Raw genomic sequence first — 55,598 nt, 5'->3', positions numbered from 1 at the left:
AGTGCGGCGCCCAGGATCGGTAGACGTCGGTCACGCTGATCGTGCCCGGACTCGCCGTGACCCCCTCGGCCTGCGCGAGGGCGGGCGTGTCCAGAAGGGCGCGGATCTCTGCGATCCGGGTTTCGACGAACGCCCGGCCGGCACTTCCTTCCCTGAAGCCACGCAGCAAGGCGGCACCCTCGATGCCCAGCAGATATCCCAGGGGACTCAGATAGGTCATCCAACGGACGGTACGGACACATACTCCGACCGCTCCATCGGTTTTCCCCTGCTTCAGGGAGTGTCCGCACAGTCCCGCCTGCCCTGCGACGCCCGGCACGCTCCCTCAAGCTCTTCGAGCTGTCAGATATGGCTCAGCATGGACACCAGGCCGGTGGCGACGCTCCGGTCGATGGGCTCGGGGACGGCCTGTACGCCGGGCTCGAGGGGCTGGTCCGTGGTCGTGGCGAGCGCGGCGAGGCTGCGGGCCTGGAGGGTGAGTCCGAGGTCCATCGCCTGGATCGGATTGCCCTTGGCGGCCGTGAGGTTGATCATCTTGGTGTCGGCGAGCACGACCAGTTCACGGCCGTCGTCGAGGCGGTGGACGGCGCGTTCCTGCCCGCTGGCACCCGATCGCCGCACGGACCGCGTGCGCTCGGCGAGCGCGGCCGTGTCCAGCTCCCACGGCATGTGTCCGACCCCGGCGATCACCGCACCGTCCCGCAGGACGTCCAGCTCGGCTGCGCCGATCACTCCTGGGTGGCCGGTGGCCAGGAAGAGCAACTGGGTCCGGGGCAGGAGATCGCTCAGCTCTCCGACCTGGTGACCCGCCATCAGTGCCTCCAGAGCGCGGTAGGGGTCGATGTCCGCCACCGCGACCCGGGCGCCCAGATGGGCGAGGGTGTCGGCGACCCCTCGCCCGCAGGGACCGTAGCCGACGACGGTCGCATGCGCTCCGGGCAGCATGAGGTTGGTGGCGTTCATGAAGCCCTGGACCACGCTCTGGCCGACGCCGAACTCGTTCTCGACCAGCAACTTGAGCCGGCTGTCGTTGATGACGACTACGGGGAATGGCGGCGGGGAGTTCCAGGACCGGATGCGCAGGCCGCCGGTGGTGGTCTCCTCGGTGGCTCCGATGAGGCCGGGAAGGCCTCCCCGAGCCATCACGGCCTCGATCAGGTCCGCACCGTTGTCGAGGATGAGGTCCGGCCGGGAGTTCAGTACCTGCGCGATGTTCCCGCGGTGCTGGTCGAGGTCGTCGGATCGGTGGCCGATGACGGTGACGCCGGCGGCGCGCAGTGCGTCCGCGGTGTCCTCCTGAGTGGTACCGGGGGAGCCGGTCAGGGTGACCTGCGCGCCCGCCTGGGCCAGGAAGGACACCAGGACAGCGGTCTTCGGCTCGATGTGCAGACAGATCCCGATACGCCGTCCCGCGAACGCGGCCGAGTGGGTCTGCATGGTGGCCGCGAGCAGCGGCATGTGACGGGCGGCCCACTGGGTGTCGTCGTGGGAGATCGTGCAGCGGACGGGGGTGGTTGTTGGCATGACGAGGTTCCTTGGCTGACGAGGTCGGTGAGGTGGGCACAGATGTGCCTTGGAGTCGAACCGACTTGTCAGCCGTAGAACTGGCTGAGATAGGAGTGATCACCGAAGATCCACAGTCGGCGGCTTCCACCAGTCATGATCATCTGGCGGGCCTCCTCTCCGGACGCGGTGACACATGCCTACGCAGCGACGTTATACGCATAACCTGACTGCGGCAAGAGGTCCTTGATTGCTGCGCGCTCACCACCAGCGGGGTTCCGGGTTCTTCAGAACGCAGTGGCAGGGTGCCGGGCTGGATGCGGGTGGAACTGCCGCAGCGGCCAGGGTGGTGCCGGTGAGCGTCCGCACCATCTGCGTCAGGTCTTCGACGGTCAGGTCCTCTCCGTCGCACAAGCGGACCAGGGCGTCCCGGAACGCCTCGACGAGACGTGCCGCGCGGGGGTCGGACGGCAGCGGGTGGAGGTTCGACGGGTCGGGAGTCGGGGTCATGTCTATGCTCTCCGGTTCACCTCGGCTGGCGCAACCAAACTGGATAGGCCAATCCGATTGATAGGCTGGCTGGTATGAACTCTGGCGCCCAGCACCCCGACGGTCCCGCTCAGCCTCTGCGCAGTGACGCCGAGCGGAACCGGGAGCGGATCATCGCCGCCGCGCGCACGGTGTTCGCGCGCGACGGGCTGAGCGCCTCCATGGCCTCCGTGGCCCGCGAGGCGGGGGTCGGCATCGCCACCATGTTCCGCCGCTTCCCGACGAAGGAGGAGCTGGTCGACGCCGTCTTCTCCGACCGCATGGACGCCTACGCCGACGCGGTCACGGTCGCCCTGGAGGACCCCGACCCCTGGAACGGTTTCGTCGGTTACATCGAGGCCGCCTGCGCGATGCAGGCCGCCGACAGCGGCTTCGCCGACGTCCTGACCATGACCTTCCCCACCGCCAAGGCCCTGGAGCAGCGCCGCAACGAGGCGTACCAGGCCATGGTGCGCCTCATCGACCGGGCCAAGGCCACCGGCCGCCTGCGCCAGGACTTCGACCCTTCGGACCTGGTCCTGATCCACATGGCCAACGCCGGCGTCGTCAACGCAACAGGCGACGCCGCCCCGGACGCCTGGCGACGCGTCGTCGCCCTGTTCATCCAGTCCCTCGAGGCTCCGGCGCGCGGCCCCCTGCCCGCCTCACCCGGGCACGAACCTCTTTACAAGGCCATGCTCCGCGCCGGCCAGGGCACCACCACACCGCCGGGCAAGAGCAGCTGACCTCAGCGGCGCACTCAGCCGAGGAGACTGCCGCCGGTGGCGTCGAGGGCCGCGCCGGTGATCCAGCGCGCTTCGTCGGTGGCGAGGAAGACGATCGCGTCGGCGACTTCATCCGGCTCGCCGATGCGCTTGAACGCCGACAGCTCGGCGGCGTTGTTGACGAGGATGTCCAGGGTGGTCTGCCCGGTGTGCTGCTTCAGGCCGGCCTCCAGGCCGCGGAAGAGCTGGTCGATGTCGCCGAGGACGCCCAGTTCCGCGCCGAGTGAGAAGGCCCGGCCGCCGTCCTTCTCGATGAGTTCGACGGTTTCCTGGGCGGCCTGCTGGTTGCGTGCGTAGTGCACGGCGACCAGGGCTCCCTCACGGGCCAGGCCGATGGCCGTGGCCCGGCCGATACCGCGGCTGGAACCGGTGACGAGAGCGGTCTTGCCGCTGAGCTTGTTCATGACGATGGCCTCTCGTGGAAGTGATGGAACCGTGGCGCCAGACGTCGGGGAGCACCTGCCATTCGGCGACGCTCCCTGGCGTGGGCCTCAGTCGGGGATCGGTGCCGGGTCGACATAAGACGGATCGGTGGTCGTGGTCATGAGGGTCTGCTCCTCGAAAGGTGGGGGGCGGGCCGATGGGGCATCAGCAGGCCGAGGAGGTCAAGGCATGAACCCCTCACCGGACTTGGGGCCTTTGACGACGCCGGAGGCCGTGAACGGGGGTCGTCGGCAATGTCCAGCGGAACGGAACCCTTCTCCTCGATCGCGCCGCGGACCGGAACACCGCGGCGCGATCGGGGTTCGACGAGGGGCGGGCACGGCTCGGTGCGCTGTCAGCCGCGGGGGAAGCCGTCGCCGAGCTTGAAGACGAGTTCGGCCTGATCACGCTTGGTGGTGTGCAGTTCCCAGTACAGGGGGGAGATCTGCTCGGGCGTGGCCACCGGTATGCCGGGGACGACGGAGTCGGAGTCGCCGATCGCCACGTCGATGCCGACGTGGGCGGCCTGGATGCCGGTGCCGGCATCGGCCAGCTCCTTGTGCAGGTTCATCACCCAGTTGCGCAGCGCCGCGGCGGCGGCGTTGACGTTGGCGACCCGCGGGTCGGGCCAGATCGACCCGGCGCCGGTGGTGTAGAGCAGGGTGCCCGCGCCGGCCTCACGCATCGCGGGCAGTACCGTCCTGGTGGCGGTGATGGCCCCGTACAGCTGGAAGTTCATCTCGAACTCGACATGGGACGGTTCGGTCTCGGCCGGAGCGGTCAGTGCGGTGACACCGAGCTGTCCCACAGGGGAGTACTCCAGGACGTCGATGCCACCGAAGTGGGCGGCGGCGTCCTTGAGTGCCTGGGTGAGTGCGTCGCGGTCGAGTACGTCCGCGGGGAACGCGGCGGCGGTGATGCCCTCGGCGGTGAGCTTTCCGGCGAGGTCGTCGAGCTTGCCGCGGTTGCGGGAGATCAGGGCGACGTCGAGCCCCTGGGAGCCGAAGGTGCGGGCGATGGCCAGGCCTAGCTGGGGGCCGGCTCCGACAATGGCAATGCTGGTCACAGCAGAGTCCTTTCGGGATGAGGTGGCACTGGAAGGCCAAAATATGGATAGCGCTATCCGATTCTTCTTCATTCGGATAGCCCTTTCCGCTTCACGTCACCACCGTACCACGGAACCGGATAGGGCGATCCGCTTGTCGTCGGCGTGCGGCACTCCCGGTCGGGTCCGGCCTCGGATGGCTTACGGTGAGCTGCGGGGTGGATGGGGAGGTCCTTCAACGGCGCGCCGCCTATGAACAGGCCTTCAGGACGCTGCTCAGTGAAGGCGTGCAGGCCGGGCGCTTCAGCGTCACCACGGTGAAGTTGACCTCCTACGCGATCCTGGATCCAGGGATGGGCGTACCTGTCTGGTACCGCGAGGACGGTGACCTGACGGAAGATCAGGTCGTCTACCAGTACGGCGACTTCGCCCTGCGGCTGGCCGGCGCGCGCTGAGTGGTGGGGAGTGTCCGCTCGAGCGGAGCGCTCTCGGTGTGAACCGAATCCAGTTCAAGAGGAATAGTGGTGGCGCTGTGGCGTCGCGGTGAACGTGCCACGTGGCGCGTCAGGCGCGTTAATAGCCTCAGCGGATCCGTCGAGCCCTGGTCCGGCTGGCGGCCAGCGGGGCTGCCCGGCCCCGCGTCGGGGCTGGGGCTCTCGGTAGCGAGCCGTGGGCTGGAAGAGGAGGCTGGATGAAGGGGGCAACGCGAGGGAGAGACGTCTCATGGCTCGAACAAGCACAGACAGAACAGACCAGAAGCCGCACACACCGTTCCTTTCTCGCCCCGGTGTCCGCCGCCTCATGCCGTTCGTTCTGATCACTGCAATCGCTCTGGTCTTCATTTTCCAAAACCGCGCGAGTACCGAGATCCGCCTGCTCATCCCCGAGGTGACCATGCCGCTGTGGGGTGCCCTTCTGATCGCCTGGGCCCTCGGCATCCTCGCCTGTGCCTTGACTGTGCGCCGGCGCCGGGACCGACATTCACGACGACCGGGTGTGTGATGTCCCGTCGGAGCGATGAAGATCGGAGACACCCATGAAGGACCTCAAGTTTGAGCAGAGGCGCTCCCTGTCACGTCTCGAGGCGGCTGACCAGCTCACGGCACTCGCAGCCGCGCTCAGGGAAGGCGGGGAGGCCGAACTGGAACTCAGCCCCGGAACGCTGAGCCTGCGGATCCCCGACGACCTTGGCAGCGAGATAGAGGTCGAGATCGGTGAGGGGGAGATCGAGCTGGAGATCGAGTTCAAGTGGCCGACCGCACCGACCCGGACGGCATCATCGCGTACGGCCACAGGCACAAAGGGGGCCACGACGCGGAAGAGCGTCCCCGCCAAGCCAGGGAAGCGCTCCGCTACGAAAACGGCCTGAGCCACCTGCTGGAACAGTCCACGCGTCATGCCGGCTCTGGGGCGAAGGGATGCAACTCGTCGGCTCCGGCATGGACGACGCCGTAGGTGCTCTCGGGTACTTCGTTCCAGGCACCAGGCAGGTCGCCGAGTGGTTCGGACACGATGAGGCGGGTCTCGTCGGACACCTCCTTCAGGAACGCCGCTTCGGGGTGCAGCCTGCGCAGTGCATCCACCCGGGTGCTGTAGAACAACGACCGGGAAGCGCCCTGGCTCGAGTAGCGGAAGGCCCATACGCGTTCGCCGTCGGTCACGGCGATGGTCATCTGGAGCGGGAACTCGACCCCGTGGTCGTGACCGCTGCGCTCCACCACTCCCACCATCCGGGCCACAGCGCCCGGCGGATCCTGATCCAGGCCGAAGGTGATCGCCAGGTAGAACATCATCTCCGAATCCGTCGTTCCTTCGATGTCGGAGTACAGCTCGGGATCGACGAGCAGGGACAGCTCGCGGCGCATGAGGTGGAAACCCGTGATGGCACCGTTGTGCATCCACATCCAGCGGCCGTGCCGGAAGGGGTGGCAATTCGTCTGCTGCACCGCTGTGCCGGTCGACGCCCGTATGTGGGCGAAGAACAAGGGGGAGCGGACATGATCCGCGATCTCCCTCAGGTTGCGATTGTTCCAGGCAGGGCCGATGTCCCTGAGCAAGGCCGGGGTGCCGATGTTTTCCTGCGGATACCATCCGATGCCGAAACCGTCGCCGTTCGTCGTCTCGACACCCAGTCTGGAGTGGAGGCTCTGATCGATCAGCGAGTGAGCCGGTTTGTAGAGGATGGTGTCGAGGAGCAGGGGTGTTCCCGAGTAAGCGAGCCATCGGCACATGAGCGATCACCCGTCCTGGCTCGTTGTATCCGGCCGATACCATTTTCGTCTCCCTCGCTCCGCATCGCCATGTGGGCGTCACGGAGTACCGCGGGCCGCTAGCCGAGCCAGGCCTTGACCTTCTCGCGGTTCGCCTCGATCCACTTCTTCGCCGCCGCCTCCGGTGTCATCTTGTCGAGCGCGATGTACCTGGCGACTTGCCGAGGCCTCCGCCGTCGTAGTCGAACGCGAGTCGTACCTCGTGCCGTCCCGGCGCCAAGGGCTCGCCGCCGCGCACGGTGTACAGGTTCATGCCGAAGTAGTTGTAGGCGTAGGCCGGCCTGCCCTCGGTGAAGTACAGGGTCCAGCCACCGAACCGGCCGCCCTGCGCGATGATCACGCCCTCCGCCGTCGTCTCCGGCAGGTCGACGTCGGCCGTGATGCTGTGCGAGCGGTTCTTGACGTTGAGTGTGGTCTCCTCGGTGAACCGCCGCATTCCCGCGCGGTAGGTGACGGAGGCGCGGTCGCCGAGCAGATCGATACGGCCGGCCACGGCGGGGTTCTCGCGCTCCGTGACCCGGTCGTCCAGGGGGAATACCTGGTACTTCGCCGCCTCGCGGTCCGGCCGGTCTGGCTGATGTGGCGGCGTGGGCCGCTCTCGCCTGCCGCACAGGCGTTCATCGAGGTGGCCCGCGAGGTCTTCACGCGCCCGGTGGCAGCGTCGCCGGAGGACGACGAGTACTGACTCGCTCAGACATGAGCACTCGCGCCGACCGCGTGGTCGCCGAGCCTTGACCCGTGGTCCGCGCTCCAGGATGCTGTGTTGCGAAACATGAGATGTGTGCCGTAATGAGCAACGTCTGATTCAGATCTCGTACCAGTCGAGGAGTGGCCATGGCTCACCAGGTCCGTGCTGTCGTCGCGCGGGGCAAGGGCGCCCCCGTGAGTCTGGAGACAATCGTCGTTCCCGACCCGGGCCCGGGCGAGGCGCTGGTGAAGGTCGAGGCCTGCGGGGTCTGCCACACCGATCTGCACTATCGCGAGGGCGGCATCAACGACGACTTCCCCTTTCTCCTGGGCCACGAGGCCGCGGGCGTCGTGGAGGCGGTGGGGGAGGGTGTCACCGACGTCGCCCCCGGCGACTTCGTCATCCTCAACTGGCGGGCGGTGTGCGGCCAGTGCCGGGCCTGTCTGCGCGGACGGCCCTGGTACTGCTTCAGCACCCACAACGCCAAGCAGAAGATGACCTTGACCGACGGCACCGAGCTGTCGCCGGCCCTGGGTATCGGCGCGTTCGCGGAGAAGACGCTGGTGGCGGCAGGCCAGTGCACCAAGGTTGACCGGGCCGCGTCGGCGGCCGCCGCCGGACTGCTCGGCTGCGGAGTGATGGCGGGCATCGGCGCCGCCATCAACACGGGCAATGTCGGACGCGGCGACAGTGTGGCCGTCATCGGCTGCGGCGGCGTCGGGGCCGCGGCGGTCGCGGGGGCCGACCTGGCGGGCGCAGGGAAGATCATCGCGGTGGACATCGACGACGCCAAGCTGGCCACCGCGAGGAAGCTGGGGGCCACCCACGCCGTCAACTCCAAGGAGGCGGACGCGGTCGAGGCGATCCGTGAGCTGACCGGCGGCTTCGGCGCCGACGTCGTCATCGAGGCCGTCGGCCGCCCGGAGACGTACAAGCAGGCCTTCTACGCCCGCGACCTCGCCGGCACGGTCGTGCTGGTCGGGGTGCCCACCCCCGAGATGAAGCTCGAACTGCCGCTGCTGGACGTGTTCGGGCGCGGCGGCGCGCTGAAGTCCTCCTGGTACGGCGACTGCCTGCCCTCCCGCGACTTCCCGATGCTCATCGACCTCTACCTCCAGGGCCGGCTGGATCTGGACACGTTCGTCACGGAGACCATCGCGCTGGACGAGGTCGAGAAGGCCTTCGAGCGGATGCACGGCGGCGATGTCCTGCGCTCGGTGGTGGTTTTCTGATGGGAGGCGCCCGCATCGAACATCTGGTCACCTCGGGGACGTTCTCCCTGGACGGCGGCACCTGGGACGTCGACAACAACGTCTGGATCGTCGGCGACGACAGCGAGGCCGTCGTCGTCGACGCCGCACATGACGCCGCGGCCATCGCCCGAGCGGTCGGCGGACGCACCCTGCGGGCCATCGTGTGCACGCACGCCCACAACGACCACATCGACGCCGCGCCCGAACTCGCGGCACGCACGGGTGCCCCGATCCTGCTCCATCAGGATGACCTCCCGCTGTGGAAGCAGACCCACCCGGACCGGCTGCCGGACGGGGAGCTGGCCGACGGCCGGGTGCTCGCCGTGGCGGGCATCGAGCTGACCGTGCTCCACACCCCGGGGCACGCCCCAGGTGCCGTCTGTCTGTACGCGCCGGCCCTCGCCGCCCTCTTCAGCGGCGACACGCTCTTCGCGGGCGGGCCGGGGGCGACGGGACGGTCGTACAGCCACTTCCCGACGATCGTCGACTCGATCCGGGACCGGCTGCTGACGCTGCCGGGCGACACCGTCGTGCATACCGGACACGGGGAGACGACCACGATCGCGGCCGAGGCGCCGCACCTCCAGGAGTGGCTCGACCGGGGATTCTGACCGCCGTCCGTCGAACAATGCACGCCCGCTCTCGGCCACACCGGCCGATGAGGCGGGCGTGCGTGCGCGTGCGCACCCGGAAGGGGAAACGGGCGGCTGGGACGCCCCTTCGGCCAGGCATAGAGGCCGATTCGGGCGTCGCATCCTCTCCGGTCGAGTTCCCTGCTGCGCTTCGAGTTGTGTGATGTGCAACCCAAGGAGGCGGCTCAATCGGCCGTCTGAACGCCTTGACAAGGGTTTCGGGGCAACCTCAGACTGATGTTGCGCTTACCGCAATCCGTTTCGCTATACGCACCGAGGTGGTCATGATGATTCCCGCGTGCCCTCTGGCGGATCTCCCGCGAGGAGAGGCCTTCCGGCTCGAGATCGACCCGCCGGTCTCGGTGTTCCACACCGAAGACGGTGAGCTCTTCGCCATCGACGACACGTGCACCCACCAGGACGCCTCGCTCGCCGACGGCTGGGTGGAGGACTGCTGGGTGGAATGCCCGCTGCACGCCTCGAAGTTCAACCTGAAGACCGGTGCCGTCGACGCCCCGCCGGCCAAGCTCCCCGTCCGGACCCATGAGGTCGTCGTCGAGGACGGCATGATCTACGTACGGCTGTCCGAGGCCGCTCCCAATCTGCCGCACTGCGTCGCAGCCAGGCTCGCCGGGGTTCCCGCGTGAGGACGGTCGCGGTGGTGGGCGCGTCGCTGGCCGGTCTGTCGGCGGCGCGCTCCCTGCGCAAGCAGGGCTACGACGGGCGGCTGGTCGTCATCGGAGACGAGCTCCACCGTCCCTACGACAGGCCGCCGCTGTCCAAGGAGTTCCTGGCCGGCACCGTCGACGAGACGGAGCTCGCGCTGGAGGTGGACGGCGAGGATCTGCAGGCGGAGTGGCTGCTCGGCGTCCGGGCCACCGGACTCGACCGTACGGAGCGTGCCGTCCGGCTCGCCGACGGCCGGGAGGTCCGCGTCGACGGCCTCGTCATCGCGACCGGCGCCGCCGCGCGCACTCTGCCCGGCTCCGAAGGACTGTCCGGGGTGCACGTCGTGCGCACGCTGGACGACGCCCGTGCCCTGCGGGCCGAACTCGCCCAGGGCGGACGGCTGGTGGTGATCGGCGGTGGATTCATCGGTGCCGAGGTCGCCTCCACCGCGCACCTCCTCGGGCTCGACGTGACGGTGGTCGAGGCGGCCCCGACGGCGCTCGCCGGACCACTCGGCGAGAGCATGGGCGCCATCGTCTCCGCGCTCCACGCGGATCACGGGGTACGGCTGTTGTGCGGCGTCGGGGTGAAAGGGCTGAGCGGTGAGCGCCGGGTGGACGCCGTCCTCCTGGAGGACGGCCGCGGCATCCCGGCCGACATCGTCGTGGTCGGTGTGGGCGCACGGCCGTGCGTCGAGTGGCTGGCGGGATCCGGCGTCGCACTCGACAACGGGGTGAAGTGCGGTGCGGACGGCCGTACCAGTCTGGCCGGCGTGGTCGCCGTCGGCGACTGCGCCAACTGGTACGACCCGCATGCGGGGGCATATCGGCGCGTCGAGCACTGGACCGGCGCGCGGGAGCGCCCCGACGCCGCGGTCGCCACGCTGCTCGCGGGCGGCGCGACGGAGCCGGGGGCGCCCCGGCCGCCGTACTTCTGGTCCGACCAGTACGGCATGAAGATCCAGTTCGCGGGGCACGCGGCGGGCGCCGACAGCGTGACGGTCGAGGAAGGCGCCCCGGACGACCGCAACGTCCTCGCCGTCTACCGGCGCGCAGGTCAGCCGGTCGCCGTACTCGGCATGAACCAGCCGCGGCTGTTCACCCGCTGGCGCAAACAGCTCGGCCGCACGACATCTTGACACCGCCGCCGAGGCATCCGATGCTGCGGTTGCACATGGCACGCAGCGTTGCTTCATACACAACGCCGTCCGGAGTCGCTCTTCCCGGCGCGTGAGTGAACCGATCCACGACGTTTCCCGAGGAGTGCACCGTGACCTCGACCAGCCTGCCGGACAGCCTGATCGCCACCCTCCCCGGCACTTCGTACACCGATCCCGCCATCTTCGCGCAGGAGCAGGAGTTCATCTTCGAGTCCATGTGGTTCTGCGCCGTGCGCTCGTCCGAGCTGGCGAAGCCCGGCGCCTTCCGGACCGTTGACGTGGGCCGCGAAAGCATCCTGGTCACCCGCGCGAGGGACAACAGCATCCGTGCGTACTTCAACGTGTGCCGGCACCGCGGAGCGCGGCTCTGCACGGAGGAGGCCGGCGAGGTCAAGCGGGCCTTCCAGTGCCCGTACCACGCCTGGACGTACGGCCTGGACGGCAAGCTCGTCGCCGCGCCCAACCTCACCAAGATGCCCGACGTGGGCCGCACCGAGTACGGCCTGACGCCGGTGGCGACCCGTGAATGGCTCGGCTACGTCTGGGTCTGCCTGGCGGAGAACCCGCCGTCCTTCGAAAAGGACGTCATCGGGGAGGTCGTCACCCGCCTCGGCGACGCCGAGGCGATCGAGCGCTACGGCATAGAGAGCCTCTCGGTCGGCAACCGGATCACCTACGACGTGAAGGCGAACTGGAAGCTCATCATCGAGAACTTCATGGAGTGCTACCACTGCGCCACGATCCACCCCGAACTCACCGAGGTACTCCCCGAGTTCGCGGACGGGTTCGCCGCCCAGTACTACGTCGGCCACGGTGCCGAGTTCGGTGAGGAGGTCCAGGGTTTCACCGTGGACGGCGGCGCGGGCCTCGACCGCATTCCGGGCGTCGCCGAGGACCAGGACCGCCGCTACTACGCGATCACCGTCAAGCCGCAGGTCTTCATCAACCTCGTCCCCGACCACGTCATCTTCCACCGCATGTACCCGGTGGCCGTCGACCGCACGATCGTGGAGTGCGACTGGCTGTACATGCCGCACGTCGTCGACAGCGGCAGGGACGTCAGCCGGTCCGTGGAACTCTTCGACCGGGTCAACAGGCAGGACTTCGACGCCTGCGAGCGCACACAGCCGGGGATGGGTTCGAGGATGTACGCCAAGGGGGGCGTCCTCGTGCCCAGTGAGCACCACATCGGTGCCTTCCACGACTGGGTGCACGAGCGCCTGGGCACACACCCGCCGCAGTAGCGGCTCCGGCGTGCGCGGCCCCGACCGGGCGGCAATCGGCGGTGGCGGTATGGCGGAGGGCGGGCCGCTCAGCCCAGGTAGCCCATCCGGTGGCTGATCTCCTCGGCACTCTTGATCAGCCTCGGCGCGAACTCGTGCAGGCGCTCCTCGGTGAGCCGGTAGGAGGGTCCGGAGGCGCTCAGTGCCGCGACGACCTTGCCGTCCCGATTGCGGATAGGGGCGGCCATACCGTGGAGGCCGACCTCCAGTTCCTCCACAGCCGCGGCGTAGCCGCGTTCACGGGCCTCGGCGAGGTTCTTCTCGAGCTTCGACTTCGCGGTGATGGTGTACGGGGTGACCTTCTTCAGCCCGGCCTCGGCCAGCAGCGCGGCGCGGTCCTTGGCGGGCAGGTGAGCGAGCAGGATCTTGCCGCTCGACGTGGCGTGCAGCGGCGTCAGCTGGCCCACCCAGTTCTGCGCGGTGACGGCCCCCGGACCGCGCACCTGGTACAGGTTGACCGCGTAGTGCTCCTGAAGAACGGCGATGTTGACCGTCTCGCCGATCTCCTCGGCCAGGTCCTCGCAGACCGGCCGGCCCTGCTGGGTGATGTCGATGCGCCCGGTCACCGCTCCGGCCAGGCGCACGATGCCGAAGCCGAGCCGGTACTTGCCGCGCTCGCCCGCCTGCTCCACCAGGCCGCGCGCCTCCAGGGCTCCGAGCAGACGGAACGCGGTCGACTTGTGCACGTCGATCTCGGCGGCCACCTCGCTGACACCCGCCTCGCCACGCTGCGCGAGGATCTCGAGGACGCTGATGGCGCGGTCGACCGACTGCACTCCTCCGGCGCCCGAACTCGAGTTCTGGGTTTCGAGACTGTAGTTGCTCATAGCGCAACTATACCCTCAGTAAACAACGCCACGCCAAGTAATCGTGATCACCTCAAGCTCACCGCAAGTTGCGCAAGTCGCAACCTGGTGCGTATAGCGATACTGCCGTTAGCATGCCTCGCGTATCTACGGCGCGAGCGAGACGAGGCAGCATGGCTCCCTTCCAGTACGACTTCGTCATCGTCGGCGGCGGTTCGGCCGGCAGCGCACTGGCGAACAGACTCTCCGCGGACCCGGCGAACCGGGTGCTGGTCCTGGAAGCCGGCCGGTCGGACTATCCGTGGGATGTCTTCATCCACATGCCCGCGGCGCTGACCTATCCGATCGGCAGCCGGTTCTACGACTGGAAGTACGAGTCCGAGCCCGAGCCCCACATGGGCGGCCGGCGCGTCTACCACGCGCGCGGCAAGGTGCTGGGCGGTTCCAGCAGCATCAACGGCATGATCTTCCAGCGCGGCAACCCCATGGACTACGAGCGCTGGGCGGCCGACGCCGGGATGGAGAGCTGGGACTACGCGCACTGTCTGCCGTACTTCCGGCGGATGGAGAACTGCCTCGCGGCCGACCCCGACGACGAGTTCCGCGGCCACGACGGCCCTCTCGTCCTGGAGCGCGGCCCGGCCACCAACCCGTTGTTCACCGCCTTCCTCCAAGCCACGCAGGAGGCGGGCTACGCCCCCACCGACGACGTCAACGGCTACCGCCAGGAAGGCTTCGCCAAGTTCGACCGCAACGTCCACCGCGGACGCCGTCTGTCCGCCTCGAAGGCGTACCTCAAGCCCGCGATGAAACGGCCGAACCTCACCGTCACGACCCGCGCCCTCGTCACGCGCGTCCTCTTCGAGGGCAAGCGCGCCGTCGGCGTCGAGTACCGGCGCGGCCGCGGTGCCCTCCAGCAGGTCCGCGCCGAGGAAGTCATCCTCTGCGGCGGCGCCATCAACTCCCCGCAGCTGCTCCAGCTCTCCGGCGTCGGCAACGCCGGGGAACTGAGCGCCCTCGGCATCGACGTCGTCCAGGACCTCCCGGGCGTCGGCGAGAACATGCAGGACCACCTGGAGGTCTACGTCCAGTACGCCTGCAAGCAGCCGGTCTCCATGCAGCCGTACATGGCGAAGTGGCGCGCCCCCTTCATCGGGCTGCAGTGGCTCTTCCGCAAGGGTCCGGCGGCGACCAACCACTTCGAGGCGGGTGGTTTCGCCCGTAGCAACGAGGACGTCGAGTATCCCAACCTGATGTTCCACTTCCTGCCGGTCGCGGTGCGCTACGACGGCTCCTCGCCCGCCGGTGACCACGGCTACCAGGTGCACGTCGGGCCCATGTACTCCGACGCCCTCGGCTCGGTGAAGATCCGGAGCAGGGACCCGCGCGAGCACCCGGCGCTGCGCTTCAACTACCTGTCCACCGAGCAGGACCGCCGCGAGTGGGTCGAGGCCATCCGGGTCGCCCGCGATATCCTCGGCCAGCCCGCGCTCGCCCCCTACAACGGCGGAGAGGTGTCGCCCGGGCCCGCGGTGGAGACGGACGAGGAGATCCTCGCCTGGGTCGCCGAGGAGGGCGAGACCGCACTGCACCCGTCGTGCACCTGCAAGATGGGCACCGACGAGATGTCGGTCGTCGACCCGGCGGACATGCGGGTGCACGGCCTGGAGGGCCTGCGGGTGGTGGACGCGTCGGTGATGCCGTACGTCACCAACGGCAACATCTACGCGCCGGTGATGATGATCGCCGAGAAGGCCGCCGACCTGATCCTCGGCAAGGAGCCGCTCGCGCCGTCGAAGGCCGCGTACTACCGCCACCGTGACGCACAGAAGCAGGACGGGTAGACGTTGGGTGCCGCAGGGCTGAGGGCGCTGCTGGACAGCGTCCGCTACGAGGTGCTGCCCGCGAAGCCGACCGAGGACCAGGTTCTCGCGCATGTCCCGCGCGATGTCGTCGTGACGGTGACGGCGTCGCCGGTCAGGGGCCTGGAGCCGACCCTCGCTCTCACCGGCCGGCTCGCGGGACACGGCTACCGGGTCGTCCCGCACGTGCCGGCGCGGCTGCTGCGGGACGACGCCCACCTGAGGGAGGTCGTCGACCGGCTCCGTGCGGCCGGTGTGAACGACGTCTTCGTCCCGGCCGGTGACGCCGACCCGCCGGCCGGGACCTACGCCGGAGCGCTGCCGGTGGTGCGTCGGCTGACCGAGCTGGGCCGGCCCTTCACCCGGGTCGGTGTCACCGGCTATCCCGAGAGTCACCCGCTCATCCACGACGACGTCACCGTCCAGGCCATGTGGGACAAGCGCGAGCACGCCACGTACATCGTGAGCAACCTCTGCTTCGACCCGCGCGTGCTGGGCCGGTGGATCGTTCGTATACGACACCGGGATGTGTCCCTGCCGGTGCATGTGGGCGTCGCGGGGCCCGTGCAGCGGGCGAAGCTGCTCGCGATGGCGACCAGGATCGGAGTGGGGGAGTCGACGCGCTTCCTGGCCAGGCATCCCTCGTGGTTCCTGCGGTTCGCGACGCCCGGCGGCTACTCACCCGAGAGGCTGCTCACGCCCGCGGTCGCGGATCTCACCTCGCCGGCGGCGAAGGTGGTGGGCCTGCACCTGTTCACCTTCAACCAGATCGCCGAAACGGAGCGGTGGCGCCGCGCGCTGCTGGACCGCCTCGGGGCGTGAGAGCGGGCGCCGGACGGGCGGGCTCCGTGCCTTCGCGTCCCGCCCTGCCGTACCGAGGGAAGAGCGGCTGAATATGTAACACGGATTTTCCCGTCCGTGTCCTGATCGGACACGTCGCAGCGGCCGCTCGTGAAGGATCGCCCTTGAGTCGATCACCGAGCTGCCGGCTCTCGGCAAGTCGCCCGAGTTCCCGAGCAGCGACGGCGTCGAGGGAGAAGTGGCTGGTGGCCCGTGCGCTATCGTCACGAGTCAAACTCTTGACGTCTGTCTGGACATTCGCCAGGGTGTTCCATCACAAGCAATCGAATGCGCGATGCGCAACGCACTCCGGCTGAAGGGCTTGCCCGTGGCAGACCTGTACGTGGCAGGTGAATGGCGGGAGCCGGTGGCCGGTGGACGCCGGGAGATCCGCTGTCCGGCCGACGGCACGCCGACAGCGACCGTCTCCGAGGGGACCCGCCCCGACGCGGAGGCGGCGATCGTCGCGGCCCGCCGCGCCTTCGACGAGGGACCCTGGCCACGCACTCCCGAGCGGGAGCGCGGGGCGCTGCTGCTGCGGACGGCCGACATCATCGAGCGCGATGCCAAGGAGTTCGCGCGCGCGGAGTCGCTGGACACCGGCAAGCGGCTGGTGGAGAGCGAGTACGACATCGCCGATGTCGTCTCCTGCTTCCGGTACTACGGCGGGCTCGGCGGCACCGACGCCGGGCACGTGATCGACACGGGCCGGGACGACGCCGTCAGCCGTGTCGTGTACGAACCGGTCGGCGTCTGCGCGCTGATCACTCCCTGGAACTACCCGTTGCTCCAGGCGTCCTGGAAGGTCGCCCCCGCCCTTCTCGCCGGGAACACCTTCGTCCTCAAGCCCAGTGAGCTCACCCCTTCCACGTCGATCCTGCTGATGAGGGCACTTGAGGAGGCGGGGCTCCCGGCCGGCGCCGCCAATCTCGTCCTGGGCGGCGGACCCGAGGTGGGCGCACCGCTCGCCGAGGACCCGGCTGTGGACATGGTCTCGTTCACCGGCGGTGTGGAGACCGGGAAACGGATCATGGCCACCGCCGCCGCGACCGTGAAGAAGGTCGCGCTGGAGCTCGGCGGCAAGAACCCCAACGTCGTCTTCGCCGACGCCGACTTCGAGACGGCCGTGGACTTCGCTCTCACGGCCGTCTTTCTGCATTCAGGTCAGGTCTGCTCGGCGGGCGCACGGCTGATCGTCGAGGATTCTCTGCACGACCGCTTCGTCGAGGAGGTCGTCCGGCGCGCCCGGCGGATCCGGCTCGGCGGCCCCTTCGATCCCGAGGCCGACACCGGAGCGCTGATCTCCGCGCAGCACCTGGCGAAGGTCGAGGCCTACGTCGCCGCCGGCCTCGCCGAGGGCGCCGTGCTGCGCTGCGGCGGCGAGCGGCCCGGCGACCCGGCCCTCACGGACGGCTACTACTACCCGCCGACCGTGCTCGACGAGTGCCGGCAGGACATGCGCGTGGTCCACGAGGAGTCCTTCGGCCCCGTGCTCACCGTCGAGCGCTTCACCGACGAGGACGACGCCGTACGCATCGCCAACGACACCGAGTACGGACTCGCCGGAGCCGTCTGGACGCAGGACGCCGGCAAGGCCCAGCGGGTCGCCCGGCGGCTGCGCCACGGCACGGTGTGGATCAACGACTACCACCCCTATGTGCCGCAGGCGGAATGGGGCGGCTTCGGACATTCGGGCGTGGGCCGGGAGCTGGGGCGGGCCGGCCTGGACGAATACCGAGAACCCAAACACATCTGGCAGAACATCCAACCCCGGCCGCAGCGCTGGTTCCGCGGCTGAACGCCGAAAGAAGGCCGAACGTGACCACACAGACCGAGGTGTCGCAGCGGCGCGGCACGGATTCCGGCTCCACCCCGGTCATATCCGTGCGCCGGCTGTGGAAGGTGTTCGGACCGAAGGCCGACCAGGTCCCGGACTCCGAGGAGCTGCGCGGCCTCGCCCGCCGTGAGCTCATGGACCGAACAGGATGCACCGCGGCCGTACGCGACGTCCATTTCGACGTCTCGCCCGGCGAGGTCTTCGTCGTCATGGGCCTGTCGGGATCCGGCAAGTCCACGCTGGTGCGATGTCTGACCCGGCTCATCGAACCCACCGCGGGTGAGATCGTCTTCGAGGGCGAGAACATTCGTGAAGCGGACGACAAGCGGCTGCGCGAGCTGCGGCGCAGCAAGTTCTCCATGGTCTTCCAGCACTTCGGGCTGCTGCCGCACCGCCGCGTCGTCGACAACGTGTCGTTCGGTCTGGAGATCCGCGGCATGGGCCGGGCCGAACGCACCAAGCGAGCCCTGGAGGTCGTCGAACTGGTCGGCCTCGAGGGCTACGAGAACTCCTTCCCCGACCAGCTGTCCGGCGGTATGCAGCAGCGCGTCGGCCTCGCCCGTGCCCTGGCCGGCAATCCCGACGTGCTCTTCTTCGACGAGCCGTTCTCCGCGCTCGACCCGCTGATCCGCCGTGACATGCAGAACGAGGTCATCCGCCTGCACCACGAGGTCGGCAAGACCATGGTCTTCATCACCCACGACCTCTCCGAGGCCCTCAAACTGGGCGACCGCATCCTCATCATGCGCGACGGCAAGATGGTCCAGTGCGGCACCGGCGACGAACTCGTCGGCGCCCCGGCCGACGACTACGTACGCGAGTTCGTCAAGGACGTGCCGCGCGGCGACGTGCTCACCCTGCGGTGGATCATGCGGCCGCTCAAGGACGGCGACGCCCTGGACGGTCCCGAGATGGGCCCCGACGTCGTGGTGCGGGAAGCCACCCGGGCCGTACTGGCGGCCGACAAGCCGGTCAAGGTCGTCGAGAACGGCAAACTGCTCGGCATCGTCGGCGACGACGAGATCCTCGCGGTGGTCGCCGGCCAGGACGGCGACGTGTGATGACCGTCGCGATGGAGAAGCCCGAGAAGACGGAGAAGCCTGAGCCCACCGGGCCCGACGGGCCCGCCACGTCCGTGCGCAGGGTCAGCCGGCGTACGGCCGTCGCCGCGATCCTGGTGGTCTGGCTGCTGCTCTTCGCCGTGCTGCGCGGCAGACAGACGCTTGACCTGGCGGCGGCGGACCTCACGGATCTGCACCGGTGGTTCAACGACGCCAACGACTCCATCGGTGCCAACCGCAACTCCAACCCGCTCTTCCTCTACTTCTTCAACGAGATCCGTCTCGTCATCGACACCCTGGTGACCTTCGTCCAGGAACTGATCTCACAGCCCTCCGCGGGCCGCCCCCTCCCGCAGATCGGCTGGCTCGGCGTCGTCGGCATCGCGGGCTTCGTCTCCTGGGCGGTGGGCAACTGGCGGGTCGCCCTCCTGGCCGTCGCGGGCTTCACCTTCATGGGGCTCCAGGGGCTGTGGCAGGAGAGCATGGACACCCTGGCGCTCACGCTCTCCGCGGTGTTCGTGGCACTGCTGTTCGCCATCCCGCTGGGCGTGTGGGCGGGGCTGTCCGACCGGTTCAACCGGATCGTGACGCCGTTTCTGGACTTCATGCAGACGATGCCGACCTTCGTCTATCTGGCCCCGCTGACCTTGTTCTTCCTGATCGGCCCGGCCTCCGCCACCATCGCCACCATGATCTACGCGGCGCCGCCGGCGATCCGCATCACCGCACACGCCATCCGTTCCGTACCGGAGACGACGGTCGAGGCGGCCGACTCACTGGGCGCCACGCGGCGGCAGTCCCTGCTCAAGGTCCTGCTGCCGATGTCCAAGCGGACCGTGGTGATGGGCGTCAATCAGACCATCATGGCCGCCCTGGCCATGGTGACCATCGCGGCCCTGATCGACGCGCCCGGACTGGGCAAGACCGTCATCCAGGCCCTGCAGTCCCTCGATGTCGGCACGGCCTTCAACGCGGGGCTGGCCATCGTCGTCATGGCCATCGTGCTGGACCGGGTCACCACCGCCGCCAGCGCACGCGAGGAGACCGCCCGGCGCTCCGGCGGCCGCTTCCTCAAGTGGCGGCGGCCGCTGCTGGGCGCGGGAGCGGTGGTCACGGCAGTGCTGGTCTACATGTCGCACACCTATGTGTGGGCGGCGGAGTTTCCCGGCGAGGCCGGCCTCGGCAGCTCCATCGCGAGGGGTGCCGACACCGCCACGACCTGGGCGCAGGACAACCTGTCGGGTCTGACCAACGCCTTCCGCGACGCCCTCACCAACGGCCTGCTCAACCCGTTCCAGACGCTGCTCACCGACTCCCCGTGGTGGCTCGTCGGCGTGGCGCTGATCGGCCTCGGCGCGGTCCTCGGCGGCTGGCGCGCCGGGGTCACCGCGGCGGTGTGCGTAGGACTGCTGGTCGGTACGGGCGTGTGGTCGGACGCCATGACGACGCTGGCGTCGACCGTCGTCGCCACGGTGCTGGTGATGGTGCTCGGCGTCGTCTTCGGGGTGTGGATGGGGCGCAGCCTGCTCGTGGACCGGATTCTGCGGCCCACCCTGGACGCGGCGCAGGTCATGCCGCCGTTCGTCTATCTCGTTCCGTTCCTCGCGCTGTTCGGCGCGACCCGGTTCACGGCCATCGTGGCCGCGATCGTCTACGCGGCGCCGGTCGCCACGAAGATCATCGCGGACGGGGTCCGGGCCGTGCCGGCGGCCACCGTGGAGGCGGCCACGTCCGCCGGATGCAGTACCTGGCAGCTCATCACCAAGGTCCAGCTGCCGATGGCACGAGGCGCCCTGACGCTCGCGACCAACCAGGGCCTGATCTACGTGCTGTCGATGGTCGTGGTGGGCGGCCTGGTGGGCGCGGGCGCCCTCGGCTACGACGTCGTGGCCGGATTCTCACAGGGGCAGTTGTACGGGAAGGGGCTCGCCGCAGGGCTGGCCATCGTCCTTCTCGGAGTCATGTTCGACCGGATCACTCAGGCAGCCGCACGGCGCGTGAGCGCGTAAAGGAGCAACTGACGATGGCAGGGCAAGCTAGACAGTGGAGAACACGTGCGGCCGGCATAGCGGTCCTCGGCCTCACCCTCACCGCCTGCGGCGGTGCGAAGGTCGGTGACAGCTCCTCGGACGCCGGTGGCTCGGGCAGCTCCGCGAAGTGCGGCACCTTCAACCTCGCGGTCAACCCATGGGTGGGCTACGAGGCGAACGCGGCGGTCCTCGCGTACGTCGCGGAACAGGACCTCGGCTGCAAGGTCAACCAGAAGAATCTGAAGGAAGAGATCGCCTGGCAGGGCTTCGGGACAGGCGAGGTCGACGCCGTCGTCGAGAACTGGGGTCATGACGACCTGAAGAAGAAGTACATCACCGACCAGAAGACCGCCGTCGACGCGGGCCCGACCGGCAACGAAGGCCTCATCGGCTGGTACGTGCCGCCGTGGCTGGCCAAGGCGCACCCGGACATCACCGACTGGAGGAACCTCGACAAGTACGCCGACAAGTTCAGGACGTCCGAGTCGGGCGGCAAGGGCCAGCTCCTCGACGGCGACCCGTCGTTCGTGACCAACGACGAGGCCCTGGTGAAGAACCTGAAGCTGGACTTCAAGGTGGTGTACGCGGGCAGCGAGACCGCGCTCATCCAGGCCTTCCGCAAGGCGGAGAAGGACAAGTCATGGGTGATCGGCTACTTCTACGAGCCGCAGTGGTTCATGTCCGAGGTCCCGCTCAAGAAGGTCAAGCTGCCGGAATACAAGACCGGTTGTGACGCCGACACCGAGAAGGTCGCCTGCGACTACCCCGTGTACAAGCTGGACAAGATCGTCAGCGCGAAGTTCGCCAAGTCGGGCAGCCCGGCCTATGACCTGGTGAAGAACTTCACCTGGACGAACGAGGACCAGAACACCGTGGCCAAGTACATCGCGGTGGACAAGATGGCCCCCGAGGCAGCGGCGAAGAAGTGGGTCGAGGCCAACCGCGACAAGGTGGAGGCCTGGATCAAGTAGTACCGGAAACCGAAGCCGGAGACGGTCGGAAACCGAACCCGGAAACTGGTCGGATGTGCCCGGTGGGCGGAGTGCGCAGGTGCGCTCCGCCCACCGGGCACTGCCGTGTTCCGGCCCTTGTTTCCACCCGTGCTCCGGCCTGTTCCCCGACGTCACGGACCCTCTTGACACCCACCTGTCGGCCAGGCACATTGAGTTGCGCAACCTGAAGCATGTTGCGTAGGCAGCAACTGGCTCGGCTCGACTGGTTATCAAACCGGAGGTGCGGCGATGGCGGGACCCCGAGTGGTCATCATCGGAGCGGGGGTCGTCGGCGCGGCACTCGCGGACGAGATCTCCGCACGCGGCTGGACCGACGTGACCGTGGTCGACCAGGGCCCGCTCCCCGCCACCGGCGGCTCGTCGTCCCACGCCCCGGGCCTGGTCTTCCAGACGAACGCCTCCAAGACCATGACCGAGCTGGCCCGCTACACCGTCGAGAAGTTCTGCTCGCTCGATGTCGACGGCGAGCCCTGCTTCCTCCAGGTCGGCGGGCTGGAGGTGGCGACCACCCCGGAGCGCCTGGCGGAACTGCACCGCCGCCACGGCTGGATCACCGCCTGGGGCATCGAGTCCCGGATCCTGACCCCCGACGAGTGCGTGGAGCGGCACCCGCTGGTCGACCGTGACAAGGTGCTCGGCGGTCTCCTCGTCCCGACCGACGGCCTCGCCAAGGCCGTCCTCGCCGTCGAGGCGCAGATCCGCCGGGCCACCGGGCGTGGCGTGCGTTTCCTGGCCCGCCACGAGGTCCTCGACGTGACCCGGGCCGACGGCGAGGTGACCGGCGTCCTGACCGACCAGGGCGAGATCCCGGCCGACATCGTGGTGTGCTGCGCCGGCATCTGGGGCCCGAGGATCGCCCGCATGGCCGGCATGAACCTCCCGCTCACCCCGCTCGCCCACCAACTCGCCTGGACCGGCCCCGTCCCCGCCCTCGCCGGCCAGACCGAGGAGGCGGTCCGCCCGATCCTGCGGCACCAGGACGCCGACCTCTACTACCGCGACCGCTTCGACGGCCTCGGCATCGGCTACTACGGCCACCGCCCGATGCCGGTCTCGGCCGACGACATCATGTCCGTGGACGAGGCCGACGAGATGCCGTCGGTCCTGAAGTTCACCGAGGACGACTTCGAGCCCGCCTGGACCGAGACGCAGTCCCTGCTCCCCGCGACCAGGGAAGCCAAGGTGGAGGAGGGCATCAACGGCCTGTTCTCCTTCACCACCGACGGCAATCCGCTGCTCGGCGAGTCCCCGGACGTCAAGGGCTTCTGGGTGGCCGAGGCCGTGTGGGTCACCCACTCCGCCGGCGTGGGGCGTGCGATGGCAGAGTGGCTGGTCGACGGCTACTGCTCGTCCTTCGACCTGCACGAGTGCGACGTCAACCGCTTTGAGCCGCACCAGCTCTCCCCGGAGTACGTCCTGGCCCGCGACTGCCAGAACTTCGTCGAGGTCTACGACATCCTGCACCCCCTCCAGCCGTCGGGGGACCCGCGCCCGATCCGCACGAGCCCCTTCCACGCCCGCCAGCAGGAGCTGGGCGCCTTCTTCCTGGAGGCGAACGGCTGGGAGCGCCCGCAGTGGTACGAGGCCAACGCGGGGCTGGTCGAAGGCCGTTCCATCCCCACCCCCAATGACTGGGCGGCGCGGTACTGGTCGCCCATCGTCGGCGCCGAGGCTCAGGTCACCCGCGAGACCGTCGCCATGTACGACATGACGGCCCTCAAGCGGCTCGAGGTCAGCGGTCCGGGTGCCGGGGCCTTCCTGGAGCGGCTGTGCACCGGCAAGGTCGCCAAGTCCGTCGGCTCGGTGACGTACACCCTGCTCCTCGACCACGACGGCGGCATCCGCAGCGACATCACCGTCGCCCGCCTGGCACGCGACGTCTTCCAGGTCGGTGCCAACGGCAACCTGGATCTCGACTGGTTCACCCGCCACCTGCCGACCGACGGCACGGTCCAGGTCCGCGACATCACTCCCGGCACCTGCTGTATCGGCCTGTGGGGGCCCCTGGCCCGCACGGTCCTGCAACCGCTGACCGACGAGGACTTCTCCAACGACGGCCTCAAGTACTTCCGCGCCAAGCGCGCCCACATCGGCTCCGTCCCCGTCACCGTGATGCGCCTGAGCTACGTCGGTGAGCTCGGCTGGGAGCTGTACACCACCGCCGACCTGGGCCGGAAGCTGTGGGACACCCTGTGGCGGGCGGCGCAGCCGCTCGGCGGCGTCATCGCGGGCCGCGGCGCCTTCAACAGCCTTCGTCTGGAGAAGGGTTACCGCTCCTTCGGCACCGACATGACCTACGAGCACGACCCCTACGAGGCCGGCGTCGGCTTCGCCGTCAAGCTCGACAAGGACGACTTCATCGGCAAGGCCGCGCTGGAGCGCCGCAAGGCCGACGTACGGCGGAAGCTGACCTGCCTCACGATCGACGACCCGCGGTCGGTCGTCCTGGGCAAGGAACCGGTCTACGACGGCGACCGCGCGGTCGGCTACGTCACCAGCGCCGCCTACGGCTACACGATCGGCAAGGGCATCGCCTACGCCTGGCTCCCCACGGAGCTGGTCACCCCCGGCACGAGCGTGCACATCGGCTACTTCGACCGGCGCGTCGAGGCGGTCGTCGCCGAGGAGCCCCTGTTCGACCCCGCCATGTCCCGTCTCCGTGGCTGACACTCAGCGTCGGCTCCACGGGAAAGGAGCACCGTCGGTGAACGCACAGTCGCTCGACGGCAAGGCGACCGCCGCCGAAATCCGCCGTGAACTGACGGAGCATGTGGCCAAGTTGGCCGCGACTGCCGGCCGCACGCCGGGACTGGGGACCGTCCTGGTCGGTGACGACCCCGGCAGCCGTGCCTACGTCGCCGGCAAGCACCGCGACTGTGCCCAGGTCGGCATCGCGTCCATCCGCCGGGACCTGCCCGCCGACGCCTCACAGCGGCAGGTCGAGGAGACGATCGACGAGCTCAACGCCGACCCGGCCTGCACCGGCTACATCGTCCAGCTCCCGCTCCCGCGCCATCTGGACGCGAACGCCGTGCTGGAACGCATGGACCCGGCCAAGGACGCCGACGGCCTGCACCCCGTCAACCTCGGTCGGCTCGTCCTGGGCGCCGAGGCGCCGCTGCCCTGCACTCCGCACGGCATCGTCGAACTGCTGCGCCGGTACGAGGTGCCGCTCGCGGGAGCGCGGGTGTGCGTGATCGGCCGCGGCATCACGGTCGGACGTCCCCTCGGCCTGCTGCTCACCCGCAGGTCCGAGAACGCCACCGTCACCCTGTGCCACACCGGCACCAAGGGCCTGGCCTGGCACGTGCGCGAGGCGGACATCGTCGTCGCGGCCGCCGGCTCGCCCGGGCTGGTCACCCCGGACATGCTGCGCCCCGGTGCGGCGGTCCTGGATGTCGGCATCACCCGCACCGATCAGGGGCTGGTCGGCGATGTCCACCCGGACGCCGCTCAGGTCGCCGGATGGCTCGCGCCGATGCCCGGGGGAGTGGGCCCCATGACGCGGGCGATGTTGCTGGCCAATGTCGTCGAGGCAGCCGAGAGGAACGCGAACACTCCATGAACACGCTGAGCATCCCGTGCATCCCCCTGTCCGGAGGCGTTCGATGAGCCCCCGCACCCCCGGTGCCGAACTCCCGGAGCACCCCGACTGGTTGTGGCGCAACCCGGAGCCGAAGCGGTCCTACGACGTGGTCATCGTGGGCGGCGGCGGCCACGGTCTGGCCACCGCCCACTACCTGGCGAAGAACCACGGCATCACGAACGTCGCGGTCCTGGACAAGGGCTGGCTCGCGGGCGGCAACATGGCCCGCAACACCACGATCATCCGCTCCAACTACCTGTGGGACGAGAGCGCCGGCATCTACGAGCACGCGCTCAAGCTATGGGAGGGGCTGGCCGAGGAGCTCGACTACCCGATCCTCTTCTCCCAGCGTGGTGTGCTGAACCTCGCGCACAGCCTCCAGGACGTCCGCGACAGCGTGCGCCGCGTCGAGGCCAACCGCCTCAACGGCGTGGACGCCGAGTGGCTCGACGCGGACGGCGTCAAGGAAGTCTGCCCGATCGTCAACACCTCCCCGAACGTGCGCTACCCCGTCCTGGGCGCCACCTACCAGCCGCGCGCCGGCATCGCCAAGCACGACCACGTCGCCTGGGGCCTGGCCCGCTCGGCGGACGCCGCGGGCATCGACATCATCCAGAACTGCGAGGTCACCGGCCTGGACGTGGTCGGCAACCGGGTGGTCGGAGTCCGGACGAACCTCGGCCCGATCGCGGCGGGCAAGGTGGCGCTGTGCTCGGCGGGCCACACCTCGGTCCTCGCCGCGATGGCGGGCATCGAACTGCCCCTCCAGAGCCACCCGTTGCAGGCGCTGGTGTCGGAGCTGCTGGAGCCGGTGCACCCGACGGTCGTGATGTCCAACGCGGTTCACGTGTACGTCAGCCAGGCGCACAAGGGCGAGCTGGTGATGGGCGCGGGCATCGACGCCTACAACTCGTACACCCAGCGGGGCGCCTTCCACATCATCGAGGAGCAGATGTCGGCGGCCCTGGAGCTGTTCCCGGTCTTCGCCCGTGCCCATGTGCTGCGCACCTGGGGCGGCATCGTCGACGTCAGCCCCGACGCCTCGCCCATCGTCGGCCTCGCCCCGGTGGACAACCTCTACCTCAACTGCGGCTGGGGCACGGGCGGTTTCAAGGCCACCCCGGGCGTGGGCTGGGTCTACGCCCACACCATCGCCCACGACACCCCTCACCCGCTCAACGCCCCCTTCTCGCTCGACCGTTTCACCACCGGCGCGCTCGTCGACGAGCACGGCGCGGCCGCGGTGGCCCACTAGGCCCGGACTCTTTGGGAGCCGAACCATGCTGCTCATCCCATGCCCGTGGTGCGGGCCCCGCGACGAGGCCGAGTTCCACTACGGCGGCCAGGCCCATGTGCCCTACCCCGAGGACCCGTCGGCGCTGAGCGACGAGGAGTGGGCCCGGTACCTGTTCTTCCGCGACAACCCGAGGGGCCCGTTCGCCGAGCGGTGGAGCCACGCGGCGGGCTGCCGACGGTGGTTCAACGCGGTGCGGGACACGTCGACGAACGAGATTCTGGCGGTTTATCGGGCGGGGGAGGAGCGCCCTGTGATATTCGAGTCACGTTCGGTGGCCCCAGCCCGTCCGGCGTTTGAGGACGAGGCCGTCCAGGCCGAAGGGGGGTCCGGGGGCGCAGCCCCCGGCGGGGTCGAAGGGGCGGAGCCCCTTCAGGATGGGACGGGTAGGGGCGGCGGGGGCGAAACAACCCAGCCGTTCCGCCACCCCACCCGCGGCCGAATCCACCGCGACACCCCGATCACCTTCACTTTCGACGGCACCGAGTACCGGGGCTACAAGGGCGACACCCTCGCCTCCGCCCTCCTCGCCAACGGCGTCATCCACACCGGCACCAGCATCAAGCTCGGCCGCCCACGCGGCATCTTCACGGCCGGCGTCGAGGAACCCAACGCCGTCATCCAGATCGAGGCCCCGTTCCCCGAGCCCATGCTCCCGGCCACCACGGTCGAGCTCTACGACGGCCTCGTCGCGACCGGCCTCCCTGGCCAGGGCCGCCTCGCCACCGAACCGGACCCGGCCCGCTACGACGCCGTACACGCCCACTGCGACCTGCTGATCGTCGGCGCCGGCCCGGCCGGCCTCGCCGCAGCGGCCGCGGCAGCGAGAAGCGGCGCCCGTGTCATCGTCGCCGACGACCAGCCGGAACTCGGCGGCAGCCTCCTCGGCACGGCCGAACTCCCCGGCTGGGCCGAGGAGACCGCAGCCCGGCTCGACGCCGCGCCCGACGTACGCGTTCTCCGCCGCACCACCGTCTTCGGGTACTACGACGACAACCACCTTCTCGCCGTCGAACGCCGCACCAACCACCTCGGCGCCGAGGCCCCCGAGAACGTCTCCCGCGAACGCGTCTGGCGCATCCGCGCCCGTCGCGTCGTCCTCGCCACCGGGGCCCACGAACGCTCCCTGGCCTTCGCGGACAACGACCGTCCCGGCGTGATGCTGGCGGCCTCCGCCCGCACCTACGTCAACCGCTACGGTGTCCTGCCCGGCCGTCGCGCGGTCGTCTTCACCACCAACGACAGCGCCTATCCGACGGCGTTGGACCTCGCCGCGGCAGGCGTGTCCGTCCAGGCCGTCGTCGACACGCGCCCGGAGCCGGGGGAATGGGCCGAGCGTGCGCGCGCGGCCGGCATCGAGGTGCTGACCGGTCATGCCGTCACCGGCACGGAGGGCGACGCGCGGATCACGGCCGTGACCGTCGCCCCGTACGGGGGGTCCGCCGGGCAGCGGGAGTTCGCCGCCGACCTGCTGCTGGTCTCCGGCGGCTGGAATCCCGTCGCGCACCTGTTCAGCCAGGCCGGCGGCAAGCTGCGCCACGACGAGGAACTCGGCACCTTCGTCCCCGACGCCTGCCGTCAGGCCGTCGAGGTGGCGGGCAGCGCGAGCGGTGTCTTCGACCTGGCCGGCGTCCTCGCGCAGGGCGCGGCCGCCGGTGCCCGTGCGATCGAGGCCGAGGGCTACACCTCCGAGACGCCCGGCCTGCCGAAGGCGGCCGCACAGCCGTACACGCCCGCCCTGCACGTCTTCACCGTCCCCGGCAGCGAAGCGGGCCCCCGTTTCGTCGACCTCCAACGCGACGTCACGATCGACGACCTGGCCCGCGCGACCGGGGCCGGCATGCGCTCGGTCGAACACACCAAGCGCTACACCACGGCCGGCACCGCCAACGACCAGGGCAAGACCTCCGGCGTCCTGGCCGGCGGGGTCGTCGCCGAACTGCTCGGCGTGGACATCTCGATGCTCGGCACGACCACGTTCCGTCCCCCCTACACCCCTGTCTCCTTCGCCGCTCTCGCGGGCCGTGACCGAGGCGCCCTGCACGACCCGGTCCGGGTGACGGCCCTGCACCAGTGGCACGTCGAGCACGGCGCCCTGTTCGAGAACGTCGGCCAGTGGAAGCGCCCCTGGTACTACCCGCGCGACGGTGAGGACATGGAGGCCGCCGTGCTGCGCGAGTGCGCGGCCGCGCGTGAGGGCGTCGCCTTCATGGACGCCTCCACGCTCGGCAAGATCGACGTCCAGGGCCCGGACGCCGGCGTCTTCCTCGATCTGCTCTACACCAACATGATCAGCACCCTGAAGGTCGGCATGATCCGCTACGGCGTCATGTGCCGCCCCGACGGCATGGTCTTCGACGACGGCACCGTCATCCGCCTCGCCCCCGACCGCTTCCTGGTCACCACCACGACCGGCAACGCGGCGGCCGTACTGGACTGGATGGAGGAGTGGCTCCAGACCGAGTGGCCCGAGCTGAAGGTCCACTGCACGTCCGTGACCGAGCAGTGGGCCACCGTCGCCCTGGTCGGCCCGAAGTCCCGCGAGGTCCTCGGCTCGCTCGCGCCCCGACTCGCCGTCGCCAACGACGACTTCCCGTTCATGGCGTGGCGCGAGACGGCCGTCGCGGGCATCGAGGCCAGGGTCTGCCGTATCAGCTTCTCCGGCGAACTGGCCTACGAGATCAACGTGTCACCGTGGCAGGCCCTCGCCCTGTGGCAGGCGCTGTACGAAGCCGGTGCCCCGCACGGCATCACCCCGTACGGCACCGAGACCATGCACGTCCTGCGGGCCGAGAAGGGCTACCCGATCATCGGCCAGGACACCGACGGCACCGTCACCCCGCACGATCTCGGCATGAACTGGGTGGTGTCGAAGAAGAAGCCGGACTTCATCGGCAAGCGGTCCTTCGCCCGTGCGGACACCGCCCGCCCCGACCGCAAGCACCTGGTCGGCCTGCTTCCCGAGGACCCGGGCACCTTCCTTCCGGAGGGCACTCAGCTCGTCGCCGGCAGTGTGCTGCCGAAGCCGCCCGTCCCGATGCTCGGCCACGTCACCTCCAGTTACCGCAGCGCGGCCCTCGGCCGGACGTTCGCGCTCGCCATGATCAAGGGCGGCCGGGAACGCATCGGCGAGCGGCTGTACGCCCCCGTCGGCGACCGGCTGGTTCCGGTGACCGTCGCAAGCCCCGTCCTCTACGACCCCGAGGGAGCCCGTCGCGATGGCTGACACCGCCCTTGCCGCCCCGCCCTGCAGCCCCCTGTCGCACGCCGCCGACCGTCTGGCCGCCGCCACCCGCGCCTCCCGGGGCGCGATCCGGCTGGCCGAACTCCCCTTCCTGACCCAGGTGAACGTGCGCCTGGACGCCAAGGGAGCGGCGGCGGACGCCGTCGGACTGGCACTGGGCCTGCAACTGCCCCTCGAACCCGACACCGTCGTGCGCGCGGGGGAGTCGACCGCGCTGTGGCTCGGTCCCGACGAGTGGCTGCTGGTCGGGCCGCCGGGCCGCGAGGGGGACTGGGAGAGCCGTATCCGGGAGGCCGCGGGAGACGAGCCGGTCTCGGTCACCGACGTCTCCGCCCAGCGCACCACGCTCCTCGTGACGGGTTCGCGCGCACGCGACCTGCTGGCCCACGGGTGCCCGCTGGACCTGCATCCACGGGCCTTCGAGGCGGGGCGCTGCGCCCAGACGACACTGGGACGCACCCAGGTCGTCCTGGTCTCCCGGGACGAACCCAGGGCAGGCTTCTGGGTACTGGTCCGCTCGTCCTTCGCCGGCTACCTGGCGGACTGGCTGCTCGACGCGGCGACGGAGTACGTCTGATGGACTGACCTGGCTGTGTGAGCCGCTCAGCGGCTCACACAGCCACGGCCCTGAGTTGCCCGGCCCGCGGCCGGGCCTCGCTCAGCACTCGATGATGTTGACGGCGAGTCCGCCCCGCGCGGTCTCCTTGTACTTCACGACCACGAACATGCGTGCCGCGCGCATCGGGCCGACCGTGTGGGAGCTGGACGGGCCGATGCCGATCGAGACCAGGTCGAAGACCGAGACGGCCACGGTCACTCCTCCGCGCGGGGGCGCTGTTACTTGGTCAGGCCGGCGTAGAGCGGGTGCTTGTCGGCCAGCGCCTTGACCCGGGCCTTGAGCGCCTCGGCCTCGTGGGACGGTTTCAGCGTCTCGGTGATGATGTCCGCCACCTCGGCGAAGTCCTCGGCCTCGAAGCCCCGGGTCGCCAGGGCCGGCGTGCCGATCCGCAGGCCCGACGTCACCATCGGCGGACGCGGGTCGTTCGGGACGGCGTTGCGGTTGACCGTGATGCCGACCTCGTGGAGGCGGTCCTCCGCCTGCCGGCCGTCCAGCTCCGACTCGCGCAGGTCCACCAGGATCAGGTGCACGTCCGTGCCGCCGGACAGGACGTTCACGCCGGCCTCGCGGGCATCGGCGGCGGTCAGTCGCTCGGCGAGGATGCGCGCGCCCTCGACCGTACGGCGCTGGCGCTCCCTGAACTCCTCCGAGGCCGCGACCTTGAAGGAGACCGCCTTGGCGCCGATCACATGCTCCAGCGGGCCGCCCTGGAAGCCGGGGAAGACGGAGGAGTTCAGCTTCTTCGCGAAGTCCTTGCTCCGGGCGAGGATGATGCCGCCGCGCGGACCGCCCAGCGTCTTGTGGGTGGTGGAGGTGACCACGTCCGCGTGCGGCACGGGATTCGGGTGCAGCCCGGCCGCGACCAGGCCCGCGAAGTGCGCCATGTCGACCCACAGGTACGCCCCGGCCTCGTCGGCGATACGGCGGAACTCCGCGAAGTCCAGCTGCCGCGGGTACGCCGACCACCCGGCGATGATCACCTTCGGGCGGTGCTCCCCGGCCAGCTTCTCCAGCTCGGCCATGTCGACCAGGCCGGTCTCGGTGTCGACGTGGTACGCGACGACGTTGAACTGCTTGCCGGAGAAGTTCAGCCGCATCCCGTGGGTCAGGTGGCCGCCGTGAGCCAGGTCCAGGCCGAGGACGGTGTCGCCGGGCTGGGCCAGGGCGAACAGGGCAGCCTGGTTGGCGGAGGCGCCGGAGTGGGGCTGGACGTTGGCGTACTCGGCGCCGAACAGCTCCTTGACCCGGTCGATAGCGATCTGCTCGACCACGTCGACGTGCTCGCAGCCGCCGTAGTAGCGCCGTCCCGGGTAGCCCTCGGCGTACTTGTTGGTCAGGACCGAGCCCTGGGCCTCCAGCACCGCGACCGGGGCGAAGTTCTCGGAGGCGATCATCTCCAGAGTGGACTGCTGGCGCTCCAGCTCGGCGTCGAGCGCGGCGGCGACGGCCGGGTCGAGCTCGTGCAGGGACGTGTTCAGTACGGTCATCTGCGGCTTCCTCGTGTTGGGGCGCAGGGTGGGCTGTACGCCTCGGGGGAGCTGTCGGGCGGCGGCTGCGACAGCGGGGAGACGCGAGCGTGGCCTCAGCGGAAGACCACGGTGTGGTGGCCGTTGAGCAGGATGCGGCTCTCGGTGTGCCATTGCACGGCCCGCGCCAGCACACGTGCCTCGACGTCCCGTCCTGTGGTGACCAGTTGGTCGGGGTCGTGGGAGTGGTCCACGCGGACGACGTCCTGCTCGATGATGGGCCCCTCGTCCAGGTCGGGGGTGACGTAGTGGGCGGTGGCCCCGACCAGCTTGACCCCTCGCTGGTGGGCCTGGAGGTAGGGCCGGGCTCCCTTGAAGCTGGGGAGGAAGGAGTGGTGGATGTTGATGGCCCGGCCCTCGAACTGCTTGCACAGGTCGTCCGACAGGATCTGCATGTAGCGGGCGAGGACCACGAGGTCGATCTCCAAACGCTCCACCAGTTCCAGCAGCCGGGTCTCCGCCTCCGCCTTGGTCTGCGGTGTCACGGGGATGTGGTGGAAGGGGATGCCGTGGCTCTGGGCGAGCGGCTCGAAGTCCCGGTGGTTGGAGACGATCGCCGGTATCTCGATGTTGAGGGCACCGGTGCTCTTGCGGAACAGCAGGTCGTTCAGGCAGTGGCCGTACCTGGAAACCATGATCAGCGTGCGGGTGGGGGCGGCCGCGTCGAACAGCCGCCAGTCGATCCGGTAGGTCTCGGCCAGCGAGGAGAAACCTGCGCGCAGACGTTCCAGTGATGTCGCCGGGTCGGAGACGTCGAAGTGCACACGCATGAAGAAGCGGTCCTGCAAACGGTCGTCGAACTGCTGGCTCTCCAGGATGTTCCCGGAGTGCTCGACGAGGAAGCCGGTGACGGCGTGGACCAGTCCGGCCCGGTCGGGACAGGAGAGGGTGAGGACGAACTCGCGGCCGGGGCGGGGGCGAGGGGGCACAGCATCCTCCAGCGGTGCGTAATGAGCAACACGGCGAGCATTACGCAACATAGTCCAAGGGGGAGGAGGTGCGGTCAAGGGTGTGCCATGACAGAATCCGCCAGGCGGGCTTCCCGGATCATGTTGTGCATGGAGAAATCCACAGCGCGATAAGCAACGCTTGCCCCTCTTCTGCTGAGGGCTGGGGGTGGTCTCACCGAAGGACTGCGCCGCCGGGATTCCGGCTGGGTCAGGGGGACGACGAGTGTGGCAGGCCACGTCATGGCCGTTCGCGACCCCGGTGGAACTCGCAGGCGCGACCACGTTGAGACGCGACCGGACGCTCGGGGCTTGCCGCGGACGGGGTGGTCCGCCGCCGGCGCTTCACCGGCGGCGGGCGGAACGTTCGTCAGGCGCGGAACGCGTCGGCATGGTCCCGTGCCCACTGCGCGAAGGTGCGCGCCGGCCTTCCGGTGACGGCCTCGGCCGTCGGCATGGGACCCAGGGACGACAGGTCGAACGCCTCCGCCTCCGTCTCCGGCGAAGGGTCCGATTCGTCGCCGGCGTAATCCTCGAACCCGAGGAGGAAGTCTGCGTTCTCCGCCGCGAAGCCGCCTTGCGCGAGATAGATCTCGCGGGCCTTCTGAGGCGTGACCACTTCTAACCGGATCTCCTCGCCCATCGCCTCGGCGATGAGCTCCACTTGCCGCCGGTGGGTGAGGAGTTCGGGACCGTTGAGGGTGTACGCCTGCCCGGCATGGCCCTGACCGTCGGGGCTCTGGAATGCCGCAGACCTGCCACCCTGGTGGCGCTCAAGAACGTCTACGACCAGGCCAACCTGTTCCTCCTCAACCAGAACATTCGCCCCGGTCAGCCGGCCGCGGTCGGCTGACAGGCGGACGGCGGGGACCCCCAGCAGGAAGCCGGACCGTGACGAGGAGACCGCCGGTCGGCCGGGGGACGAGGTCGAGGGTCCCGTCGTGGGCGCGGACGACGCTGTGCACGATGGCCAGACCGAGGCCGGCGCCGGCGTGCTCGTCGGTGCGTACGCGCTCCGTCCCGCGCTGGAAGGGTTCGGTGAGGGTCGGTACCAATTCGGGTGGGAGCGGACGGCCCGTGTTCTCGACCCGCAGCACGCTCGTGTCGCCGTCTGCCTCGGTGCGGACCGTCACGGTGCCGTCGGCGGGCAGGTTGTGGACGATGGCGTTCTGGACGAGGTTCGTCACCATCCGCAGCAGGAGCTCCGCGGAGCCGCTGGTCCGGGCCGCTCCGCCGGTGACGCCGAGCGTGATCCGGCGCTGTTCGGCGAGGCGGAGCAGGGTTTCGGCGGCTTCTTCGGCGATGAGGGAGAGGTCGATGCTCTCGCGGGTGAAGTTTCCGCGGTCGCTGCGGCTGAGCAGCAGGAGGGCCTCGGTGAGGCCGATCGCGCGCGTGTTGACAGCGTGGAGGCGTTCGATGAGTTCGCCCCGGTCCCGGGTGGGGTCCTTGCGGGCGACGTCGAGCAGCGTCCGCGAGATGGCCAGCGGGGTGCGCAGTTCGTGGGAGGCGTTCGCGGCGAACCTCTGCTGCTCGGCGACGTGGGACTCGAGTTGTTCGAGCATCGAGTCGAACACGTCGGAGAGTTCACGGAATTCGTCCTGGCGGCCCTTCATACGGATCCGGTGGGACAGCGACCCGTTCCCGGCCATCCGTGCCGCATCCGTGATCTGTGTGAGCGGTGCGAGCATCCGGCCAGCGAGGATCCATCCCCCGACGAGGCCGAACACGAGCAGGCACGCCATCGCCACGGCCGCGGCGGGGGCGAAGGTGCGCACCAGGAGGTAGCGGTTGGGCGAGATCCCGAGCAGGCCCTGGCTGTTGTCGGGTACGTAGCGCAGCAGGAACACCCACACCACGGCCAGCAGGAGAGCGCCGGCGACGGCGAGGAACGCGGCGTAGCTCAGGGTGAGTTTCAGTCGGGCGCTGAGCCCTGGGCGTCTACGCATCGCCGCTGTCGGGGTGGGTGGTGTCCCCGCCGGGGACGATGGCGTCCGCGGCGGTGTCGATCCGGTAGCCGACGCCGGGCACCGTGACGATGATCCATGGTTCGCCGAGCCGCTTGCGCAGTGCGGAGACGGTGATGCGCACGGCGTTGGTCAGGGGGTCGGCGTTCTCGTCCCAGGCCCGTTCCAGCAGTTCTTCGGCGCTGACGACCCCGCCCTCGGCGCCGACGAGGACTTCCAGCACGGCGAACTGTTTGCGGGTGAGCGCGACGTAACGTCCGTCGCGGAAGACCTCCCGGCGGAAGGGGTCGAGCCGCAGGCCCGCGATCTCCCTGACCGGGGGCCGGGCGTACGCGCGTCTGCGGTCCAGCGCCCTCAGTCGCAGGACGAGTTCCCGCAGCTCGAACGGTTTGGTGAGGTAGTCGTCGGCGCCGATCTCGAACCCGGAAGCCTTGTCGTCGATCCGGTCGGCCGCGGTGAGCATGAGGATCGGGATGCCGCTGCCGGAGGCGACGATGCGCCGGGCGACCTCGTCGCCGGAGGGGCCGGGGATGTCGCGGTCGAGGACCGCGAGGTCGTAGGAGTGGACGCTGAGCAGTTCCAGGGCGGAGTCGCCGTCGCCGGCGATGTCGGCGGCGATCGCCTCCAGCCGCAGACCGTCACGGACGGCTTCGGCCAGGTAGGGCTCGTCCTCCACGATCAGTACACGCATGCCTGAAGCCTAAGGAGCACGACATATCGCCGAGGTATGCGAAAACTTGCCGGACACGTGACTCAGCCCGCCGGTGCCGGCGCGGGGCGAGGCTGGTCCGACGGTGCTTGGGCCGTAGTGCGCCACCAGCGGCGTGACGCCAGCGCGGCCAGCACGGCGCCGGCGGCGTTGACCAGCACGTCGTCCACGGACGACACCCGGTCGAGCCGCAGGACGTACTGTGCGGTCTCGACCAGGACCGAGCAACCCGCCCCGAGCGCCAGGATCCGCGGCACGGACGCCAGCGCCGCGAACCGCATCGGCGCGAAGAACCCCAGCGCCGCGAAGATCAGCAGGTTGCCGGCGATCCCGAGCGGCCCCATCGTGAGCAGGTCCCGCAGCGGTACCAGGCTCACCCGCGCGGGGACGGTGCCGGCCCCGCCGCCCGGCATCATGGTCAGCCACAGGAACGGCACCGTCCCGTGGACCATGCCCACCTCGGCCACCGACATACGCCACGCCGATGTGACTCCGGCGGCACGCCGACGGCGTGCCAGGGCCCACACCACCAGCGCGGCCAACGGCAGTGCGACCAACGTCATGAGCACCACACCGTTGAACGTGTCGAAACAGCCGTGCCACCGCCCGGCCATGCATGTCGGGGCGGACATCAAGAGCGGCCGCCGCACGACGAACACGGCGCTCGCCATGCCGAGGATCGCCAGGACGAGAAGCACGATCCCGCGGGTGCGGCGGGGCGGTGCTGTCAGGGATGCGGTGTCGTTCATGCCCCCATTGGAGACGGAGGACCGTTGCGACGGCGTATCCGATTTTCGATACGCCCGCGATACCCGGAAAGGGCCCGTCTCGGAGCCGGCGTCAGCCGGCCAGCCGGTTGAGCTTGCGAATCTGCTTGTCGAAGGCCCGGGCGGGAACGACGCGGCGCAGCGTACTCGCGCGTCCGGCCACGGGGCCGGCGGTGTAGCGGAGCTTCGGCCTCGCGTCGGTCGCTGCCGCGACGATCACCTTGGCGACGACGGCGGGGGCGTCGCCGCCCTTGATCGCCTCCGCCATCAGGCGGTCGAAGGTGAGCCGCTGCTTCGCGTAGACCTGAAGGGGCGTGTCGGGTCGCGCGCTGTTGGCCTCGAATCCGGTCTTGGTGTAGGCGGGTTCGACGAGAAGGGCCCGGACGCCGTGCTCACGGACCTCGTGGTCCAGGGACTCGGTGTAGCCCTCGATCGCGTGCTTGGAGGCGGCGTAAACGGCCATGTAGGGCGAGGGGATGAGCCCGACCACGGACGAGATGTTGATGATGCGCCCACGTCCCTGAGCGCGCATGCGCGGCAGGACCTCCTTCACCATGCGCATGACCCCGAAGACGTTGGTGTCGAAGATGCCCTGCGCCTGGGCGACGGAGGTCTCCTCGGCCGCACCCATCGAGCCGACGCCGGCGTTGTTGACCAGGACGTCGATCCGCCCGAACCGCTCGATCACCTGCTCGACCGCGGTGCTGACCGAGGCGTCACTGGCTACGTCGAGGTCGAGGAACGACACACCGTCCGGCGGGATGACGCGAGAGGTGTCGCGGCTCGTGCCGACCACGTCGAAACCCGCTGCGACCAGCGCGAGCGCGGTTTCCTTACCGATACCGGATGACGCACCCGTCACGAGTGCCGCCGGCCGACTTGTCGTCATCATGGATCCCTGAGCTCGTGGAGAAACTGATCGGTTTCCCTACCGTAAACCGATCGGTTTCCATGTGCAAGGGCAAGCGCCGATCCGATCCGGTCCGGGTGACGCGCAGGGTGTGCCGGCTGAGCTCGACGACGGCCGCGACTTGGCGCATTGGAGTTTGGCTTTGTGCAGCGCGTGGGCGGGACTTCGGTGATGCCGAGGGTGTCGGCCGTGGCCTGGGCGGTTTCGGTGCGTCGCCTGTCAGGAGCACGATGTGCGTGACGCCGAGGTCGGTCAACTGGCGGACGATGGCCTCGGCGAGCGGGTGGTGTGCGTGCAGCTCGCCGGAGGCTGCCAGGCTCAGCACCTCGTCTGCCGAGACGCTCTCGTCGAGCGTCACCACGCTGGTGACCAGGGGTCGACCGAGGGCGAGGGTGCCGGTCTTGTCGAACGCCACGGCGGTGACGCGCCCGATGCCTTCCAGGTGGGTGCCGCCCTTGATGAGGCGGGTTCAGAGGGGCGGTCGCGCATCGAGTGGCTGATGTCAGTGGAGTTGCGGTGATCTGCGTGTGAAGCGTGGGTGGTGGCTCTGTCATGCATGCAGAAGTCGCCATATGTTGATGTCGCAATTTGTCGTCCGGGGCAGGTCCGCGAGCGGCCAGAAAGGCAAGCGAGGAGTCCCCCATGTCCACCGCCACCGACCACCGCACGCACGAAGGGCACGCGCACACCCACGGCGAGGGGTGCGGCCACGTCGCCTTCCCGCACGGCGACCACACCGACTACGCGCACGACGGCCACATCCACCGGATCCACGGCGACCATGTCGACGAGTGCACCGCTGCCGGTCATGCCGCCCACGACGCCCACGACCACCAGCACGGTGAGGGGTGCGGTCACGTCGCCGTGCCGCACGAGGATCACACCGACTACCTGCACGACGGTCACCGCCACGCCGCTCATGAAGGGCACTGGGACGACCACTGACGGATCACCCGCGGTGTCGCGGCCCGCGGACGAGCCGTTGCACACGAACTGGTGCCTGCAGCCGGGGTTCGTCGTCCGTGCGCGATACGCCCGTGCGACGGCGTTCCCCGTCTTGCAGCCGCTCGGCCTCGCCGGGTGTGGCGGCGTGACCGGCGGGCATCAGTGGAGTGTGAGCCCGTGGATGCGTCGTGTCGGCCTGGCCGTCTGGTTGGTGGCGGCCGTGGTCGTCGTGCTGGTCGCCGCCTTCTGGGGTATCAAGAGGCTCTGAACCCGTCGATGTCCCTCAGCGCGCGGGCCCGCACGCGGTCCGTCGCCCGGCCGGTGGGATCCGTGAGCAGGGCAGGTCCCGTGGCCCTGCTTTCGTGCGTGTCAGACGTTGACGCCGAAGTCGGTGGCGATGCCGGCCAGTCCGGAGGCGTAGCCCTGGCCGACGGCTCGGAACTTCCACTCGGTGCCATGCCGGTAGAGCTCGCCGAAGACCATCGCGGTCTCGGTTGAGGCGTCCTCGGACAGGTCGTAGCGGGCGATCTCCTGGTTGTTCGCCTGGTTGACGACACGGATGAAGGCGTTGCGGACCTGCCCGAAGCTCTGTCCGCGGTTCTCGGCGTCGTGAATGGAGACCGGGAACACGATCTTGTCGATCTCGGCGGGCACGGCGGCGAGGTTCACCTTGACCGACTCGTCGTCGCCCTCGCCCTCACCGGTGAGGTTGTCGCCGGTGTGCTCGACCGAACCGTCCGGGCTCTTGAGGTTGTTGTAGAAGACGAAGTGCTGGTCCGAGGGGACCTTGCCGGAGGCCTCGAGGAGCAGGGCGGATGCGTCGAGGTCGTAGTCGGTGCCGGTGGTCGTGCGCACGTCCCAGCCCAGGCCGACCAGGACGGCGGTGAGACCCGGCGCCTCCTTGCTGAGCGAGACGTTGCCACCCTTGGACAGGGAAACTCCCACGAGGTACTCCTTCTCTGCGTATGTCGTCGAGGCCCGATGGCGGGCCCCGGGTAAAGAATCTACATCACTGTAGAGGAGGTGGAATTCAGCCCGAAGTCGCCTTCCAGCCCTGTGAGTTGCGGACCCGCCCGAAGCTCTGTCCGCTGGTGCGAAGTGAGGACCAAGAACCGGATCCATCTGTGTCTGCGCCCTGAGACCTCGCGTGAGCAGGAGGTGGAAAGGCTGCTGGGTCTCGGTGCCACGTTCGTCGCGGATCACCGCAACGCCGATGGCTCTGGCTGGGCAGTCCTTGCCGACCCCGAAGGCAACGAGTTCTGCGTCCTTCGCAGCGAGTCCGACCGAGCCGGCTCCTCCTAGCTAGGGTCTGCCCGGCGGATCTTGTGCACGCCCCGGCAGCGCCGCCCCGACGAGGGACTCGGACGCTCCCGGGGTCCCCGGCTCCGGGCTAGACGCCGGTCTGTCCGTCGACGAGTTCACGCACGACATCGAGGTGACCGTTGTGGCGGGAAATCTCTTCGATGAGGTGGAGGATCACCCAGCGCAGGTCCACGTGGCGGCCGTCGCCGATAGGACGCTTGGCCTTTGAGTTCAGGTCGCGGTCGGCCACCAGGCGGCGATAGCGGGCGCTCTGTTCTTCGTACTCGGCGAGAAGCTGGGGCAACGGGATGTCGACCGCCGTCCGCATCTCGGGGTCGGGGTCGTCGTCGGTCGCCGCCGTGAGCGGCCCCTCCGGCTCCTCACCGAGATACATCACCTGGACCCAGTGATGCTCGACCCACCGCAAGTGGCTGATCAGCCCGCAGAGTGTCATCAACGGTGAATTCGGGAGCGGTGCCTTGCGGGCATCTTCCTCGGACACGCCCTCGCACTTGGCTCGCGCCGTGTCCCGGGCGTAATCCAGGAAGGTGGCCAGCTGCGTACGCTCGTCCCACGAGGGGGGTGTATCGGTTCGTTGTGTCATCGCGGATGAGGTTCCCACAACTCGGAGGCGGTGTCGCGTGATTAGAAGCCGCAGGATCCGCAGGCACCCTCCTAGGGCGTGTCTCTTGGAGCCCTAACGCCTTGGAGGAGGGCCGATTACTCTGTCGTGATGGCCAAGAGGATTGAGTCGGAACTGGTGGTTGACCTGCGGGGTAGGCCGATCGAGACGCTCGATGACTTCTGGGACGCCGTGGCTGAGCCTTGCGGCCTGCCGGAGTGGTTCGGGCGGAACACGGAAGCCTGGCGGGACACTATCCAGACGCGGGGCATCTCCGAGGTCATCGACAGCTACGACGTCCTGGTCGTGCACGTGGACAAGCGAGGAGTCTTCGCTGCCCGTGACCGTGAGGCTCGAGCCCTGCGAAGCGCTTTTTCGGGGAAGCAGTCGCGACTGGTCGTCCACGAGCTGCTCTGATCATTGCGTCGAGCGGGACCAGATCAGGATGGCCGCCAAGTGCAAAGCAGCCTCGTAGGCCAAGGCAAGATTGTCCGTGCGCATTGCCAGACCACGCCACTGCTTCAAGCGGCTGATGCACCGTTCGACGGTGTTGCGCTGCTTGTATACCTCCGCATCGAACCCTGGCGGTCGGCCTCCAGCTCGCCCTCTCCGTAGACGGTGTCCGACCTGGTCGGCAGGTTGCGGGATGACGGCCCGAATGCCTCGCCGCCGGAGATGGCTGCGGATCGCGCGGGAAGAATAAGCGCGGTCCGCGAGGACAGTATCCGGTCGAGTCCTGGGCCTGCCGAGACCGCGTCGCGGGACGCGGATTCTGGCCATGACGGCCTCGAATGCCGGAGCATCACCCGCCTGACCAGCGGTGGCATAGAAGGCCAACGGCCGTGCCCGGTTATCGCTGGCCAGATGTATTTTCGTACTCAGGCCGCCACGAGAACGTCCGAGTGCGTGATCGTCGGGTTCTGACCGTCGCGCAGCCCCCTTTCTCACAGCCCCAGCCGCGTGGTGATGGGCCCGGCAGATGGTGGAGTCCACCGAGACCGTCCATTCCACGTCGTCATCAGCGTCGGCGGTGGCTAGGACGGCGGCAAGGATCCGTGCCCAGGTGCCGTCGACGGCCCACCTGATGAGACGTTTGTGGGCCGTCTTGAAGGAGCCAAGCTCCTTTGGCAGGTCCCGCCAGGGCGAACAGGTGCGGTACTTCCACGCAATGGCCTCAAGGGGGCGGCGGTGGTCAGCCCATCGCCGACCGCGGACCGGATCGGCCGGCATCAGCGGCTCGATCCGGTCCCACATCGCATCAGTGATCACTGACCGGATGGACACATCCGATCAACTGACCGGCCCACCAAAGAGACACGCTCTAACCGCGAACTGACCCGGGCTCTGAACCAGAAAGGGGCCGCGGACCGATAGGCCCCCTGCATCAGGGATGCGCCGGGCGGCTCGGTCACCGTCCTCGACGTCGCCTCATCCGACGCCGACCGCTTCGGCATCGACGTCACCATCGCCGCCACCTCGACGCCCACGACACCGGATCCGCTGCGCGGGGCTGTTTCACGACGCAGAGACCGCCGATCCATGGACAAACCTTCCTCTCCCGCCCCCACGCGGGCGCCCCTACGATCTGGCTGGGGGGCGTCGGCCGGGCAGCAGCCGTCTGCTCAGCGGTGCTTGATGCCGGCCTGGGCGGAAGGGGCGAGGGTGGGTTCGGTGACAGGGACGTCGCCGAGGGCCTGGTCGACGGCCGCCAGCAGGTCGTCCGACAGATTCACGCCGGAGGCGGCGGCGTTGGCGTGGACCTGTTCGGGGCGGGAGGCGCCGGTGATGGCGGAGGCGACTTCACCACGGCGCAGGACCCAGGCCAGCGCCAGGATGGGCATGCTCATCCCGGCCTGCTCGGCGATGGGCGCGAGGCGCTGGACCGCCTCCAGGATGGCGTCGCTGTAGACGAGGTCCTGGGAGACCGCCATCGTCTCGCTGGCGAACCGGCTGCCTTCGGGGACGGGCTGTCCGGGCTTGTACTTGCCAGTCAGGACGCCCTGGGCGAGGGGGGACCAGACGATCTGGGAGATACCGTTCGCGGCGCACAGGCCGAACACCTCGGCCTCGGGTGCCTGCCAGAGCATGGAGTACTGCGGCTGGGAGGAGACGAACAAGTCGGGGCCTGCGATGTCGATCGCGGCCTGGATCTGTTCGGGGGTCCATTCGCTGAAGCCGAGGTAGCGGGCCTTGCCCTGCTCGACCACCTTCTGGAACGCCTCGATGGTTTCCTCGATCGGCACGGACGGGTCGAAGCGGTGCGCCTGGTACAGGTCGACGTAGTCGGTCTTCAGACGCGTGAGGGAGGCGTCGATCTGCCGGGCGATCTGGGCGGGAGACAGGCCCTTGTCGGCCGGGTCGTCAGACATCGGGCCCCAGACCTTGGTGGCCAGGATGTACGAGTCGCGGGGGTGGGCCGAGAGGATCTCACCCCAGGTTGTCTCGGCAGCTCCCTGTCCGTAGACATTGGCGGTGTCGAAGAAGTTGATTCCGGCGTCGAAGGCCGCTTCGGTGCAGGCATGGGTCGCGTCGGCCTCGATGCCGCCTGCGTAGGTAAGCCACGAGCCGAGGGAGATCTCCGAGACCTGAAGGTCCGAGCTGCCGAGTGTGCGGTACCGCATGGATGCTTGCTCCTTGCTGGTCGGTGTTCCGTGTTCCGTGTAAGTCCCTGGTCAGCGTCGGCGGGCCGCCGGTTCCAGGGCGGGGTTGGCGAAGCTGCTGTCGGCCGGGTTGATGACCGTGCCGGGGGTGACGATGGCGTCGATGCGGTCCAGGACCGCGGGGTCCAGGACCACGTCGGCCGCGGGCAGTTGCGTCTCCAGATGCTGGAGCGTGCGCGGGCCGATGAGGACCGAGGCGACCGAGGGATGGTTGAGCGCGAACGCGATGGCCATGTCGATCAGCGTCATTCCGTTGTCCTCGGCCAGGTGGGCGAGGGCTTCGGCCGCCTCCAGCTTTCGCTGGTTGACCTGCAGGGCCATGTCGAAGCGGTCGGCGAGGCGCTGCCGGGCCGGGGACGGGGTGGGCAGGTCGGCGTCCTGGCGCCAGCGGCCCGAGAGCCAGCCACCGGCGAGCGGACTGTAGGTGATCACTCCCATGCCGTGCCGGGCCGCGGTGGGCAGGACGTCGGCCTCGATGCCTCGCACGAGCATGGAGTACGGGGCCTGTTCGCACACGAACCGCTCCAGGCGCCGGTCGTGGGCGGCCCGCTGGGCTTCGACGATCTGGCTGCCGGGGAAGGTGGAGGAGCCGAGGTAGCGGACCTTGCCCTGGCGTACCAGGTCCGTCAGGGCGCCCAGGGTCTCTTCGATGTCGGTGTCGGGTGAGGGCCGGTGCACCTGGTAGAGGTCGATGTAGTCGGTTCCCAGCCGGCGCAGCGAGTCCTCGACGGCCCGCATGATCCAGCGTCGGGAGTTGCCGCGCTGATTGGGGTCGTCCCCCATGGGGTTGTGGAACTTGGTGGCCAGGACGATGTCGTCCCTGCGGCCCTTGATCGCCTGTCCAACGATCTCCTCGGACTCGCCGTGGGAGTAGACGTCGGCGGTGTCGATGAAGTTGATGCCGGCGTCCAGGGCTCGGTGGATGGTCCGGGTGGCCTCGTCGTGGTCGGGGTTGCCCCACGGGCCGAACATCATCGCGCCCAGGCACATCTTGCTGACGGACAGGCCGGTCCGGCCCAGCAGACGGTGCTCCATGGTGATCTCCAACTGTCTTGTACGGCTTGCTCGGATCGAGGTGTCGGATGCTGCACGGGGAGGGCCCGGCCTCTCCGACCGGTGTCAGCTCCGCGCTGATTCCGCCTTGCGGTGGGAGGCGGCCAGCAGGCCCAGCGGCAGCAGGGCCGCGAGAGCGAAGGCGAAGCCGGTCAGCGACGGGCCTTTAAGGCCCAGGCTGGAGGTCAGGGCGATGCCGCCGAGCCAGGAACCTGTGGCGATGCCGACCTGGAAGGCGGACGTGGCCAGGGCCATGGGCAGGGACCGGCCGGCTCCGGCGATGCGGACGACCTCGCCGACGACGATGGGGTTGTTGGCGAAGCCGGCTGCGCCGAGCAGTACGACCAGGACCACGGCCACGACGCTGTTGGTCGCCCACAGGGTGATGGCACCCAGGATCGCGGCCGTGAGGGCGGTGGCCGGGATGAGCGTGGTGTAGGGCCGGCGGTCGCCGAGGCGTCCGCCGACCGTGGTGCCGGCCAGGGCGCCGATGCCGAAGCCGAGCATCGCCAGCGGTACCACGGCACTCGCGAGGTGGGCCCGCTCGGTCAGCAGCGGGGCGACGTAGCTGTAGGCACCCATGATGCCGGCCTGGATGAGCGCGATGGCCAGGTAGACCAGCCACAGGCGCGGATGCGTGAGAGCGGCAGTCTCGGCGCGCAGAGAGGTGTCGGCGCGTGTGGTGTCGGCGGGCAGCTGGCGGGCCACCACCACGGCGGCGGCCACGGCGAGAGCGGCGAGCATCCAGAAGGGGGCCTGCCAGCCGCCCAGCTGGCCGGCTGCCGTACCGAGCGGGACGCCGACGATGTTGGCGAGGGTGATGCCGCCGACCATGACGCCCGTGGCACGGGTGCTGGCGGCCGGTCCCGCGGCGGCGGTCGCCACCACCGCGCCCACGGCCCAGAAGGTGCCGTTGCCCAGCGCGGCGGCGACCCGGCCGACGAGCGCGAGCCCCAGGCTGGAGCTGAGCGCGCTGACGACGTGACCAGCGGCGAAGACCAGCAGCGCGGCGACCAGGGCCGAGCGACGCGGCAGGCGCCGGGTCGCTATGGACATCACGGGCGCGCCGATCATCATGCCGACGGCGAAGGCGGTGATCAGCGTCCCGGCGCTGGAGACGCTGACACCCAGGGCGCCGGAAATCTCCGGCAGCAGGCCGGAGACCACGAACTCGCTGGTGCCCATGATGAAGGTGATGGCACCCAGCAACCACACCACCGGCGGCAGCTTGACCTTCCCGGCAGGCGCTGCCATGGCGCCGTCCCCCGTGAAGGGTGCGGCGGCCGAGGGATCCGGCTTCGTGGACGAGGGGGAACTCACTGACGATCCTTTCAAGAGAGCCGGGGCGGGCCCCGTTCATCCGGAGGCGTTCCGGCAAAGCGGCATGCGCGCCCAAGGCTGTGCGGGCGGAGCACTTCTGGCCCGCCGCATTCCACGAAACCAGCAGTCGAGACCGGCAGACAGTCACGCTTGTGAGGGGTAACAGCAGAGACCCCCTCACGCCGAGAACGTGAGCGTGTACACCGCGAATCGGGGTAACGGCCGCGGCACGGGAGGTGGGCCGTCTTTGCCGATGCTCGCGCAGGTGGTCAGTACCGCCGCCCGCCCGTCGGAGCAGATCTGGCCGGCCCGTGCCGGCGACGTCTCCTGCTGCCTGCACGAGGCCGCCGCCCTGATCACGACAACGCCGGAACTGGGCTGCGCGCTCCGTCACCCGCAAGGAGATATCCAAGGACCTCGGTGCTGTACCCGTGCCTGCCCGAAAACGGGCTGATCGTGCCGATCTTGCTGATCGGAGCCTCCGGCGCGGGCAAGTCGACGCTGGCCCGCTTGGCCGGCCTCGCAGGTGCTCTCGCTCGATGATCTGCGAGGCGTCGTTGGTGACGACTTCCCTGTCCAGTCCTGCGTGTCGTCCCTACACCCCGCTCTACTCGACCGAGGGCTTGGACCATGGAGGAGAACCAGCTCGGCGTGCCCGGCCTCATGCCGGGTGCTGCCCGACTTGCACCTGACGTTGGTGTCAGGTTTTAGCGTGGCTGCTGTTGGCGCTCCGCGGCTCGCTGCGGACCTCGCTTCCCTAGGGCGTGTCCGCAAAGTCCCGCCTGCCCCGCGACGCCCGGCACGCTCCCTCACTGCCTTAAGGGCGTGGGAGGTGCCCCCACTCGCCGCACCGGTCGAACACCCGCGTACAACCAGTACGCGGGCGTCCGCCCGGCACTCCCCCAGCCTTCGGCCGGGGGTACCCCCAGAGCACGCACCGGACGCCGCGGGGCCCGCCCTCCGGGCGGACGACGGGACTTTACGGACACGCCCTAGGTCAACGATCTTCCGCGTCTGCTGTGAGCAGGTGCGACCGACAGCAGGAGTACTCATGCGTGCAGCTGTTTACCGTTCGCTCGGCGGCCCGGACGTCGTCGAGGTCGCCGAGGTCGACAAGCCGGTTCCGGGCTTGAGCGAGATTCGTATCAAGGTTCAGGCGGCTGCGCTCAATCCGACCGATGTGGCGGCCTGGAGCGGGGGCTTCTTCCCGGCTCCGCCGGAGGGGGTCGCCTATGGCCTCGGCTGGGATGTCGCCGGCATTGTCGACGCCGTCGGCCCGGGTGTCCACTGGACGCCCGGGCAGCCCGTCATCGCGTTCAGCCACGGCTTGCCCCTGGGGCTGAACCGGGGCCAGGCCGAGTACATCGTGGTTCCTTCCCAGGCGATCGCCGCGGCGCCCGTCGGTGTCGACCCCGTCCACGCCGCCACCATCCCCCTCAACGGCCTGACCGCGGCCCAGTCCGTCGAGCTGCTCGGCATCCAGGCGGGCCAGAGCGTGCTCGTCACCGGTGCGGAGGGGGCGGTTGGCGGCTACGCGGTGCAGCTGGCCAAGCGCCGGGGTGCTGTGGTCATCGCGACCGACCTGTCGCCCGCGGGCGAGTTCGCGACCAAGGTGGCAGGGGCCGACGTGTACGTGTCGGCGTCGCAGCCGCTGGTCGAGACCGTCCGCGCGGTGCGCCCCGAAGGAGTCGACGCCGTTCTGGACACGGCCAGGCTGGGGCAGACTGCCATCGGGGCGGTGGCGGACGGCGGCAGGTTCGTGACCACACGGCTCGATGCCCTGCCCCAGACCGAGCGGGGCATCCGGGTCCTCCTGACGCAGGTCGGCCCGGACGGAGCGACGCTTTCGACGCTGTCCGATCTGGCCGCGGCCGGGGACCTGGCGTTGCGCGTGGCCGAGACGTACCCGCTGCAGGATGCCGCGCAGGCTTACGCGCGCATGATCAAGGGTGGGCTCCAGGGGCGTGTCGTCCTCACTGTGGAGTGAGCACGCACTCTCGCGTATGCCTGTGACGCGACCGGCCGGGGCTCAGACTGCGCCCGGGTCGGTCGCACCGTCCGTGGCGGGACCGTGCGGCAGCGGAAGGGGCACCGGCTCGTACCCCTGCGGCCACGGTGAGGTCCGTCGCTGAATCGGCCTGCCGCACACTGCTGGTGACCAGTGTGGGGCAGGCCGATTCAGGCGGTCCTGGGTACCGATTCAGGCGGTGCCGGCGGTAGCGCCGCCGCGTACGGGATGGCTGTGGTGCGGATGGCTGGGGTCTGTCGCCACCGCAATGATCTCGTCGAGGCGGGCGCGCACTGCTGTCAGGTCGCCGATCTGGCGGTCGATGCGGGCCCGTTCGGTGATGAGGCTGTCGCTGAACCCGACGGGCGACTCGCCCTCGTTCATGCACCGGGGCAGGACCTCGCGAACGAGCCTGCTCGACAGGCCGGCGGCGTACAACTGCTGGATCATCCTGACCCGGGCGACCGCGCCCTCCGGGTACTGCCGCTGCCCGCCGCCGGTACGCGTGGCGCCGAGCAGCCCCTGCTCTTCGTAGTAACGCAGCGCCCGAACGCTGACCCCCGCCTGTGCGGCGACCTCTCCGATCCGCATCGCTCCTGCTTTCCGATTGAGCGTCGCGTCAGAGTTGTATCTGACGTTAGTGGGAGGTTTCAGCCTAGCTGACGTCGCCATCACGAGCCTTTCGTCTCGTCCGGCAGCAGCGGGCCAGATCACGGTGAATCAGGCGGACACAGGCCGACGTGGCGCACGGCATCCGCAGCTGCCATGCGCCACGTCGGTGACTGTCGGCGGCGCCGGAAAGGAATGGTCAGTGGCGGGGCAGGAGGGTGCGCAGGTGTGCGGTGTGCTCGTCGATGGCCTGGGGGCCGTTGCTGGTGAGCAGGCGGACGCCTTCCTCCCAGATGACCTTGATGGCGGTCGGGTTGGTGGTGGTCTGTACTTGGTAGCCGGCGTCTCCGAGGGCTTCGTCGATGAAGTAGCCCATCCGCACTTTCTTGCCGGGGATCTTGAGGTAGCCGTTGCTGAGGACGAAGAGTTCGGCGGACTTGGCCACCGTGGTCACCCGCACGCCGTTGAAGGCGTGCTCGGAGTCGGTGACGACGGTGCCGTCGGGGCTCACCCGGTACTTGGCCGAGGCCATGGCGATCGGGGCGTGGCAGATCAGTGAGATCAGCACCCGGTTCTCCCGCAGGGTGTGCAGGAGTTCGCCGAGCCAGGGGTTGTCGACGAAGTCGACCATGGGAGCGTGGCCGCCCGGCATGTGCACGAAGTCGAACGCGCCCAGGTCGAAGGAGTCCTCGGGGTCGCGGTGTCTGTGCACGAGCTGCTCGACGGACGGGAAGGTGTGCTCCGGCAGGTCCTGCATCGACTTGATCAGGTCGTCACGCAGCACCACGACCTCCTTGTCGCTGCCCGGCAGCGCCTCGGAAACGGGCAGGCGGCCCAGGTAGCGGCGGGCGAGGGCGAGTTCGGTGTCCCGACGGGCGACGAGCCCGGGCCGCTTGGCACGGAAGGCGTCGACATCGAACCGGAAGACCTGTGCCGCGGTGGCCGAGACCGTTGCGGAGCTGAACTTGGCCGCGGCGTGCATCGACAGGGCCAGGCCGTTGATCTCCAGCTGCGGGACGAGCCCGCCGGGGGTGGCGAAGGTGAAGTCGTACTCGTCGCCGAATTCCTTGAGGATCTGCGCCAGCTCGACCAGATAGAACCCGGTGGAGACGCCAGGGTGGCCTGCCGGTTCGGTGAGCGGTAGAAGATCAGCCGACGGGATGACGATCAGTGCCTTGGGCTTGGACGAGGTGGGGGTGTTCATGGCGGGGCCTTCTTTTCGCTGTGCGAGCTGGGGGAATGGAGGGCACGCTCGTCGATTGCGGACCGTCGCGCCGGGGTGAGCGATCCCGGGATGTCAGGCGGTGGCCGCAGCCGGTGTGTAGACCACAGCCGGGTCCAGAGCCAGGTTGGCCTTGGCCCGCGCGGACAGCCCGTCGGCGATGACCTCGGACTGCTTGGCCTCGACCCCGTCGAGAGCAGCCCTGACGACGTCGGCGGGGTCGTTCAACTCGAACGGGAACGACAGTCCCTGGGCCAGGTCGGTGTCGGTCGGCCCCAGATACACGCCGGTGACCAGGGTGTTCTGCCGGGAGAGTTCGAGACGGACACTGTTGGTCATGCTCCACGCGGCGGCCTTGGCCGCGCTGTAGGCGCCCCAGTATTCGGAAGGGACCCAGGACGCCGCCGACAGAACGTTGACGATCGCCCCGCCGCCCCCCGCCTCCAGGATCGGAGCGAAGGCCCGGATCATACGCAACGGGCCGTAGTAGGCGGTGTCCATTTCCAGTTGGATCTGGTCCAGGTCCCCGTTGACCAGGTTATTGATGGTGTTGATGCCGGCGTTGTTGACCAGCAGCGTCACGTCCGATGCGGCTTTTGCCACGGCGGCGACGGAGACCGGGTCGGTGATGTCGAGCCGGAGCACCTCCGCTCCGGGCAGATCAACGCGTTCGGGGTTGCGTGCGGTGGCGTACACCTTCGTCGCTCCTCGCTCCAGCAGCTGGGTGACGAAGTGGCGGCCGAGGCCGCGGCTCGCACCGGTGACAAGGGCGACGGAGTCGGCGATGTGCATGGGGGGTGGTCCTTCACGTAGGTATGCGTCGTCGGGAGCGCCCTGGACGGGTCCGACGACAGCCACGCTAGAACCTCACGCTAACGTCAGGTGCAAGTCTTTTCGGGGTGAGACCTCCGCGAGAAGACAGACGCCGGTGCCTCACGGTGATCCCCGCGCCGTCGCGCGGGCGGGCGGCGGCCGACCAGCAGCACCGGGTCGGAGTCGGGCCGGGTGGCTTCAAAGCCTGGCCTGGGTGCGGGATTCGGAATGCTTGTCCGCCCGGCCTGCGGTGACTTCCGTGCGGCACGGACGCGACGGCGGCGCGGGGCGTGCAGAGCTGGGCGAAGGTGGTTTCCTCCCAGCCGCATGTTCGTCGATCCCCGCTGCCCAGCGTCTCCTCCAGCCCTTCGCGCTGTCGACTGCGGTCTTGATCGTCGTTCGCGGGTGATTCTTCTCGAGGCTCGCGAGCCGCAGGATCACCTCATGTTGTGGCATGCCGGGCGTCGGTGGGGTGGTGGGTGACGAGGAGTTGCCAGGTCAGTTCGGCCATCTCGTTCGGTGTGCGGGGGCTGTCGCGTTGGAGCCAGTCGGTGGCCACGCCGAGGAGTGCCCCGGCGGTGAATGCGGCGGGTACGTCGTGGGGGATGTCGGTCGTCGAGACGCTGTCCGGCGCAGCGCCGGCGTTGAGGCGCACCGTGACGTGGACGCTGGCGCAGATTCGGCTGCGGATGTGGTCGATGACGCGGGCGCTGCCCTGCGGTCCCAGGAGGCTGCGGTAGAGGCCGGCGTGTTCGGCGAGGTTCTCGAAGAACGCGACGAGTGAGCGGGCGGGTTCCGCGTCCGGGGCCGCCAGCGCGGGGTCGAGGGCGGGGAGGGACTCGATGAGGGTGTCGATCGTCGCGGTGCAGGCGGCCTCGGCCAGTTCGTGCACGTCCCGGTAGTGGTCGTAGAAGGTCGTGCGGTTCACCCCGGCCTGTTCTGCCACGTCCGCGACGCTGATCTGACCCAGGTCCTGCTCCTCGACGAGCTTGATCAGTGCTCCCTGCAGGGCCGCGTGAGTACGCCGTACGCGGCGGTCGCCTGCCGGCGCGTTCCGTCGGGACGTGGTCATGGCCCACACTCTACCTAACCGACAAGTGTTGGTTTTCCGACGAGTGTCGGATACGGTGTTATCTGAAGTAGAGCTTCCGGTCGAATGACGAACCCCCAATGAAGCTCACCGTGGACGAACCCAAGTGCGTGGGTGCCGGGCAGTGCGCCCTGATCGCCCCGACGTCTTTGATCACCGGGAAGAGGGAGACATCGTCGTACTGCTGACCGAGGCTCCCGGGGGACTGGAGGAGGCAGCCCTTGGTACCGCAGGACTGATCTGCCCCGCCGGGTTCCATCCGCAAGGGGCTGAGAGCGCGGACGACGGTCCCCAGTTCGAGATGACGGTCGACATCAGACCCGCACATCCCCCACGAGGCGTTACCAGCAGACGATCGCTGCGGCGCCGGAACAGACAAGGAGTAGTGCAATGCAGGGACTCAACGGAAAGCGCATCGTCGTCGCCGGAGGTGCCTCCGGGATCGGCGCGGCCACCGCCGAGCGGCTCGCGGCCGAGGGCGCGGCGGTCGTGGTCGGTGACATCAACATCGACGCGGCCGAGGCCACCGCCAAGCGCATCACCAGTACGGGCGCAACGGCTTTCGCCGTCGAGTTCGATCTCGCCGATGAGCGTTCGGTTCGTGCGCTCGTCGACACCGCCGTCTCCCAACTCGGCGGAGTCGACGGCCTCTACAACGTCGCCGCCGACGTCTCGGCGGAGACCTTGGGCCGTGACGGCGATCTGCTCGACATGGACCCGGCCGTATGGCGGCGCACCCTGGAAGTGAACCTGATCGGCTTCGCGCTCACCAGCCGCGCAGTCCTTCCCCTCCTGCTGGAACAGGGCGGTGGTGCCATCGTCAACACCTCCTCCCTCGCGGCGCACGTGGGCGACCATGCGCGTGCGGCCTACCAGACAAGCAAGGCGGGGATCAACGCACTCACCCGTCACATCGCCTCCCGCTGGGGCAAGCAGGGCATCCGCTGCAACTGCGTGTCTCCCGGAGTCGTCTTGACCGAATCCGCGCAGAAGATGGCTCTGAGCCCGGAGGCGCTGGAATTCACCCGCATGACGCTTCCCAGCCCCCGCTTCGGCAAGCCGGAAGACCTGGCCGGCATCGTGGCGTTCCTCCTGTCCGACGACGGCGAGTGGATCAACGGGCAGGTCTGGTCGGTCAACGGCGGCGCGATGCTCCGCGAGTAGCGACCACGAAGCCCCGCGAGCCCTTGGGCCTGCTCGCGGTTTTGATCGTGACGTTGAGACAGGTCTTGGCCCAGTCGACGAGGGTGCCGGCGCAGGCGCGGCCGGGTACAAGTAGTTGCGCGCGAAGTCCGCGCAGCCTGCGGTCGCCGTCTCCAGGCCGCCCGCGCTCGTGTCGACCAAGTGGGCCGCAAAGACGGCGCGGCCCTCAGCCTCCAACGCGTCCAGCTCGTGGTCTTCGTGCTGTACGTGATGTCACGGACCCGGGAAACGCCGCCTGCTACGTCCAGACAGGCCACCCCTTACGCCCCTCCTGGAGCTCATATGATCCGCCACCTGATCCTCTTCAAGCTCAACGAGGGCGTCGAGCGCGATGACCCGCGGGTCATGAAGGGTGTGGACGCCCTCCGCGCGCTCGACGGCAGCATCAAGGAGATCCGCTCCTGCGAGCTCGGCTGGAACTTCACCGACCGCCCCATCGCCTACGACTTCGCGGCCAACTTCGCGTTCGACGACGTGGACGCGCTGCACACGTACTTCGAGCACCCGGACCACCAGGCGGGCGTGGCGCTGTGGCGCGAGATCGCCACATGGATCATCGCAGACTACGAATTCTGAGCCGTCCGCCGAACTCTCGAAGGGTACGGCCGCGCCTTCCCGCCCCGCACTCGCACGGTGCGGGGCTTTTTACACCCGCTGCGCCTCCTGTCTTGAACTCTCGCTTGATAGCCGGACCTGACGTGACGCCGGGTGGACGGGCGTGAGATGCAGCGGACCGAACGGCCTGAGGGCGGTGCCGGGGCGGGGAGTCCCGCAGGTGCCGACCGGGATCAGTGCTCGGTGTCGGCCTCAGAGGCGGCCGCGTCCCGGTTCTGGCTCGCTGCCCAGCTGGCCAGCAGCTTCAGGGCGTCCGCGGCCAGGGTGCCGGGGTCGGCGCTGTACACGGTGATGGACAGCCCTTCGTCGCCGGGCAGGGCCAGCGACTCGTGCACCAGCTCCATCACGCCCACCGCCGGATGGTGGAACCGCTTGGTTCCCTCGGTGAAGACGTGAACGTCGTGCGCGCCCCACATGGTGCGGAACACGTCGCTGCGGGTGGACAGCTCACCGATCAGGTTCGACAGCTCCCGGTCGTAGGGGGTCTTGGCGACCTCGACCCGCAGCACGCCCACACCTTCGCGGGCCACGCGTTCCCAGTCGGGATACATGCGCGTAGCCCGCGGGTCGAGGAAGACGAACCGGCAGGTGTTGACCGGCTCCAGCTCGAACACCTCGCTGTGCAGGGCGCGGGCGAGCTGATTGGCCGCCAGGATGTCCATGCGGTTGTTGCGCACGTATGCCGGCTGGTCGTGCAGGCCCTCGATGATGCGCAGCACACTGGGTCGCACGGTCGCCTTCTTCGGGCGGCGCCGGGCCCGGGCCGCACTGGTGTTGGCCGTCCGGGCCAGGGCGTAGAGGTGATCCCGCTCGGTGTCGTCCAGCCGCAGGGCCTGGGCGAGGGCATCCAGGACGCTGTCGGAGACCCCGGTGAGATTGCCGCGCTCCATACGCGTGTAGTACTCGACGCTCATCCCGGCCAGCATCGCGACCTCCCCGCGGCGCAGCCCGGGCACACGCCGCTGCCCGTACACCGGCATGCCCGCCTGCTCCGGCGTGATCTTGGCGCGGCGGGACTTGAGGAATGCGCTGACTTCGGCCCGGTTGTCCATGGATCTCAGCGTAGGAAAACAAAGCGATCAGTGGGGGTCCCTGTCAGTACCCCTCACAGCACGGACTCCCATGAACTCCGCCCTTGTCATAAAGATCGTCATCGACACCCGTCTCTTGCCCGAGAGTCAGTCCTCACCGGACTGTCGCGCTGAATCGCTCGATCCAGCGATGGCACGACAGCTGTTGCTCGCCGGTCACCGCGCGGGCTGGTCACCTACCAAGTCCCTGGTTCCAGATCCGGAGCCCAGGAGCGCAGCGCTGCCCGCTGTCCGGTGCCAGCCTGCTGCCAGTACGGATGCCACACACCTGGACTGACAGCTGCAGCAGGCGGCGGCGGAGGGCTGTCGTCCGCTGCCGGTTGGCCGGATCGGCAAGGCTCCGACAGGTCCGTTCCCAGGCGCACTGCGCGGCGACCAGGTCCTCGGGGATAGCAGAGCAACGCATACGAGCTATTGCATGCGGCCTGGAAGGCGATCGCGAGCTTGTCGGTTCGTGTGGCCAGGCCGCGCCACTGCTTGAGGCGGTTGAAGCACCGCTCGACGGTGTTCCGCTGCTTGTAGACCTCGCTGTCGAAGCCGGGCGGACGGCCACCGAGCCGGCCTCGCCGCAGGCGGTGGCCGATGTGGTCGGACGGCTGCGGGATGACCGCACGGATACCCCGGCGCCGCAGGTGGCTGCGGATGGCGCGGGAGGAATACGCGCGGTCGGCCAGAACGGCCAGGGCCGGGTCCGGGGCCTGCCTGGGCCCCTGCGGGGCACGCGGATGCGGGACATCACCGTCTCGAAGGCGGGTGCGTCACCTGCCTGGCCTGCGGTGACGGTGAAGGCGAGGGGCCGTGCGCGGCCGTCTGCGGCCAGGTGGACCTTGGTGCTCAGCCCGCCGCGGGAGCGGCCGAGCGCGTGATCGGCGGGCTCACTGCGGTGGGCCGCCCCCTTTTGCGTGCTCCGGCAGCGTGCTGGTGAGCCCGGACGACCGTGGAGTCCACTGACACCGTCCAGTCGAGGTCGTCATCGGCGTCTGCCGCCGCCAGGGCGGCGGTGAGGATCATCTCCTAGGTGCCGTCGATGGCCCATCTGATCAGCCGCTTGTGAGCGGTCTGGAATGAGCCGAGCTCGTCGGGAAGGTCCCGCCAGGGCGAGTTGGTGCGGTACTTCCACGCGATGGCCTCAAGAGTGCGGCGGTGGTCGGCCCATCGCCGCCCGCGAACCGGATCCGCCGGCATCAGCGGCTCGATCCGGTCCCACCTCGCATCGTTGATCACTAATCGGACGGTCGCATCCGATCAACTGACCAACCCATCAAAGAGACACGCCCTAGCTGTTCTATCCACAGAGGTTAGGAGCGATGAACAGCGGCCGGGACGTGTTTCTACGCCTTGGTGGTGTGCGCGGGGTGGGCTGAACTCCGGGCGGTGTAGGGCTCTGGGAGCCGCGCGGGAAGCGTGACTCGCCGGTGGGCGGGACGTGGCCGGACTCGTTCATCGTGGCAGCGTGTCGGGGTCGTGGCAGCGTGTCGGGGTCGTGGGCGAGGTGGCCGGACTAAGTAGCCGAGTGCGTCGCAGTGCCACACGTCGACTTCGGCGCCCTGGATGGGTACGCCCTGGCCGGCGCTGAGTACGGTGATTCGCGGCTGGAGCGGAACGCCGGGACGGCCATCGGCGATGTCCACCCGCTGCCGTCCCTCGGTGTGATGGGGCTCCTTGAAAATCCCCAACCCCTGCTCGGGGTGCCATCAGACCTGCTCGACGGATCTCCCCACCCATTCCGGGCCTGCCCTGGGACGGGACACCAATGGCGAGGGGGCCGCCCGATAGCCCGTCAGGGTCCGGG

Annotated in this window: 55 protein-coding genes and 2 pseudogenes (1 of these 57 cut by a window edge); 28 read left to right on the top strand and 29 right to left on the bottom strand. The window is 69.2% G+C overall.

The window, feature by feature from the left end:
- From CP976_RS02445 to CP976_RS02435, 3 genes are all read right to left on the bottom strand, one after another.
- Window positions 1–220: the beginning of a hypothetical protein gene (locus CP976_RS02445; protein ID WP_150478793.1), read on the bottom strand. 437 nt of this gene lie to the left of the window's left edge; only the first 220 of its 657 coding nucleotides appear in the window; it begins with the start codon at window positions 218–220; the stop codon falls past the left edge of the window.
- Between the two features lie 122 nt (window positions 221–342).
- Complete coding sequence (locus CP976_RS02440) at window positions 343–1,524, bottom strand: adenosylhomocysteinase (RefSeq protein WP_150478792.1); 1,182 nt, start codon at window positions 1,522–1,524, stop codon at window positions 343–345.
- Window positions 1,525–1,764: 240 nt separating this feature from the next.
- Window positions 1,765–2,013: a hypothetical protein gene (locus CP976_RS02435; RefSeq protein ID WP_150478791.1), complete on the bottom strand. Its 249-nt coding sequence runs from the start codon at window positions 2,011–2,013 to the stop codon at window positions 1,765–1,767.
- Window positions 2,014–2,087: 74 nt separating this feature from the next.
- On the opposite strand from CP976_RS02435, the gene CP976_RS02430 reads away from it, so the two are divergent.
- A complete protein-coding gene (locus tag CP976_RS02430) occupies window positions 2,088–2,777 on the top strand; it encodes a TetR/AcrR family transcriptional regulator (protein ID WP_150478790.1) in 690 nt (229 codons plus the stop codon).
- A 14-nt stretch (window positions 2,778–2,791) separates the two neighbouring features.
- Here CP976_RS02430 and CP976_RS02425 read toward each other — a convergent pair whose 3' ends face one another.
- Together CP976_RS02425 and CP976_RS02420 are read right to left on the bottom strand one after the other, a co-directional pair.
- Window positions 2,792–3,220 (bottom strand): SDR family oxidoreductase, encoded by a 429-nt coding sequence (locus tag CP976_RS02425; protein WP_150478789.1) that lies wholly within the window; start codon window positions 3,218–3,220, stop codon window positions 2,792–2,794.
- A 374-nt stretch (window positions 3,221–3,594) separates the two neighbouring features.
- A complete protein-coding gene (locus tag CP976_RS02420; RefSeq protein WP_150478788.1) occupies window positions 3,595–4,305 on the bottom strand; it encodes an SDR family NAD(P)-dependent oxidoreductase in 711 nt (236 codons plus the stop codon).
- Window positions 4,306–4,502: 197 nt separating this feature from the next.
- On the opposite strand from CP976_RS02420, the gene CP976_RS02415 reads away from it, so the two are divergent.
- From CP976_RS02415 to CP976_RS02405, 3 genes are all read left to right on the top strand, one after another.
- Complete coding sequence (locus tag CP976_RS02415; protein WP_229875868.1) at window positions 4,503–4,739, top strand: TetR-type transcription factor C-terminal domain-containing protein; 237 nt, start codon at window positions 4,503–4,505, stop codon at window positions 4,737–4,739.
- A gap of 268 nt (window positions 4,740–5,007) precedes the next feature.
- Window positions 5,008–5,286 (top strand): LapA family protein, encoded by a 279-nt coding sequence (locus tag CP976_RS02410; RefSeq protein ID WP_150478787.1) that lies wholly within the window; start codon window positions 5,008–5,010, stop codon window positions 5,284–5,286.
- A 34-nt stretch (window positions 5,287–5,320) separates the two neighbouring features.
- Entirely contained in the window at window positions 5,321–5,653 is a 333-nt protein-coding gene (locus tag CP976_RS02405; protein WP_150478786.1) for an amphi-Trp domain-containing protein, read from the top strand.
- Between the two features lie 25 nt (window positions 5,654–5,678).
- On the opposite strand, the gene CP976_RS02400 is transcribed toward CP976_RS02405, so the two are convergent.
- Both CP976_RS02400 and CP976_RS02395 read right to left on the bottom strand, forming a co-directional pair.
- Entirely contained in the window at window positions 5,679–6,515 is an 837-nt protein-coding gene (locus tag CP976_RS02400; RefSeq protein ID WP_150478785.1) for a class II glutamine amidotransferase, read from the bottom strand.
- A gap of 166 nt (window positions 6,516–6,681) precedes the next feature.
- Window positions 6,682–7,047 (bottom strand): hypothetical protein, encoded by a 366-nt coding sequence (locus CP976_RS02395; RefSeq protein WP_208838922.1) that lies wholly within the window; start codon window positions 7,045–7,047, stop codon window positions 6,682–6,684.
- 341 nt (window positions 7,048–7,388) lie between these two features.
- Between CP976_RS02395 and CP976_RS02390 the strand changes: the two genes are divergently transcribed.
- The 5 genes from CP976_RS02390 to CP976_RS02370 all read left to right on the top strand — a co-directional run bounded on the left by CP976_RS02390 (window position 7,389) and on the right by CP976_RS02370 (window position 12,199).
- Window positions 7,389–8,474 (top strand): S-(hydroxymethyl)mycothiol dehydrogenase, encoded by a 1,086-nt coding sequence (locus tag CP976_RS02390; RefSeq protein ID WP_150478784.1) that lies wholly within the window; start codon window positions 7,389–7,391, stop codon window positions 8,472–8,474.
- Window positions 8,474–9,106, top strand: a complete 633-nt coding sequence (locus CP976_RS02385) for an MBL fold metallo-hydrolase (RefSeq protein WP_150478783.1) — start codon at window positions 8,474–8,476, stop codon at window positions 9,104–9,106. The genes CP976_RS02390 and CP976_RS02385 overlap by 1 nt, the downstream gene beginning before the upstream one ends.
- Before the next feature lie 305 nt (window positions 9,107–9,411).
- The gene (locus CP976_RS02380) at window positions 9,412–9,774 is read left to right on the top strand and encodes a bifunctional 3-phenylpropionate/cinnamic acid dioxygenase ferredoxin subunit (protein WP_150478782.1); all 363 of its coding nucleotides are present in this window, start codon (window positions 9,412–9,414) and stop codon (window positions 9,772–9,774) included.
- A complete protein-coding gene (locus CP976_RS02375; RefSeq protein WP_150478781.1) occupies window positions 9,771–10,934 on the top strand; it encodes an NAD(P)/FAD-dependent oxidoreductase in 1,164 nt (387 codons plus the stop codon). Before CP976_RS02380 ends, CP976_RS02375 begins: the two co-directional genes overlap by 4 nt.
- Window positions 10,935–11,065: 131 nt before the next feature.
- Window positions 11,066–12,199, top strand: a complete 1,134-nt coding sequence (locus CP976_RS02370) for an aromatic ring-hydroxylating oxygenase subunit alpha (RefSeq protein ID WP_150478780.1) — start codon at window positions 11,066–11,068, stop codon at window positions 12,197–12,199.
- A 68-nt stretch (window positions 12,200–12,267) separates the two neighbouring features.
- Here CP976_RS02370 and CP976_RS02365 read toward each other — a convergent pair whose 3' ends face one another.
- Window positions 12,268–13,065 (bottom strand): IclR family transcriptional regulator, encoded by a 798-nt coding sequence (locus CP976_RS02365; protein WP_150478779.1) that lies wholly within the window; start codon window positions 13,063–13,065, stop codon window positions 12,268–12,270.
- A gap of 152 nt (window positions 13,066–13,217) precedes the next feature.
- Between CP976_RS02365 and betA the strand changes: the two genes are divergently transcribed.
- The 11 genes from betA (at window position 13,218) to CP976_RS02310 (ending at window position 30,388) form a co-directional block, all read left to right on the top strand.
- Window positions 13,218–14,888, top strand: a complete 1,671-nt coding sequence (gene betA / locus CP976_RS02360; protein WP_150478778.1) for a choline dehydrogenase — start codon at window positions 13,218–13,220, stop codon at window positions 14,886–14,888.
- Window positions 14,889–14,891: 3 nt separating this feature from the next.
- Window positions 14,892–15,728 carry a methylenetetrahydrofolate reductase gene (locus CP976_RS02355; protein WP_150478777.1) on the top strand — a complete coding sequence of 279 codons (837 nt, stop codon included), beginning with the start codon at window positions 14,892–14,894 and terminating at the stop codon, window positions 15,726–15,728.
- Window positions 15,729–16,074: 346 nt separating this feature from the next.
- The gene (locus tag CP976_RS02350) at window positions 16,075–17,544 is read left to right on the top strand and encodes an aldehyde dehydrogenase family protein (RefSeq protein ID WP_150478776.1); all 1,470 of its coding nucleotides are present in this window, start codon (window positions 16,075–16,077) and stop codon (window positions 17,542–17,544) included.
- Between the two features lie 20 nt (window positions 17,545–17,564).
- Complete coding sequence (locus tag CP976_RS02345) at window positions 17,565–18,644, top strand: quaternary amine ABC transporter ATP-binding protein (RefSeq protein WP_150478775.1); 1,080 nt, start codon at window positions 17,565–17,567, stop codon at window positions 18,642–18,644.
- Window positions 18,644–20,653 (top strand): ABC transporter permease, encoded by a 2,010-nt coding sequence (locus CP976_RS02340; protein ID WP_150478774.1) that lies wholly within the window; start codon window positions 18,644–18,646, stop codon window positions 20,651–20,653. Before CP976_RS02345 ends, CP976_RS02340 begins: the two co-directional genes overlap by 1 nt.
- A 14-nt stretch (window positions 20,654–20,667) precedes the next feature.
- Complete coding sequence (locus CP976_RS02335) at window positions 20,668–21,645, top strand: ABC transporter substrate-binding protein (protein WP_150478773.1); 978 nt, start codon at window positions 20,668–20,670, stop codon at window positions 21,643–21,645.
- A 270-nt stretch (window positions 21,646–21,915) separates the two neighbouring features.
- A complete protein-coding gene (locus CP976_RS02330) occupies window positions 21,916–24,354 on the top strand; it encodes a GcvT family protein (protein WP_150478772.1) in 2,439 nt (812 codons plus the stop codon).
- A gap of 37 nt (window positions 24,355–24,391) precedes the next feature.
- A complete protein-coding gene (locus tag CP976_RS02325) occupies window positions 24,392–25,252 on the top strand; it encodes a bifunctional methylenetetrahydrofolate dehydrogenase/methenyltetrahydrofolate cyclohydrolase (RefSeq protein ID WP_150478771.1) in 861 nt (286 codons plus the stop codon).
- Window positions 25,253–25,295: 43 nt separating this feature from the next.
- Complete coding sequence (locus CP976_RS02320; protein WP_150478770.1) at window positions 25,296–26,528, top strand: sarcosine oxidase subunit beta family protein; 1,233 nt, start codon at window positions 25,296–25,298, stop codon at window positions 26,526–26,528.
- 25 nt (window positions 26,529–26,553) lie between these two features.
- Window positions 26,554–29,793, top strand: coding sequence for a sarcosine oxidase subunit alpha family protein (locus tag CP976_RS02315; protein ID WP_150478769.1), 3,240 nt, complete (start codon window positions 26,554–26,556; stop codon window positions 29,791–29,793).
- Complete coding sequence (locus CP976_RS02310) at window positions 29,786–30,388, top strand: sarcosine oxidase subunit gamma (protein WP_150478768.1); 603 nt, start codon at window positions 29,786–29,788, stop codon at window positions 30,386–30,388. The genes CP976_RS02315 and CP976_RS02310 overlap by 8 nt, the downstream gene beginning before the upstream one ends.
- A gap of 81 nt (window positions 30,389–30,469) precedes the next feature.
- On the opposite strand, the gene CP976_RS44275 is transcribed toward CP976_RS02310, so the two are convergent.
- The 4 genes from CP976_RS44275 to CP976_RS02290 form a co-directional block, all read right to left on the bottom strand.
- A complete protein-coding gene (locus tag CP976_RS44275; RefSeq protein WP_190146949.1) occupies window positions 30,470–30,622 on the bottom strand; it encodes a serine dehydratase beta chain in 153 nt (50 codons plus the stop codon).
- 26 nt (window positions 30,623–30,648) lie between these two features.
- The gene (glyA, locus tag CP976_RS02300; RefSeq protein WP_150478766.1) at window positions 30,649–31,917 is read right to left on the bottom strand and encodes a serine hydroxymethyltransferase; all 1,269 of its coding nucleotides are present in this window, start codon (window positions 31,915–31,917) and stop codon (window positions 30,649–30,651) included.
- A 95-nt stretch (window positions 31,918–32,012) separates the two neighbouring features.
- Window positions 32,013–32,885, bottom strand: a complete 873-nt coding sequence (gene purU, locus CP976_RS02295) for a formyltetrahydrofolate deformylase (RefSeq protein ID WP_150478765.1) — start codon at window positions 32,883–32,885, stop codon at window positions 32,013–32,015.
- A 388-nt stretch (window positions 32,886–33,273) separates the two neighbouring features.
- The gene (locus CP976_RS02290; protein ID WP_190146950.1) at window positions 33,274–33,567 is read right to left on the bottom strand and encodes a hypothetical protein; all 294 of its coding nucleotides are present in this window, start codon (window positions 33,565–33,567) and stop codon (window positions 33,274–33,276) included.
- A 9-nt stretch (window positions 33,568–33,576) separates the two neighbouring features.
- Between CP976_RS02290 and CP976_RS02285 the strand changes: the two genes are divergently transcribed.
- Window positions 33,577–33,756 (top strand): hypothetical protein, encoded by a 180-nt coding sequence (locus CP976_RS02285; RefSeq protein WP_167537258.1) that lies wholly within the window; start codon window positions 33,577–33,579, stop codon window positions 33,754–33,756.
- On the opposite strand, the gene CP976_RS02280 is transcribed toward CP976_RS02285, so the two are convergent.
- The 5 genes from CP976_RS02280 to CP976_RS43500 form a co-directional block, all read right to left on the bottom strand.
- Window positions 33,713–34,849 (bottom strand): sensor histidine kinase, encoded by a 1,137-nt coding sequence (locus CP976_RS02280; RefSeq protein ID WP_150478763.1) that lies wholly within the window; start codon window positions 34,847–34,849, stop codon window positions 33,713–33,715. The two genes, CP976_RS02285 and CP976_RS02280, sit on opposite strands and share 44 nt — an antisense overlap.
- Window positions 34,842–35,558 carry a response regulator transcription factor gene (locus CP976_RS02275; RefSeq protein WP_150478762.1) on the bottom strand — a complete coding sequence of 239 codons (717 nt, stop codon included), beginning with the start codon at window positions 35,556–35,558 and terminating at the stop codon, window positions 34,842–34,844. Before CP976_RS02275 ends, CP976_RS02280 begins: the two co-directional genes overlap by 8 nt.
- Before the next feature lie 62 nt (window positions 35,559–35,620).
- Window positions 35,621–36,325: a VanZ family protein gene (locus CP976_RS02270; RefSeq protein WP_150478761.1), complete on the bottom strand. Its 705-nt coding sequence runs from the start codon at window positions 36,323–36,325 to the stop codon at window positions 35,621–35,623.
- Window positions 36,326–36,416: 91 nt separating this feature from the next.
- A complete protein-coding gene (locus CP976_RS02265) occupies window positions 36,417–37,232 on the bottom strand; it encodes an oxidoreductase (protein WP_208838961.1) in 816 nt (271 codons plus the stop codon).
- The gene (locus CP976_RS43500; protein WP_341874644.1) at window positions 37,177–37,614 is read right to left on the bottom strand and encodes a hypothetical protein; all 438 of its coding nucleotides are present in this window, start codon (window positions 37,612–37,614) and stop codon (window positions 37,177–37,179) included. The genes CP976_RS02265 and CP976_RS43500 overlap by 56 nt, the downstream gene beginning before the upstream one ends.
- A 281-nt stretch (window positions 37,615–37,895) precedes the next feature.
- Here CP976_RS43500 and CP976_RS02255 point away from each other — a divergent pair, with 281 nt between their 5' ends.
- Together CP976_RS02255 and CP976_RS44270 are read left to right on the top strand one after the other, a co-directional pair.
- Entirely contained in the window at window positions 37,896–38,198 is a 303-nt protein-coding gene (locus CP976_RS02255; RefSeq protein ID WP_150478759.1) for a hypothetical protein, read from the top strand.
- Window positions 38,199–38,343: 145 nt separating this feature from the next.
- A complete protein-coding gene (locus tag CP976_RS44270) occupies window positions 38,344–38,466 on the top strand; it encodes a hypothetical protein (protein ID WP_268250148.1) in 123 nt (40 codons plus the stop codon).
- A 101-nt stretch (window positions 38,467–38,567) separates the two neighbouring features.
- Here CP976_RS44270 and CP976_RS02250 read toward each other — a convergent pair whose 3' ends face one another.
- Window positions 38,568–39,143, bottom strand: coding sequence for a TerD family protein (locus CP976_RS02250; protein WP_150478758.1), 576 nt, complete (start codon window positions 39,141–39,143; stop codon window positions 38,568–38,570).
- 156 nt (window positions 39,144–39,299) lie between these two features.
- Here CP976_RS02250 and CP976_RS02245 point away from each other — a divergent pair.
- Window positions 39,300–39,500, top strand: a pseudogene (locus CP976_RS02245) (VOC family protein); the annotation flags it as partial.
- 88 nt (window positions 39,501–39,588) lie between these two features.
- Here CP976_RS02245 and CP976_RS02240 read toward each other — a convergent pair.
- Window positions 39,589–40,104, bottom strand: coding sequence for a DinB family protein (locus CP976_RS02240; protein ID WP_150478757.1), 516 nt, complete (start codon window positions 40,102–40,104; stop codon window positions 39,589–39,591).
- Window positions 40,105–40,233: 129 nt separating this feature from the next.
- On the opposite strand from CP976_RS02240, the gene CP976_RS02235 reads away from it, so the two are divergent.
- The gene (locus tag CP976_RS02235; protein WP_150478756.1) at window positions 40,234–40,539 is read left to right on the top strand and encodes a barstar family protein; all 306 of its coding nucleotides are present in this window, start codon (window positions 40,234–40,236) and stop codon (window positions 40,537–40,539) included.
- Here CP976_RS02235 and CP976_RS02230 read toward each other — a convergent pair whose 3' ends face one another.
- From CP976_RS02230 to CP976_RS02215, 4 genes are all read right to left on the bottom strand, one after another.
- Window positions 40,540–41,406: an IS5 family transposase gene (locus tag CP976_RS02230; protein WP_150478755.1), complete on the bottom strand. Its 867-nt coding sequence runs from the start codon at window positions 41,404–41,406 to the stop codon at window positions 40,540–40,542.
- A 338-nt stretch (window positions 41,407–41,744) separates the two neighbouring features.
- Window positions 41,745–42,743: an aldo/keto reductase family protein gene (locus tag CP976_RS02225; protein WP_150478754.1), complete on the bottom strand. Its 999-nt coding sequence runs from the start codon at window positions 42,741–42,743 to the stop codon at window positions 41,745–41,747.
- Between the two features lie 51 nt (window positions 42,744–42,794).
- Window positions 42,795–43,817: an aldo/keto reductase gene (locus CP976_RS02220; RefSeq protein WP_150478753.1), complete on the bottom strand. Its 1,023-nt coding sequence runs from the start codon at window positions 43,815–43,817 to the stop codon at window positions 42,795–42,797.
- An 84-nt stretch (window positions 43,818–43,901) separates the two neighbouring features.
- Window positions 43,902–45,089 (bottom strand): MFS transporter, encoded by a 1,188-nt coding sequence (locus CP976_RS02215; protein ID WP_229875873.1) that lies wholly within the window; start codon window positions 45,087–45,089, stop codon window positions 43,902–43,904.
- A gap of 1,117 nt (window positions 45,090–46,206) precedes the next feature.
- Between CP976_RS02215 and CP976_RS02200 the strand changes: the two genes are divergently transcribed.
- On the top strand, window positions 46,207–47,142 hold the full coding sequence (locus CP976_RS02200) for an NADP-dependent oxidoreductase (protein ID WP_150478750.1): 936 nt from the start codon (window positions 46,207–46,209) through the stop codon (window positions 47,140–47,142).
- Window positions 47,143–47,355: 213 nt separating this feature from the next.
- On the opposite strand, the gene CP976_RS02195 is transcribed toward CP976_RS02200, so the two are convergent.
- From CP976_RS02195 to CP976_RS02180, 4 genes are all read right to left on the bottom strand, one after another.
- Complete coding sequence (locus CP976_RS02195; protein ID WP_150478749.1) at window positions 47,356–47,754, bottom strand: MerR family transcriptional regulator; 399 nt, start codon at window positions 47,752–47,754, stop codon at window positions 47,356–47,358.
- 217 nt (window positions 47,755–47,971) lie between these two features.
- Window positions 47,972–48,976 (bottom strand): type 1 glutamine amidotransferase family protein, encoded by a 1,005-nt coding sequence (locus CP976_RS02190; protein ID WP_150478748.1) that lies wholly within the window; start codon window positions 48,974–48,976, stop codon window positions 47,972–47,974.
- A gap of 93 nt (window positions 48,977–49,069) precedes the next feature.
- Window positions 49,070–49,786: an SDR family oxidoreductase gene (locus CP976_RS02185; RefSeq protein ID WP_150478747.1), complete on the bottom strand. Its 717-nt coding sequence runs from the start codon at window positions 49,784–49,786 to the stop codon at window positions 49,070–49,072.
- A gap of 463 nt (window positions 49,787–50,249) precedes the next feature.
- Complete coding sequence (locus CP976_RS02180) at window positions 50,250–50,879, bottom strand: TetR/AcrR family transcriptional regulator (protein ID WP_150478746.1); 630 nt, start codon at window positions 50,877–50,879, stop codon at window positions 50,250–50,252.
- Window positions 50,880–51,287: 408 nt separating this feature from the next.
- Here CP976_RS02180 and CP976_RS02170 point away from each other — a divergent pair, with 408 nt between their 5' ends.
- A complete protein-coding gene (locus CP976_RS02170) occupies window positions 51,288–52,061 on the top strand; it encodes an SDR family NAD(P)-dependent oxidoreductase (RefSeq protein WP_150478745.1) in 774 nt (257 codons plus the stop codon).
- Window positions 52,062–52,382: 321 nt separating this feature from the next.
- Window positions 52,383–52,676, top strand: coding sequence for a Dabb family protein (locus CP976_RS02165; RefSeq protein WP_150478744.1), 294 nt, complete (start codon window positions 52,383–52,385; stop codon window positions 52,674–52,676).
- Window positions 52,677–52,888: 212 nt separating this feature from the next.
- On the opposite strand, the gene CP976_RS02160 is transcribed toward CP976_RS02165, so the two are convergent.
- Both CP976_RS02160 and CP976_RS02155 read right to left on the bottom strand, forming a co-directional pair.
- Window positions 52,889–53,767 carry a helix-turn-helix transcriptional regulator gene (locus CP976_RS02160; RefSeq protein WP_150478743.1) on the bottom strand — a complete coding sequence of 293 codons (879 nt, stop codon included), beginning with the start codon at window positions 53,765–53,767 and terminating at the stop codon, window positions 52,889–52,891.
- A 434-nt stretch (window positions 53,768–54,201) separates the two neighbouring features.
- Window positions 54,202–54,991: pseudogene (locus CP976_RS02155) on the bottom strand (IS5 family transposase); the annotation flags it as partial.
- Window positions 54,992–55,598: the final 607 nt, after the last annotated feature.

This window comes from Streptomyces coeruleorubidus (assembly GCF_008705135.1).
GTDB classification, from domain to species: domain Bacteria; phylum Actinomycetota; class Actinomycetes; order Streptomycetales; family Streptomycetaceae; genus Streptomyces; species Streptomyces coeruleofuscus.
The sequence above is the reverse complement of the archived record's forward strand: the minus strand, read 5'-3'. Positions and strand labels throughout refer to the sequence as shown.

What these genes read in the sequence shown, in the direction of transcription:
- CP976_RS02440 (WP_150478792.1), bottom strand. Translation starts at nt 1,524, where the DNA reads ATGCCAACAACCACCCCCGTCCGCTGCACGATCTCCCACGACGACACC.
- CP976_RS02435 (WP_150478791.1), bottom strand. Translation starts at nt 2,013, where the DNA reads ATGACCCCGACTCCCGACCCGTCGAACCTCCACCCGCTGCCGTCCGAC.
- CP976_RS02430 (WP_150478790.1), top strand. Translation starts at nt 2,088, where the DNA reads ATGAACTCTGGCGCCCAGCACCCCGACGGTCCCGCTCAGCCTCTGCGC.
- CP976_RS02425 (WP_150478789.1), bottom strand. Translation starts at nt 3,220, where the DNA reads ATGAACAAGCTCAGCGGCAAGACCGCTCTCGTCACCGGTTCCAGCCGC.
- CP976_RS02410 (WP_150478787.1), top strand. Translation starts at nt 5,008, where the DNA reads ATGGCTCGAACAAGCACAGACAGAACAGACCAGAAGCCGCACACACCG.
- CP976_RS02405 (WP_150478786.1), top strand. Translation starts at nt 5,321, where the DNA reads ATGAAGGACCTCAAGTTTGAGCAGAGGCGCTCCCTGTCACGTCTCGAG.
- CP976_RS02400 (WP_150478785.1), bottom strand. Translation starts at nt 6,515, where the DNA reads ATGTGCCGATGGCTCGCTTACTCGGGAACACCCCTGCTCCTCGACACC.
- CP976_RS02390 (WP_150478784.1), top strand. Translation starts at nt 7,389, where the DNA reads ATGGCTCACCAGGTCCGTGCTGTCGTCGCGCGGGGCAAGGGCGCCCCC.
- CP976_RS02385 (WP_150478783.1), top strand. Translation starts at nt 8,474, where the DNA reads ATGGGAGGCGCCCGCATCGAACATCTGGTCACCTCGGGGACGTTCTCC.
- CP976_RS02380 (WP_150478782.1), top strand. Translation starts at nt 9,412, where the DNA reads ATGATGATTCCCGCGTGCCCTCTGGCGGATCTCCCGCGAGGAGAGGCC.
- CP976_RS02365 (WP_150478779.1), bottom strand. Translation starts at nt 13,065, where the DNA reads ATGAGCAACTACAGTCTCGAAACCCAGAACTCGAGTTCGGGCGCCGGA.
- betA (WP_150478778.1), top strand. Translation starts at nt 13,218, where the DNA reads ATGGCTCCCTTCCAGTACGACTTCGTCATCGTCGGCGGCGGTTCGGCC.
- CP976_RS02340 (WP_150478774.1), top strand. Translation starts at nt 18,644, where the DNA reads ATGACCGTCGCGATGGAGAAGCCCGAGAAGACGGAGAAGCCTGAGCCC.
- CP976_RS02335 (WP_150478773.1), top strand. Translation starts at nt 20,668, where the DNA reads ATGGCAGGGCAAGCTAGACAGTGGAGAACACGTGCGGCCGGCATAGCG.
- CP976_RS02330 (WP_150478772.1), top strand. Translation starts at nt 21,916, where the DNA reads ATGGCGGGACCCCGAGTGGTCATCATCGGAGCGGGGGTCGTCGGCGCG.
- CP976_RS02320 (WP_150478770.1), top strand. Translation starts at nt 25,296, where the DNA reads ATGAGCCCCCGCACCCCCGGTGCCGAACTCCCGGAGCACCCCGACTGG.
- CP976_RS02315 (WP_150478769.1), top strand. Translation starts at nt 26,554, where the DNA reads ATGCTGCTCATCCCATGCCCGTGGTGCGGGCCCCGCGACGAGGCCGAG.
- CP976_RS02310 (WP_150478768.1), top strand. Translation starts at nt 29,786, where the DNA reads ATGGCTGACACCGCCCTTGCCGCCCCGCCCTGCAGCCCCCTGTCGCAC.
- glyA (WP_150478766.1), bottom strand. Translation starts at nt 31,917, where the DNA reads ATGACCGTACTGAACACGTCCCTGCACGAGCTCGACCCGGCCGTCGCC.
- CP976_RS02280 (WP_150478763.1), bottom strand. Translation starts at nt 34,849, where the DNA reads ATGCGTAGACGCCCAGGGCTCAGCGCCCGACTGAAACTCACCCTGAGC.
- CP976_RS02275 (WP_150478762.1), bottom strand. Translation starts at nt 35,558, where the DNA reads ATGCGTGTACTGATCGTGGAGGACGAGCCCTACCTGGCCGAAGCCGTC.
- CP976_RS02270 (WP_150478761.1), bottom strand. Translation starts at nt 36,325, where the DNA reads ATGAACGACACCGCATCCCTGACAGCACCGCCCCGCCGCACCCGCGGG.
- CP976_RS02265 (WP_208838961.1), bottom strand. Translation starts at nt 37,232, where the DNA reads ATGACGACAAGTCGGCCGGCGGCACTCGTGACGGGTGCGTCATCCGGT.
- CP976_RS02255 (WP_150478759.1), top strand. Translation starts at nt 37,896, where the DNA reads ATGTCCACCGCCACCGACCACCGCACGCACGAAGGGCACGCGCACACC.
- CP976_RS02240 (WP_150478757.1), bottom strand. Translation starts at nt 40,104, where the DNA reads ATGACACAACGAACCGATACACCCCCCTCGTGGGACGAGCGTACGCAG.
- CP976_RS02235 (WP_150478756.1), top strand. Translation starts at nt 40,234, where the DNA reads ATGGCCAAGAGGATTGAGTCGGAACTGGTGGTTGACCTGCGGGGTAGG.
- CP976_RS02225 (WP_150478754.1), bottom strand. Translation starts at nt 42,743, where the DNA reads ATGCGGTACCGCACACTCGGCAGCTCGGACCTTCAGGTCTCGGAGATC.
- CP976_RS02220 (WP_150478753.1), bottom strand. Translation starts at nt 43,817, where the DNA reads ATGGAGCACCGTCTGCTGGGCCGGACCGGCCTGTCCGTCAGCAAGATG.
- CP976_RS02215 (WP_229875873.1), bottom strand. Translation starts at nt 45,089, where the DNA reads ATGGCAGCGCCTGCCGGGAAGGTCAAGCTGCCGCCGGTGGTGTGGTTG.
- CP976_RS02200 (WP_150478750.1), top strand. Translation starts at nt 46,207, where the DNA reads ATGCGTGCAGCTGTTTACCGTTCGCTCGGCGGCCCGGACGTCGTCGAG.
- CP976_RS02195 (WP_150478749.1), bottom strand. Translation starts at nt 47,754, where the DNA reads ATGCGGATCGGAGAGGTCGCCGCACAGGCGGGGGTCAGCGTTCGGGCG.
- CP976_RS02190 (WP_150478748.1), bottom strand. Translation starts at nt 48,976, where the DNA reads ATGAACACCCCCACCTCGTCCAAGCCCAAGGCACTGATCGTCATCCCG.
- CP976_RS02185 (WP_150478747.1), bottom strand. Translation starts at nt 49,786, where the DNA reads ATGCACATCGCCGACTCCGTCGCCCTTGTCACCGGTGCGAGCCGCGGC.
- CP976_RS02180 (WP_150478746.1), bottom strand. Translation starts at nt 50,879, where the DNA reads ATGACCACGTCCCGACGGAACGCGCCGGCAGGCGACCGCCGCGTACGG.
- CP976_RS02170 (WP_150478745.1), top strand. Translation starts at nt 51,288, where the DNA reads ATGCAGGGACTCAACGGAAAGCGCATCGTCGTCGCCGGAGGTGCCTCC.
- CP976_RS02165 (WP_150478744.1), top strand. Translation starts at nt 52,383, where the DNA reads ATGATCCGCCACCTGATCCTCTTCAAGCTCAACGAGGGCGTCGAGCGC.
- CP976_RS02160 (WP_150478743.1), bottom strand. Translation starts at nt 53,767, where the DNA reads ATGGACAACCGGGCCGAAGTCAGCGCATTCCTCAAGTCCCGCCGCGCC.